Below are 54882 nucleotides of genomic sequence, written 5' to 3'. Positions count from 1 at the left end.
GCTCGGCCGTACACGACCCCGCCCAGGTGAAGACCCGGGCCATCGACCTGCACGCCAACGCCCATGACGCCTCGCATTTCCTGCTCATCCCGCAGGCCGTTGTCACGGCCGGGAACGCCGCCGAGGTCGGCGGGCTGCTGCGCGCCAGCGCCGCCCAGGGCGTGCCGCTGACCTTCCGCTCAGGCGGGACCAGCCTGAGCGGCCAGGCAGTCACCGACGGCGTGCTCGTGGACGTCCGCCGCAACTTCCGGGACATCGAGGTGCTCGACGGCGGCGCCCGGGTCCGGGTCCAGCCCGGCGTGACCGTGCGGGCGCTGAACGCCAGGCTCGCCCGCTACGGCCGGAAGTTCGGCCCCGACCCGGCGAGCGAGGCGGCGTGCACGATCGGCGGCGTCGTGGCCAACAACTCCTCCGGCATGAACTGCGGCACCGTGGACAACACCTACCGCACCCTGGAGTCGCTGACCGTGGTGCTCCCCTCCGGCACGGTCATCGACACCGGGGCGGCGGACGCCGACCAGAAACTGCGTGCCCTCGAACCGGACCTCTACGACGGGCTGGCCCGGCTGGCCGAGCGGGTCCGGGCCAACCCGGACTCCGTGCACCGGATCCGGCAGCAGTTTTCCATGAAGAACACCATGGGCTACGGACTGAACTCCCTGCTGGACTTCCGGAAGCCGGTGGAGATCATGGCCCACCTGATCATCGGCAGCGAAGGCACCCTGGGTTTCGTGGCCGAGGCGGTCTTCCGCACCATCCCCCGGCTCCAGCACGCGGCCGCGGCCCTGCTGGTGTTCCCGGACCTGGAGGCCGCCAACGCGGCCCTGCCCGCCCTCGTCGAAACCGGAGCCGCCACCATTGAGCTGATGGATGCCCTGTCACTGAAGGTGGGGCAGACCCTCAAGGGAACGCCCGCCGTCGTGCAGGACCTGGCGGTCCGGGACCACGCCGCCCTGCTGGTGGAATACTCCGCCGCCAGCGCCGGGCACCTGGCGGAACTCCAGGGCCACGGCGAGGGCATCCTCCCGGGCCTCGGGCTCTCCGCCGCCGCCCGGTTCACCGGCGACGCCCGGGAACGGGGCCAGCTCTGGCAGCTGCGCAAGGGCCTCTACGCCTCGGTGGCCGGGGCCAGGCCCCAGGGCACCACCGCGCTGCTGGAAGACATTGTCGTCCCGGTCCCGGTGCTGGGCCGCACCTGCCGGGAACTGATCCGGCTCTTCGACAAATACAACTACAGCAACAGCGTGATCTTCGGCCATGCCAAGGACGGCAACGTCCACTTCATGCTCACCGACGGCTTCGCCACCGCGGCCGAGCTGGACCGCTACAGCGCCTTCACCGAGGACATGGTGGACCTCGTCCTGGCCGAGGGCGGATCGCTGAAGGCCGAGCACGGGACCGGGCGGGTTATGGCCCCGTACGTCCGCCGGCAGTACGGCGACGAGCTCTACGACGTCATGCGCAGCATCAAGCGGCTCTTCGACCCGGCCGCGATGCTCAACCCCGGCGTGCTGATGGATGAGGACCCGCAGGCGCACCTGCGGCACATCAAGACCGCGCCGCCCGTCGCCGAGGAAGTGGACCGCTGCGTCTCCTGCGGCTACTGCGAGCCGGTGTGCCCCAGCAAGGACATCACCCTCACGCCGCGGCAGCGGATCGTCACGCTGCGCGCCATCGAATCGGCACGGCTGGCCGGGGACACGGCGCTGGTCAGGGAACTGGAGAAGGACTACGAGTACGAGTCCGTGGACACCTGCGCCGTGGACGGGATGTGCCAGACCGCCTGCCCGGTGGATATCAACACCGGATCGCTCGTCAAGCGCCTGCGCAAGGCCGACGCCGGTCCGGTTGCCAACGGGGCGTGGAACGCCGCCGCCAGGCACTGGGAGGGCGTCACCCGCGGTGCCTCGCTGGCGCTGACGGTCGTCGACAAGCTCCCGGCCGCGGCCATCGCTCCGCCCAACAAGGCCGCCCGGGCGGTGCTCGGAGCGGACACCGTGCCGCTGTATTCCGCCGAGTTGCCGGGCGGCGGTTCCGCGCGGAAGCGTCCGACGCCGGCGGGCCCGGTTGACGCTGTCTACTTCCCGGCCTGCGTCGGCACCATGTTCGGGCCCGCCGGAGCGGGTCCGGACGCCGGAGGACGCGGGGTGCAGTTCAGCTTCGAACAGCTCTGTGCCCGGGCCGGGCTCACGCTCCTGGTCCCGGACGGCATCGACGGTCTGTGCTGCGGCACGCCCTGGTCCTCCAAGGGCATGGCCGCAGGCCAGGAGACCATGCGGGAGAAGACGCTGGCCGCCCTCCGGGTGGCAACCCGGGGCGGCGAGCTGCCCGTCGTCTGCGATGCTTCCTCCTGCACCGAGGGCCTGCGCCAGGCCGTGGAATCGGACGTGCCCGCGGCGGGGCAGCGGGCCCTGCGCCTGCTGGATGCCGTGGACTTCGCCGCGGAACGGATCCTGCCCCGGCTTCCCGCCCACGGGAAGCTGGAGTCGCTGGCCCTCCACCCCACCTGCTCCTCGACCCGGATGGGTCTCAACGATGCCCTCGATGCCGTCGCCGGGGCCGTGGCCGAGCGGGTCGAGGTCCCGGAAAACTGGGGCTGCTGCGCGTTCGCCGGCGACCGGGGCATGCTGCACCCCGAACTGACGGCGTCGGCCACCGCGAAACAGGCCGCGGAGGTGGCGGACCTGGGCGCCGCCGCGCATGCCTCGTGCAACCGGACGTGCGAACTGGGCATGACCCGCGCCACGGGCGCCCAGTACCGGCACGTGCTGGAACTGCTGGAGGAAGTCACCCGCTGACTAACAGCAACGCGGGGTCACGTAGCGCCCATTCCGGGGGGAATTATGGGCGCAACGTGACCCCGCGTTGTTTTGTTAGGGGTGGGACTCTGCGCGAACAATGATTAAATGATCACGATCCGTTAGCATTTGTTCATGACCACTGAGGAGCGGCACCGCCGCATCGGCGAGATATTGCGCCACCGGGAACACGTGTCGGTCGATGAGCTCATGGCCGAATGTGGCGCCTCCGGCGCGACGATCCGTCGTGACCTCGAGGTTCTGGCGCTCCACGGCGTCCTCCGCCGGGTCCACGGCGGGGCCCGCAGCCTGGTGCTGCGCGGTGAGAACCCGGAATACGGGCAACGCGAGATCGAGGACCACGCCGCCAAGATCCGGATTGCGGCCGGCGTCGCCGCCCTGCTGCAGGACCGCCGGCATGTCTGGCTGGACAGCGGCACCACGGCCACCGAGGTGGCCCGGCAGCTGCGGCAGCGCGACATGACCCTGATGCCGATGTCGTTGCGGGCCGTCAGCGCGCTGACCGAGGGCGGCCCGGCCGGCCGGCATCCCGAACTGCTGCTGCCCGGCGGAAGCCTGATCCCCGGGGAACTGTCCTTCCGCGGGCCAATGACGGAATCCAACATCCGTTCGCTGCGGTTTGATACGGCCGTACTCACGCCCTGCGCGCTGAACCTCGGTGACGGGCTCCTGGCCCATGACCTCGACGATGCGGCGGTAAAGCGCGCCGGACTCGAATCCGCGGGCAGGGTGATCGTCGCCTGCTCCGGCAGCAAGTGGAACGCCAGCGCCGTCGCGCTCGTCGCGCCCCTGGATGCCGTGGATGTCCTGGTCACCGACAAACAGCTCAGTACCGACGAACTTGCCCAGCTCACCCAACACTCGGTGGAAGTAGTGATCGTATGACCAAGACAGCAACCCGCCCGCAGCTCAACGCCGCAGCCGCGGCAACGTTCCTGATTTTCGGCATCAACGGGCTCGTGTTCGCCAGCTGGGCCGCCCGCATCCCTGCGGTGACCGACATCCTGGACATCTCCTCGGGACAGATGGGAACCCTGCTGCTGTGCGTGGCGGCGGGCTCGCTGATCGCACTGCCCACCGCCGGCCATGTGGTGGGCCGGATCGGGACGGCCAATGCGGTGCGGGCCGCCGGCTTTGTCGCCGCCCTGGCAGGCGTCGGTGTCGCGCTGGCACTGCTGGCCGAGTCCGTGCCCGGGACCGCAGTCGCGCTGTCCTTCTTCGGCATGGGCATCGGGCTCTGGGACGTGTCCCAGAACATCGAAGGCGCCGACGTCGAACACCAGCTCGGGCGCACCATCATGCCGCAGTTCCACGCAGCCTTCAGCGGGGGTGCGTTCCTGGGCGCCCTGATCGGCGCCGGACTGGCGGGCCTCGGCGTCGGGCTCCCGGCGCATCTGCTGGTGATCGCCGCCATCGTCGCCGTCGTCACCCTGGCTGCGCCGCGCTACTTCCTGCCGCACCTCCCGGCGCCCGTGCCGGTGGCCGGGGAAGCCGGGGAGCCCAAGGGCGGCTCGGCCTGGCGGGACGGACGGACACTGCTGATCGGCGTCGTGGTGCTGGGCGCGACACTCACCGAAGGCGCCGGAAACGACTGGATCGCAAAAGCCGCCGTGGACGGCCTGGACGCAACGGAATCGACCGGGGCGCTGCTGTTCGCGGCCTTTGTCCTGGCCATGACCGCGGTGCGCTTCGTCGGCGGCCGGGCGATCGACGCCTACGGCCGGGTGCCTGTGCTCCGCGCCAGCATGGCCGCCGCAGCAGCAGGGCTGGGGCTCTTCGTCCTGGCCGGCGACATCTGGATGGCCACGGCCGGCGCGGTGCTCTGGGGAGCCGGGGCTGCCCTCGCGTTCCCGATGGGCATGTCGGCTGCGGCCGACGACCCAAAACACGCGGCCGCCCGTGTGTCGGTCGTCTCCACGATCGGGTACGTTGCGTTCCTTGCCGGTCCGCCGCTGCTCGGCTACCTCGGTGACCTGATCGGAATCCGGCTGGCCCTGCTGGCCATCATGATCCCGATCCTGGGTGCTCTTCTGCTCGCCGGCGCCGCGAGGCCCTTGCGCGCCAGCTGAGCAGGCGGCGGGCGTCTGTATTCTCCTGAATGCATATGTCCTGGAAGACCAGCCAGAGCAGGAGCACCACGGGCACGGCCAGGCATACGCTGCCGACCGTGTCCACGAGCCAGTGGGCGGACAGGTACGTGCGGCTGACCATCATCGTCAGCACCCCAAGCCCCGCGAGGACCGCTGCCCAGGCGCGGCCCACCAGCAGCGCCATGACCACCAGGAACGCCGCGGTGCTCGCCACGTGGCCCGATGGGAAGGAGCCCGTATCGGTCAGGACCACCGTGTTGTCCGGCCGCTCGCGGAAGATGCCCGCCTTGAGGATCTGCGTGCAACCCAGGACAGCCAGGCCTGCCGCGGCGGCGAAGAGGGCCATCGTCGTGCGTCGCCTCAGCAGCAGGGCCGCGACGAGCAGCCCGTGAACCACCAGGGCGCCGCGGTAGCCGGCCAGATTCAGGACGACATTGAGGCCGTCCCAGAACGGACTGCGCAGGGACGCGATCCAGCGGCCCCAGCCTTCGTCCAGAGCCTGGAACGGGGGCGTCCGCACGTCCGCCAGCAGCAGTCCCCCGAGGACGGCGCCCAGCGTGAGCAGGGCGGTACTCGCCGCCAGCACGCTACCCGGCGGCAATCGCTGAGGGTCCAGCACTCGGGTCATCGCATTATCGTAACCAACCGGACCGGCCCGGCGGGCTGGACCCTGCCTCCGCAGGACTTTGGAAGTCCGTCCCTGCCGGACCGCATGCCGCCGCGATCCGGCAGTAAGGTGGTCGCATGCGCAGCATGTTGAGGAAGGCGCCGAGCCGGGTCGGGAAATTCGACCGGAAACTCGTGCGCGCCGTGTCCGGCCTCCCCGGGGGCAGTCATGACGACTTTTTCCGACGGCTTTCCGCTTCGGCGAACAAGGGCAAGCTCTGGTTTGGCATCGCTGCTGTGATGGCCCTCTTCCCTGGCAGGACGCGCCGCGCCGCGCTCCACGGCGTGCTGGCACAGGCCGTCGCCTCCGCGGTCACGAATGTCGGGTTTAAGACCCTGCTGCCGCGGGCCCGCCCGCTGCCGGAGCACCTTCCGGTCTTCAGGTTTGTGCATCCCCAGCCCACAAGCTCCTCCATGCCCTCGGGACACTCCGCCTCGGCCGTAGCGTTCGCCCTCGGGGCCGGTCTCGTCAGGCCGGCCCTCGGCGCTGCGCTGGCCCCCCTCGCGGCGGGCGTCGCCTACTCCCGGGTCCACACCGGCGCCCACTGGCCCTCGGATGTGTTCTTCGGATCGGCGATCGGCGCGGGGGCGGCCCTGGTCACGCGCAAGTGGTGGCCCGTCCGGCCGCCGATTCCCGAGCTCACGCGCACCCCGGTGAAAGCCGCGGAGCTTCCGGAGGGTGAGGGCCTCGGCATTGCGGTAAACACACTGGGCGGCTCGTATGCGGCGGAAACCGCAGCTGCCCTCCAGAAAGTATTCCCAAAAGCGTATATAACTGAGGTGACCCGGCACGAGGACCTCGCCGAGGAGATCGCACGGGTGGCCTGCCGGCCCGGGATTGTTGCGTTGGGCGTCTGGGGCGGCGACGGAACGGTCGGCACGGCGGCCGCGGCCGCCGTCGAGCATTCCCTTCCGCTCCTAGTCCTGCCGGGCGGCACCCTCAACCACTTCGCCCGGGACGCCGGGACCCCCACTCTCATCTCCGCCGTTAAGGCCGCGTCGCGCGGCGAAGCGGCACGGGCGGATGTGGGCAGGGTGTCCGTGGAGCGCGGGCTGCCCGACAGCCCCGAGCTGTTGCACCTGACCATGCTCAACACCGCGAGCGTCGGCCTCTACCCGAACCTGGTCCGTCGGCGCGAACTGCTCCAGCCGGCCCTCGGGAAACCCCTGGCCGGGGTCGTCGCGATGCTGCGGACCTTCGCCGCCGGGACACCCACCACCCTGATCGTCGACGGGGTACGGCACAAACTGTGGATCCTTTACATCGGCCGCGGACGGTACTACCCCCGCGACCACGCACCGCTGGTCCGCCCGGTCCTCGACGACGGCGTCTTCGACCTCAGGATGATCACCGCCGACGAATCCTTTGCCCGGCTCCGGCTGCTGTGGTCCGTGCTGACCGGAACCGTCGCCACCTCCCGGATCACCCACCTCAGTGAATCCAGCAGCATCCACGTGGAGCCGGGGGACACCAGCATGGTCCTGGCCGTGGACGGGGAGGTCATGCCCGGGGTACGCGGCGTCGAATTTTCGGTGGCGCCCGGCGCCCTGACGTACTACTCGCCGGCATCCTGACGGCGGCACTGTCATCCTCCCGGACTACCCTGATTAGACCCTGAATCATCCCTGAGACCGGCGAAACCGGCGCTCCGCGTCGGTAGCGTGGTGTGTACACCCACCCCCACTGCTAGGTAAAGGAACGCTTCCATGATCGAAGCACGAGGCCTGACCAAGGTCTACGGCGACAAGACCGCCGTCGCCGGAGTCAACTTCACCGTCGACGCCGGCCGGGTCACCGGCTTCCTGGGCCCGAATGGAGCCGGCAAATCCACCACCATGCGCATGATCATGGGGCTGGACCGGCCGACGTCGGGCACCGTCACCGTCAACGGCACCCCGTTCGCCCGGCACGCAGCGCCGCTGCGCGACGTCGGCGCGCTGCTCGACGCCAAGGCCGTCCACACCAGCCGCTCCGCCTACAACCATCTGCTCGCGATGGCCGCGACGCACAGCATCCCGAAAAAACGCGTGCACGACGTCATCGAGATGACCGGGCTGGCCGACGTGGCCAAAAAGAAGGTCGGCGGCTTCTCCCTCGGCATGGGACAGCGCCTCGGGATCGCCGCGGCGCTGCTCGGCGACCCGCAGACGGTCATCCTGGATGAGCCCGTCAACGGGCTGGACCCGGAGGGCGTCGTCTGGGTCCGCAACCTGGTCAAATACCTGGCCTCCGAGGGACGCACGGTGTTCCTCTCCAGCCACCTCATGAGCGAGATGGCCGTCACCGCCGACCACCTGATCGTGATCGGCCGCGGCCGGATCATCGCCGACGCGCCGATCCAGGAGATCATCACCGGAAAGGGCCAGATCCGCACCCGAGTCCGTACCGACCAGCCGGACCAGCTGATGCACCTGCTCGCCGGCGACGGCGTTTCGGTGGAGCTGCAGGAGAACGAACTGCTCGAGGTCACCGGCCTCGACCCGCGGCGGATCGCCCGGGCAGCCCTCGAGAGCCACATCATGATCTACGAACTCACCCCGCTTCAGGCCAGCCTCGAGGAGGCCTACATGGAACTGACCAAGGATGAGGTCGAATACCACTCACTGATCACCGCGGGCGCTGCCGCCCCCGTCCAGTCCGGAGGCAACTAAGCCATGAGCTCAACCACTCTCGACCCCTCCCGCCGGGGCGCACACGCCGGCACCGGCGGCGCCCCGGCCGGCGGGATGTCCGGCACCAGCACCGGCCCGGGCCCCAGCTTTTTCCGGGTGCTGAACTCCGAATTCATCAAGTTCCGCACGCTCCTGTCCACCCTGATCCTGCTGGGCTGCACCGTCCTGGTCGTGGTGGGCTTCGGTGCCCTCTCCGCCTGGGGAACGGGACAGTTCTCCGAGGCCGCGGCCACGGATCCGCAAGCTGCCGCCGCCTTCGCCGCCCAGGGCGGGGACCTCGCCGTCGGCGTCCCCACCTCCGGCATCGCCTTCGCCCAGCTGATCCTGGGCTCGCTCGGGGTGCTGCTGATGAGCTCCGAGTTCACCACAGGCATGGCCCGCTCCACCTTCGCGGCCGTCCCCAAGCGGATCCCGGCGTACGCCGCGAAGCTCCTCGTGGTCATGGTGACGGCATTCGTCCTCACCGCCGCGTCCGTGTATCTGGCCGGCCTGGTGTCGCTGCCGATCCTGGACAACTACAACCTCAACCTGGACCTCGCCAGCTCGCAGTCGGTGAAGATGCTGCTTGTCAACAGCCTCTACGTCGCCGCCGTGGCTGCCATCGGCATGGCGCTGGGCTCGCTGATCCGCAATTCCGCCGGCGGCATCATGAGCCTCGTCGGATTGTTCTTCGTGGCGCCGATCGCCTTCCAGCTGATCCCGGGCGACTTCTTCGTCGAGGCCCGCAAGTACCTGCCCGGAAACACGGTCGAACCGATGACAGCCGTGCAGCACGTCCCGGACACGCTGGAGGCCTGGCAGGCCGCGATGGTGCTGGGCGCCTGGGTCGTCATCCCGGTGGTCCTGGCCGCCGTGTTGCTGAAAAAGCGGGACGTCTAGGCCCCCGGCCCACCGTCTAGGCTCAGACCATGATCGATGCAGTTCCCGTGAAGGACGCGCCGGCCGGCCAGGCTGACGCGTCCTTCGCTGAAATCACCGCCCCCCGCCGGGGGCGCCTCCGGCGCTACCTGTTCCAGCACCCGCGGGCCATGGACGCCGTGGTCGTCGCGTGCTACCTGCTGCTGGCGACCCCCGCCGCGGCGGAGGCGGTGCGCGACGGAGTGTGGCCAGCCGCCGCGCTGCTCGTGCTGTCCGCGGCGGCGCTGGTGTTCCGGCGGAGCCACCCCGTCCGGGTGGTGGCCGTCGTCGCCGTGCTCGAGCTGGGCGTGACCCTGCTCCACCCGTGGGGGTCCAACGTCTCCGCCGGACTGTGGTTCGCGCTCTACGCCGTGGCGGCGGCACGCAGCCGCCGGGTCGCCCTGGTGTGCCTGGCAGCGGCGACTGCACCGCTGGTGTTCGTGTACTTCCTGCTGGCAGTCGGTCCGCTCGACGGGCGGCTGCCGGACATGGGCGTGAATACGCCGGCGAACTTCCAGCTGATCACCAGCATCGCCGCCGTCGTGAGCATCAGCCTCTCCACCGTGATCGCCACCGGGCTCGGCGTCTCCGTCCGGCAGCGGCGCGAGCACGAGCACGAGATCGCAGCCTGGGCCGCGAGGGCCGCGCAGCTCGGGTCGGTCACCGAACGCAACCGCATCGCCCGCGAAATGCACGACGTCGTGGCGCATTCGCTCACGGTGATGGTCAGCCTTGCGGACGGGGCCGCCGTCGTCGTCAAGAAGGACCCGGGCCGGGCTGCGGAGGTCCTCGGGGAACTCTCCCGCACCGGCCGCACCGCCCTGGCGGACATGCGGCGCGTCCTGGGCGTGCTGCGCGACGACTCGGCCCCGGTACAGGCTCCGCGCGAACCGCTCGCGGGCGGGGACAATCTGGGCAATCTCCTGGAGGGCTTCCGCACTGCGGGGCTCCCGGTGCACTACACGCACACCGGCCCATCGCTCCCGGACAACGCCGCGTTCCAGCTGACCGTGTACCGGATCGTGCAGGAATCCCTGACGAATGTGCTGCGCTACGGCCGATCGCTGGGCCGGGTGGATGTGGCCTTGGCCCGGAACGGGCCCACGGTCACCATCGACGTCGTCGACGACGGCAAGGGCACCGTCGACGCCGGCGGCTCGGCGGCGGCTGCGCGGCAATCCCCCGGATCCGTGGGGACGGGCAGGGGCCTCGCCGGAATGCTGGAACGCGCACGAATCTACGCAGGCACCGTGGAGGCAGGGCCGATCCAGGAGCGCGGCTGGCGCGTCCACGCCGTGCTGCACTGGAACGGCGACAACGGAAGTAAGGGCACATGAGTCAAGGGGAACCGATGAGCGACACCGGACCGATCCGCATCCTGCTGGTGGATGACCAGCCGCTCCTGAGGATGGGCTTCCGCCTGATCCTGGAGGGCGAGGACGACCTGGGGATAGTGGGCGAGGCCTCCGACGGCGCCGAAGCGATCCGCCAGGTCCGCGAACTCGCGCCCGACGTGGTGCTGATGGATGTGCGGATGCCGGTGCTGGACGGGATCGAGGCCACCCGGGCCATCACCAAGTCGGGGGCCCACGCCAAGGTCATCATCCTCACCACCTTTGACCTGGACGAATACGCGTTCGCCGGACTCCAGGCCGGGGCTTCGGCGTTCCTGCTCAAGGACGTCGCGCCGGCCGAACTGATCAGCGCCGTCCGGGTTGTGGCGAGCGGTGACGCCGTGGTGGCGCCGCGCATCACCCGGCGGCTGCTCGAAACGTATGTCCGGGGCAACGGGAACCGCGATGGCAACGGCCCGGCCGGCGGCGGCGCTCCCGGTCAGGAGGCGTCCGGCACTCCCGCGGGGGTCCGCCCGGCCCGGGATCCGCTGCTGGAGGACCTCACCCCGCGCGAAACCGAGATGCTCGGGGCGATGGCCGAGGGGCTGTCCAATGCCGAGATCGCGCACCGGTACTTCCTGTCCGAAGCCACCGTCAAGACCCACGTGCGCCGGATCCTCACCAAGCTCCATCTGCGCGACCGGGTCCAGGCCGTGGTGTACGCATACGAGACCGGTCTGGTGGTGCCGAGCAACCCGGACTACTGAGCCCGGCCAGCCGCTGGCCGGCCGGGGAGTCCGAAGCAGTGGTTTCAGGCACATTTCCGAATTGCCCGTGAGGCAACTTCCTTTGCTTTATAGGCCGCTTTGCTGGATTTATGCCCGGAACGGCCACGCGTCATTTGTGGGATTGCACAGAACAGGCGCTTCCCCGCCCGGTCTAGGGTGAAACGTCAATGTGGTCCGCCGCACAAGTTTTCATGATTTACCCGCGGACCCGCACAATCCACGAAGGACGGCGCTTCATGCAGGCTGACCAGCAACTCTCCAAATCACTGAAACCCCGGCATCTGTCCATGATCGCCATCGCGGGCGTGATCGGTGCCGGCCTGTTTGTCGGCTCCGGCGCGGCGATCCAGCAGGCCGGCCCCGGCATCCTGGTCGCCTACGCGGCGGCAGGACTCGTGGTCATCTTGGTCATGCGGATGCTGGGGGAAATGGCCGCAGCCAACCCGGAAACCGGATCCTTCTCAACCTACGCTGACAAGGCCCTCGGCCGCTGGGCAGGGTTCAGCATCGGCTGGCTCTACGCCTGGTTCTGGATCATTGTGCTCGGCATCGAGGCCACGGCGGGGGCGGCAATCATGCACCGCTGGGTGCCAGGGATCGACCAGTGGATCTGGGCGCTGCTGCTGATGGTGCTGCTGACCCTGACCAACCTGAGCTCGGTGAAGTCCTTTGGCGAGTTCGAGTTCTGGTTCGCCTCCATCAAGGTCGCGGCGATCGTGCTGTTCCTGCTTTTCGGCGTCGCTGCAATCCTCGGCCTCATCCCGGGCCTTCCGGCCCCAGGGGTAAGCAACCTGCTGGAAAACGGCGGCTTTATGCCCAACGGGCCGGGCGCCGTGCTGGCCGGCATCCTCGTGGTCGTGTTTTCCTTTTTCGGTGCCGAAATCGCCACCATTGCCGCCGGTGAATCCGAAAACCCCGTCGATGCGGTCAAGAAGGCCGTGAAGTCCACCGTCTGGCGCATCCTCGTCTTCTACATCGGCTCCATCGCGATCGTGGTCACGCTCCTGCCCTGGAACTCCGCGTCCGTGGCCAAGAGCCCGTACGTTGCCGTGATCGAGCTTTACGGAATTCCCGGCGCCGGCACCATCATGGACATCGCGGTGCTGACCTCCGTGCTGTCCTGCCTCAACTCCGGCCTGTACACCGCCAGCCGGATGCTGTTCTCGCTCTCCCGCCGCGGCGACGCGCCGCGGTCCTGGATGCGGATCTCCAAGCGCGGCGTTCCCGCCGCCGCCGTCCTGGCCTCCACCGTGGTCGGCTTCATCACCGTCGGGCTGAACTACATCGCCCCGGACACCGTGTTCCTGTTCCTGGTCAACACCTCAGGCGCCATCGCCCTGTTTGTCTGGCTCGTGATCGCCGGCTCGCAGCTGATCCTGCGCCGCCGGATGGGCGCCGCGGCCAAGGACCTCCAGTTGAAGATGTGGCTGTTTCCCTACCTGACCTGGGTCGCCATCATCAGCATCGTGGCGCTGCTGGTCGGCATGGTGGTCCTGGATACCACCCGCGAGTCGCTGCTGCTCTCCCTGGCTCTCGCCGCCGTCGTGGTCGGTATCGGCCTCTGGCGCTACCGCAAGAACGGCGGGAAGCCCGCGGCAATCGGCGACGGCGGCTCCGCGGCTGACTCCGCGACCGGGGCGCCCGCGGAAGAGGCCACTGTAGGTGCCGGCCCGGCGTCGTAGCTCGCTCCCCGGGTCTCGGTCCTTCCGCACCACGGGACATGCCCAGCTCTGCCGCGCTGCAGTGGACATAATGGCATCATGCCCATTCGGCGCGGCCAGGGGAGGGCATGTCCGCCGGGCCGGGTGGAGCATGTCCAGCTCTGGTCCGGCGGGGAGGGCATGTCCGCCGGGCCGGGTGGAGCATGCCCAGCCTTGGGCGCCCGCGGGGTGCATGTCCCGGCCAGCCTGCACCCGGGCCGCTACCGCGCAAGCCACAGCGGGTTCACAAAGCGGACCTAGCCCGGGCATAGTGCCCCGGGCTTCCATGGACACATGACCTTTTCCCGGCGGCCACCGCATGAACCGCACCCCAACCACGACCGCGGCCTGGAGTTCGATCTCTCCACCCTGACGAGCCGCCGTTCGCTGGGCATGTTCCTCGGTGCCGGCACGGCCGCCGCCCTGGCAGCCTGCACCCCAGGCGGCTCGGCAACGGGTGCCGCCTCCGCCACCGCCTCGGCGGGGTCGACGCCGGCATCGTCCGGAACCGCCGCGGCCACCGGCACACCCTCCGCCTCAGCCTCAGCCTCAGCCTCCGTTCGCCGACCCTGACCCGCGCGATCGCCGAATGCGGCGTCGAAATCCCGGAGGAAACCGCCGGTCCCTATCCCGGCGACAGCTCCACGGCCCCAACGTCCTGGCGGCCTGGGTGTGGTCCGGCAGAATATCACCTTCAGCTTCGGCACCTCCAGCACGCGGGCCGGCGGCGTGCCGCTCACCGTCACGCTGACCCTGCTCGACAACGCCAGCGGCTGCGTCCCGCTGGCAGGGGCCGCCGGTCCCGCCTGGCACTGCGACAAGGACGGCAAGTACTCCATGTACGACGCCGGACTCAAGAACGAAAACTACCTCCGCGGCGTCCAGCAGGCCGACGCCAGCGGCCAGGTCACCTTCCAGACCACCTTTCCCGGGCCTACAGCGGCCGCTGGCCGCACATCCACTTCGAAGTCTTCGAGTCGATGGACAATGCGACGGCGGCCGGGCAGGTCCTCGCCGTGTCCCAGATCGCCCTGACGGACGCCGCCTGCAGGGAGGTCTACGCCTCGGCAGGCTACGAATCCAGCGCCCGGAACTTCCCCCGGACCAACCGACGTCGGACAACGTCTTCGGCGACGACGGCGGCATCTACCAGCTCGCCACGATGTCCGGATCGGTGTCCGGCGGGTACACGGCGGGCCTCAACGTCACCGTGTAGCAACCCGTCCGCCCCACGGCACGGCGCTAGACTCGGAGCCATGCCTTCAGAGCCCAACGCCGCAGCCCACATCCAGGACCTCGGCGCGTACGTCACCGAGTCGCCGTCGAGCTTCCATGCCGTCCACGAGGCCGCCCGGCGGCTGGACCGTGCAGGGTTCACCGCCCTCGACGAGCTGCAGTCTTGGCCCGGGACCGCCGGGACGGGGAAGTTCTACGTGGTCCGCGACGGGGCGATCATCGCCTGGGTGACACCGGAAACCGCCGGTCCCACGACCGGCTTTAATATCCTGGGCGCCCACACCGATTCGCCGTCGTTCAAGCTCAAGCCCAGGCCCACCACCGGCAAGTTCGGCTGGCTGCAGGCCGGCGTCGAGGTCTATGGCGGCCCGTTGCTCAACTCCTGGCTGGACCGCGAACTGCAGCTCGCCGGGCGCCTGGTGATGCGGGACGGCACCCAGCACCTCACCGCCACCGGGCCGCTGCTGCGTTTCCCGCAGCTGGCCATCCACCTGGACCGCGCCGTGAACGACGGACTGGCCCTGGACAAGCAGCAGCACATGAACCCGGTCTACGGCCTCGGCGACCCGGCCGGCGAGGACCTGCTGGGACTGCTGGCGGACCGGGTTGCCGGCGCGGACGTGGACGCTGCTCTGATCGGCGGCTACGACGTCGTCATCGCGGACACCCAGGCCCCTGCCGTGTTCGGCGCGAAGGGCGAGTTCTTCGCCTCCGGCCGGCTGGATAACCTGTCGGCCACCCATGCCGGGCTCACCGCGCTGATCGCCCACTCCGCCGCGCCGCTGCCGGCCGGGGCGCCGATTGCAGTGCTGGCCGCGTTCGACCACGAGGAAATCGGCTCCGCCTCCCGGTCCGGCGCGAGCGGGCCCATCCTCGAGGACGTGCTGGTGCGTATCTCCGATGGCCTGGGCGCCTCGGCGAGCCAGCGGCGGCAGGCCTTCGCGGCATCGTTCTGTGTGTCCGCCGACGCCGGGCATGCCGTCCACCCCAATTACGCCGAACGGCACGATCCTGCCAACCGGCCGGCCCTGAACGGCGGTCCGCTGCTGAAGATCAACGCCAACCAGCGCTACGCCACGGACGCCCCCGGCGCTGCCCTTTGGGCGCGGCTCTGCGCGGACGCCGGCATCCCGTACCAGGAATTCGTCTCCAACAACGTGATGCCCTGCGGCTCCACGATCGGACCGCTGACCGCCACCCGCCTCGGCATCCGGACGGTCGACGTCGGCGTGCCCCTGCTCTCGATGCACTCGGCCCGTGAACTCTGCGGCGTGGAGGACCCCTACCGGCTCGCGAAGGTGACGGAACTGTTCTTCCAAACGTCCGCGTAGACGATCAGAACGCCAGGCTGATCACGAGGCTGATCGTCGTGGCCAGGATGACGGTGCCAAAGAGATAGGACAGCAGGCTGTGCTTGAGCGCTTCGGCCCGGATGCCGTGGTTCTGCAGGGCCGTGTCGGAGACCTGGTATGTCATGCCGAGGCTGGTGGCGAGGTAGGCGAAGTCGGTGTACTGCGGGGGCCGTTCCTGGTTGAAATCGATGCCGCCCACCGCCGCCCCCGCTTTCCCGCCCGTGCCGTAGTAGAGCTCGGCGTACCGCAGCGTGAACAGCGTCTGCACCAGCATCCAGGACAGGGCCACCGACGCCAGGGCCAGGAGCCCGCCGCCAAAGCGTGACCCGCCGCCGCTGGCATGGGAATCGACGACGACGGCGGCCACCGCGCCGAGGCTGGCGACGTTGGCCGCCAGGATCAGCAGGTCGGTGATGCTGCGGGACGGATCCTCCACAGTGGCATGTGCCCGGGTCTCGGCAGGGCTGAAGCGGCCGACCGCCACCCAGACCCACGCGACGTAGGTCAGTGAGGCGCTGCCCCAGCCCACAGCGGGGGCCTCCACCCACTGCCCTGCAAGTCCGGTCGCTGCGGCCGCGAGCACACCGGCGAGTAGCATGACCGCCAGGCGCAGCCGGCTGCGGCGGACCGGCCGCGCGTCGCCGCGGATCGGGGAACCCTTCTTCATCCCCCGATTTTGGCACAGGGTTGTCCACCTGGGGGCCGGCATCGCTTCCCGGGCCCTGCCGGCCGTGCCTACGCTGGGCAGGCTGGGAATCGCGGAATCGGCCGCCGATGCACTAAGCTATTGAAGTCTGTGCTGCGCCCTGCCCCCGTTCCTGGGGGCGATGCGGGCACATGGCACCGCAAATGAACCTCCTGTTACGGAAATGCCGTAACCGCTTAGCCCAAAGGAGGTGGGTTCACATATGCGTCCTTACGAATTGATGGTAATCATCGACCCCGAGGTCGAAGAGCGTACCGTTGAGCCAACGCTTCAGAAGTTCCTGAACGTCATCACAACCGATGGTGGAACCATCGAGAAGGTTGACATCTGGGGCCGTCGTCGCCTGGCTTACGAAATCCAGAAGAAGACTGAAGGTATCTACGCCGTGGTGAACTTCACCGCTGAGCCGGCTACCGCCAAAGAACTTGACCGCCAGCTGAGCCTCAATGAGACCATCATGCGCACCAAGATCACCCGCCCCGAAGTACAGAAGGTCGTTGCTGAGTAATATCAGCTCCCGGTTTTCACTCTTCACCCCGCAGGAACGCATAAGGAGGCAGTAGATGGCAGGCGAAACCACTATTACGGTCATCGGTAATCTCACCAGTGACCCCGAACTGAGGTTCACACCGTCAGGTTCGGCAGTAGCGAACTTCACCATCGCTTCTACTCCCCGCACCTTCGACCGCCAGTCCAATGAGTGGAAGGACGGGGAAACCCTGTTCCTCCGCGCATCGGTATGGCGCGAAGCCGCCGAAAACGTCGCCGAATCCCTGACCAAGGGCATGCGCGTGATCGTTAACGGCCGGCTGAAGAGCCGTTCCTACGAAACCAAAGAAGGCGAGAAGCGCACCGTTATCGAGCTTGAGGTCGATGAAATCGGCCCCAGCCTGCGCTACGCCAACGCCAAGGTCAACCGCACCCAGCGCTCCGGCGGTGGGGGTGCCGGCAACGGCGCCCAGGGCGGCTTCGGCAGCGGCGGCGGCAACAGCGGCGGCGGCTTCGGTGGCGGCTCTGGTGGAAACCAGGGCGGCGGCAACTCGGGCGGAACCTGGGGCGGCAACCAGCCCGCACAGCAGCAGGATGACCCCTGGGCCACGCCCGGTGTCAGCAATGCAGGCGGCGGCTGGGGCAACGGCCCGGATTCCGAACCTCCCTTCTAAACAACATCTAAGGTTCGACGACGCAAGCCGCCGGAACGCCGCAAGGCGGACGGGCGTTGACCGGCGTCGGATCACCACCATCCCGTGGATCAATATCCACGGGCTCCATCGAATAGGAGCTCCACGATGGCTAAGGCTGAACTCCGTAAGCCCAAACCAAAGTCCAACCCCTTGAAGGCCGCTGACATCACTGTCATCGACTACAAGGACGTAGCATTGCTGCGCAAGTTCATCTCCGACCGCGGAAAGATCCGCGCCCGTCGCGTCACCGGCGTCACGGTGCAGGAACAGCGCAAGATCGCCCAGGCAATCAAGAACGCCCGCGAAGTTGCTCTGCTGCCCTACTCCGGCGCTGGCCGCGGCTAAGGAAGGGATTAACTAACATGGCAAAGCTCATTCTGACCCACGAAGTAACCGGTCTCGGTGCTGCAGGCGATGTTGTTGAGGTCAAGGACGGTTACGCACGTAACTACCTGCTGCCCCGCAACTTCGCCCTGACCTGGTCCAAGGGTGGCGAGAAGCAGGTTGAGTCCATCAAGACTGCCCGTGCCGCCCGCGAGCACGCTTCCCTGGAAGACGCTCAGAAGCAGGCCGCTGCACTCTCCGCGAAGCCGGTCAAGCTCGTTGTCAAGGCAGGCGAGACCGGACGCCTGTTCGGCACCGTCAAGCAGGGCGACGTGGCCGACGCTGTTGAGGCCGCTGGCCTTGGCCGCATCGACAAGCGCAAGGTTGAACTGCCGACGCACATCAAGTCGGTTGGTTCCTACCAGGCCAACGTCCGTCTTCACGCTGACGTTGCCGCTGTGGTCGAACTCGACGTAGTCGCAGGCAAGTAGCCCTCACCGGCTGCGCAGTCCTGAACTGCTGGAAGGCCCCCGCCTTCGGATTCCCTTGCGGAACCGGACGCGGGGGCCTTCTGCTTTAACTCCAACGCGGGGTCAGCTACGGCCCAAGGTGGGCGGTGCCATCGACGCGATGTGACCCCGCGGTGGTTCAGTTGACCGGGCCTAGCGGTGGTGCAGGACCGTTGTCACATGCCGGTAGCCGTTCCGGATCAGCTCGGTGAGCACCGCCTCGTCGACGTCGTCGAGCTTGTTGACATAAACGCACCCGGCTCCGGTCTTGTGCTTCCCCAGCCGCGCCAGCAGCGCGGCCGACTCCGGCCCGTAGCTCAGCCCGTAGAGGGACAGGCTGGCCTTCCGGGGCGAGAAGCCGACGGCAGGCGCGTCTCCCTCCCGGCCGGTCGCGTACCTGTAGTGGTAGCGGCCGAAGCCGACGATCGTCGGCCCCCACATTTCTGCCGGCTGCCCGGTGGCCTCTGCCATAAGTTCCAGCAGCCGGAGCCCGTCCCGGTGCCGGACGGGATGCTCGACGGCGGCAAGGAACTCCTCGACCGACGCGCCGGTTGCCGTGGTCTTGTTGTCTGTCTTCGGTTGGGTCTTGTTCACAGCCATGCGGGAAGTCTCGCAGACCGCGGCGGCCTTGTCAGCCGCACCGGCGCCGGTGGTAACCTGCGGCAGTGACCCCATATACAGCACCCGCGCGCCTCCGCCCCTTCGCCCAGGTGGACGTTTTTTCGGCTGAGGCCTTCCGGGGCAACCCGCTGGCCGTTGTCCTGGACGCCGCGGGCCTCGCGGCGGAGGTAATGCAGCGGTTCGCCAACTGGACCAATCTCTCCGAGACCACCTTCCTGTTGCCCCCCACCGACCCCCGGGCGGACTACCGGGTCAGGATCTATACCGGCAGCGAAGAGTTCCCCTTTGCCGGCCACCCCACGCTCGGCTCGGCGCATGCCTGGCTTGAAGCCGGCGGTATCCCCCGGCAGGACGGGATGCTGGTCCAGGAGTGCGGGGCCGGGCTGGTCAGGGTAAGGCGCGACGGCGGCCGGCTGGCGTTCGCGGCCCCGCCACTGACCCGCTCGGGGCCGGTCGCCGAGACGGATCTGGCCCGCATCGCCGCTGGCCTCAGAATGCCGCGGGAGGCGCTGCTGGATGCGTCCTGGCTGGTCAACGGCCCTGATTGGATCGGTGTGCTGCTGGAGTCAGCCGAGCAAGTACTCGCTATCAGGCCTGACTTTGCAGCCATGGCGGGACTCAAAGTCGGCGTGATCGGCCCCCATGCCGCCGGATCAGAGGTCGGCTTCGAGGTGCGCACGTTCATCCCGGGCGACGCGGCGGCGGAGGACCCCGTCACCGGCAGCTTCAACGCCGGCGCGGCCCACTGGCTGATCCGCAGCGGCCGGGCCCCGGAGTCCTACGTCGCGGCGCAGGGAACGGCGCTGGGACGTGCCGGCCGGGTGCACATCGACGCCGCGGGCGGCGACATCTGGGTAGGCGGGAGTTCGGTGAGCTGTATTGAGGGGTTTGTCCTGCTCTGAGTGGCCTGCCCGCGGCCAATATGTCACGCCGGGGTTCGTTGCCCTGTCAGATCCGGTGGCCATTCCGTGGTTTTGGGGGCCACAAGTGATAGCACAACGGGGTGCCGGGAATATACGGCACGCACCCACTCTTGACTAGTTAGATGCAAACGCATATATGGGCGTTTGTGGCCTGACACAACTTGAGGAGCATCCCCGTGGAATCCCGCCGCATCACTGTTCTCTCCGCCGGACTCGGTGTCCCGTCGTCGAGCCGCCTGCTGGCGGACCAGCTGGCCGCCTCTGCGGAACACCACCTAGCCGCGGCCGGCTACGCCGCCGATATCCGGGTGCTGGAACTGCGCGACCTCGCCGTGGATATCGCCAACAACTTTGTGACCGGCTACGCCGCGCCGAGGCTCGCCGACGTGATCGCCGGAGTCGAGGCCTCGGATGGCATTATCGCCGTCAGCCCGGTCTTCAGCGCCTCCTACAGCGGCCTCTTCAAGTCCTTCATCGACGTCCTCGACCCCAAAGCCCTCGAGGGCAAGGCCGTCCTGCTCGGCGTCACCGCCGGAACCGACCGGCACCAGATGGTCCTGGACTTCGCCATGCGGCCCCTGTTCAGCTACCTCCGCACCCGGATCGCCAACACTGCCGTTTTTGCCGGACCGCAGGACTGGGGCAACAACGACGACGGCGGATCGCCCCTCTCGACGCGGATCGACCGGGCGGCGGGCGAGTTCGCCGCGCTGCTGCAGGGTGCCCAGCCGCAGCAGAAGCAGCCTGCCGCGGAGTCGCTGCCGTTCGAGGAGTTGCTTGCCGGCATTTCGGCCCGGCGCTGACGGCTCCAGCCGCGTTACGACAACCGCCGCCTGCCCAGGAAGAAGGAAGGCTGGCCCGGCGTGCTGTTCGACTTCCAGTTCCCCGGGGGCCGGGGTCAGTCCTCGAGGAGGGCGATGAATTCACGCGCCTGCTTGATGGAGATGTCCGAGTGCCGGGTGAGGGCCTCCGCCGCCGCCTCGGTTTCGCCGCTTCTGGCCAGGGTGCGGATCCTGCCATAGATCTCGTCGTTGAGCATGTTGCTGCTGACCTCGCGCGTGACATCGCCTTTGCTGGCGATCGCCCGGTAGCGGTAGGAAAAACGCTGCGGCGCGTCGTCGTCGTCATCCACGGGGCCCTGGTGGGGTGCCTCGGGCCGGAAGGGCTGCGGGTGGGCAGCCAGGGCCCCCACGGCATCCCGTGAGGCCCGCAGCCCCTCTCCGGTGGCCTCGAAGTACAGCTTGATGGCGGCCATGGCCTGCCCCTGGGCGATCAGCGCGTAAAGCCGGCGGTGTTGCTCATGGCTGAGTTTGGCGGAGGCGGTGCGTGCGAGTTCGACCGGATCGCGGCCCGTCTGGGGGGACGATTCCCGCCGCGGCTGCTTGTTGCGGCGGCCGAGGGCGCGGGCGCCGAGCAGCACACCGGCACCGACGAGCGCCAGAATTAGCAGGGGGATAAGCAGGGATTCCATGAAACTACAGCCGATCTACATATTTCTTGGCGGTCAAAAGATCTGAATGGGTCGTCTGGCGCAGCAGCCTGATGGCCTGAAGCTTCTTGCCGCTCCTTGCCATCGATTGGAGCTGCAGGGCGAACTGCGGGTTCAGTTGGCCGCCGGGGAGCACGTGCCCCTGATACCCGGGCTGCCCGGCGGCGGGCGCGGAGCCCACCTGGGCGAGCAACGCCCTGCGGGCGTGGTCGGCCTGCTGTGACTGCTGCTGTTCATTCTGGCTGGGACGGGTGACGGCGTCCACGCGCGCCCGGGCGGCGGTGGCGGCCTGGACCTGGGCCGCATAGTGGGCCTGGGAGCGGACGGCCAGCTCCTGCTGGTAGCGCTCCGCGTCGGACATGCCGAAATCGCGGGGTCTGAGGGCCGTGGCAAACGCCCAGAGGACTGCTGCCAGGATGAGGGCAGGCAGTATGACTAGCAGTACATCGCCCATGTGAAGAGCTTATGCCAGATCGCAGTTATCCACAGCACCTTCTGCGATCGGCATACCGTGCGTCGCCGGCGGCGTCAATCCCGGGCAATCCCGGTGAGGACCATCACCAAATGTGCATATTTCCGGCCTTGTGTGCCCTCACTTGATGCCGGCTATCCCCAGCCTCAGCTCGGCCGCTGTGGATGAACCTGGCAGGAAATTCTTTTGTGTCCACACGGTGATCCCTGTGTTTCCGCACGTCAGGAGCGTATTGCCGGGGCAAGAAACTTTCTATCCACAGCTGTTCCCACAGGCTGTGCACAAGCAGGGGGCAGTAGTGCACAGGTTATCCACAGGAGGTGCGGCCCGCCGGGTTGGTGCCTGACCCGGCGGGGGCTAACGTTGCTGGATATCGAGCCTTGGATACCGAAATCCGATGCTGGCCTTCCTTTCTGACCGGCCCTTCAGGCCTGGATCCCGCTGTGGAAAACCGGCAGTTCCGGGAGGCGGCCAAAATTGTCGGGGCCCGCTGATAGTTGTTAACCCGTCGGGCTTCGGCCGGGGTCGACGCCAGCGGGCACCAAGGCCCATGGCACTCGCGTCGCCCGGCGCACGGACATCCGCCGAGGCACACAATGGAGGACGGCAGTTTTGTCAGTTACGCATCTGGACTCAGTCGAGGGGACTCGGGGAGCCGAAGGCAGCCGCAAGCCGCCACAGGACATTCCTGCCGAGCAATCCGTGCTGGGCGGCATGATGCTGTCCAAGGACGCCATCGCCGACGTCGTCGAAATCCTGCGCGGCGTGGACTTCTACCGCCCGGCGCACGAGACGATCTACGAAGCCATCATCGACCTCTACGGCCGCGGCGAACCTGCCGACGCCGTCACCGTCTCGGATGAACTGACCAAGCGGGGCGAGATCAACAGGATCGGCGGCCCGGCCTACCTGCACGAGCTGATCCAGACTGTTCCCACCGCCGCCAATGCCGGCTACTACGCCGAAATCGTGGGCGAACGCGCGGTCTTGCGCCGGCTGGTCAACGCCGGCACCAAGATCGTCCAGCTCGGCTACGGCCAGGACGGCGAGGTCGAAGACCTGGTAAACCAGGCGCAGGCCGAGATCTATGCGGTGGCGGAGCGCCGCACCGCCGAGGACTACGTTGTCCTCAAGGACGTGATGGAGTCCACCGTGGACGAGATCGAAGCGTCCGGCCACCGCGAGGAGGGGATGACCGGCGTTCCCACCGGCTTCTACGAACTCGATGAGCTCACGCACGGCCTGCACCCCGGCCAGATGATCGTCATCGCTGCCCGCCCCGCCGTCGGCAAGTCGACCTTTGCGCTGGACTTCGCCCGCTCCGCGGCCATCAAGAACAACCTCGCCACCGTGATGTTCTCCCTGGAGATGGGGCGGAACGAGATCGCCATGCGTTTGCTGTCCGCGGAGGCCACGATCGGCCTTCAGGACCTGCGCAAGGGCACGATCAAGGACGAGCAGTGGTCCAAGATTGCCACCACCATGGGCCGGATGAACGACGCCCCGCTCTTCATCGACGACAGCCCCAACATGTCGCTGATGGAAATCCGGGCCAAATGCCGGCGCCTGAAGCAGCAGCATGATCTCAAGCTCGTCATCCTGGACTACCTGCAGCTGATGAGCTCGGGCAAGAAAGTGGAGTCGCGCCAGCAGGAAGTCTCCGAGTTTTCCCGGGCCCTGAAGCTGCTGGCCAAGGAACTCCAGGTACCCGTCATTGCGCTGTCGCAGCTGAACCGTGGCTCCGAGCAGCGCCAGGACAAGCGGCCGATGGTCTCTGATCTTCGTGAGTCCGGTTCCATTGAGCAGGATGCCGACATGGTCATCCTGCTGCACCGTGAAGACGTCTACGACAAGGAATCACCGCGCGCCGGTGAAGCCGACATCCTCATTGCCAAGCACCGTAACGGCCCTACCAAGGACATTGTGGTCGCTTTCCAGGGCCACTACTCGCGGTTCGCCAATATGGCCGCCGACGCCGGGGGCGGCGGCTTCTAGCGGTTACTTCCCGCCGGCCCGGAGCAGGTGGTTGGGCAGCCGGTTCCCCGGCGCCCGGCCACGGATCTCCAGCAGCTCGCGGGCATGCGCGTGCAGCCGCTTGTCCTCCTCGGACACGGGCACCCACTGCGGGACCGGGACGGACGTGCCGTTCTCGTCACGTGCCACCATTACGGTCAGGCAGTAGGTGGTGAGCTGCAGTTCGCGTCCCTTGGGGTCTCCCGAGCGGACGTGGACCGCGATGTGCATGCCCTTGGTCCCGGTGTAGACGAGCCGGGCCTCGACCTCCACCAGGTGGCCAATCAGCAGCGGCCGGTAAAAGCGCACGCCGCCGGAGAAGACGGCCACAGTGTCCATTCCGCAGTACCGCGAGGCGCAGACGTAGGCCGCTTCGTCGATCCATTTCATGACGATGCCGCCGTGCACCTTGCCTCCCCAGTTCACATCCGTGGGGGCTGCCATAAAGCGGAGGACCACGTTCTCGGCGGTTCCGGCGCCGGTATATACCTGTCCGCTCATCGCCTGGACGATGTCCTCACGGACCTTGATCCGCGCCAGGGCATGGTCGCGCTGTTCGATTTCCTCCTGGGTTGTCGGCTCAAACTGCGGCACCGGGACAGGCTTGCCGTCTGCGCCGACGGCCACGAAGATGACCATGCACTGGCTGCGCATCGTGGCCGGGCCGCCCCTCGGGTCGCCCGAGGACACCACGGTGCGGATGTGCATGGAGGACCGGCCCGTATAGACAATGGTTGCCTCGACTTCGACCATGTCCCCGCTGTTGACGGGGTCCGCGAAGTGGATGTTCCCCACGTAGGCCGTCACACAGTAGGACTTGGACCAGCCGACCGCGGCCGCATAGGCGGCCTTGTCCACCCACTCAAGCACAGTGCCGGCGTCGACCGATCCGCTGTGGCCGACGTCGGTGGGCGCGGCGAGGAAGCGCAGGGTCACGGCATTGGCGGCAGTCTCACTCATGAAAGTGAGTGTACCGACGGGCCGGCAAAGCGTCGCGGGCGAGGACACAAACGCTGTCCGGGGCGCCTTGCAGGGCACGACGGCGGGCGGCCACCGGGTGGTGGCCGCCCGACGGACTCGCCGCCTGGCGCGGGGACTTCCTTAGGCCAGGACGCTGAGCCTGGAGCCGGTGCGGCCGAAGAGGGCCTTGTCCACGGAGACCTTGCCGGCGCCGACGAGGGCCACGGCCAGGGCTGCGGCAGCCAGGATCAGCACCAGTTCGTAGCCGCCGGTGGCGGCAAAGATTCCCGCCGGGGTATGGACCAGGAACAGGGCACCGAGCATATTCACTGCGAGCAGGGCGGCGAACACGCGGGTGAGCACGCCGAGAATCAGGGCGATGCCGCCGACGAGCTCCAGCGTGGCGACGACGGGGGCGACTAGGTTGGCGGCCGGAACGCCCATCTGTGCGAAGGCAGCCTGGGTGCCGGCAATGGTGAATTCAGTGAATTTCTGCCAGCCGTGGGCGGTGAAGAGGAATCCGGTGATGATGCGCAGGATGGTGCGGGCCGTGGTGGTGAGGGCGGGCTGGTTCACGGGGATGCCGTTCTGACGGCGGGAGTGGCGGGTGAAGTCCGCGAAGAATTTTAGTTTAAGCTTCAACTTATAGTCTTCCGGTGCTTAGTTGAAAAGTCAACTAATGCGAAGCCGTGCGACGCCGTCCCTGCCGCTAGGGTGGTTCCGTGCCCGCCTCCACCCCGACTCCCGCCACCCTGCCGTCCGTCGCGGGCCGGAGGCGGGAGATCCTGCGCCTGGCGGTCCCGGCCTTCGGTGCGCTCATCGCCGAACCGCTGTTTCTCCTTGCGGATGCTGCAATCGTCGGCCACCTCGGCGTGGCCCAGCTCGCCGGCGTCGGACTGGCATCCGCGGTGCTGCATACCGTGGTGGGCCTCATGGTGTTCCTGGCCTACTCCACCACTCCAGCCGTGGCGCGGGCGATCGGCAACGGTCAGCTGCCCAGGGCCCTGGCGGCCGGGCGGGACGGCGCCTGGCTGGCCCTGCTGCTCGGAATCGTCCTCGCCGCCGCCGGGTTCCTCGCCGCCGAACCGCTCCTGGACCTGATGGGCGCCACCGGCGACGTGCGGACATTCGCCGTGGACTACCTGCGCTGGTCGATGCCCGGGCTGGTCGCGATGCTGCTCATCTTTGCCGGCACCGGCGTGCTCCGGGGCCTGCAGGACACCCGCACACCGCTGCTCGTCGCCGCCGCCGGTTTCACGTTGAACGTCGGACTGAACCTGATCCTGGTCTACGGGCTGCAGTTGTCCGTCACCGGCTCCGCCATCGGCACCAGCATCGCCCAATGGGCCATGGCCCTGGTCTACGTGGTCATGGTCCAGCGCAATGCCCGCAACCACGGGGTGTCCCTGCTGCCCGATTGGCGCGGCATCCGGGCCCTGACCAAAGTGGGCTCGTGGCTGATGCTGCGGACGCTCAGCCTGCGCATCGCGATCCTCGCGACGGTAGTAGTGGGCACGGCCCAGGGGCCGGTCAACCTCGCCGCCCACCAACTCGCCATGACCGTCTTCACCTTCCTGGCCTTCGCCCTCGATGCCCTTGCCATTGCCGCGCAGGCTCTCATCGGCAAGGAACTCGGCGCATCCCGCCCCGCCGCGGCGCGCGGGCTCACCGGAACCATGGTCCGCTGGGGCCTCGGTTTCGGGGCACTCGCCGGGATCCTGCTCGCCATCGCGGCACCCTGGGCCGGCCTGCTCTTCACGTCTGACGCCGAGGTCCGGGCGGCGCTCACGCTGGCGCTGTGGGTGCTCGCGGCCGGGCAGCCACTGGCCGGCTATGTCTTTGTCCTCGACGGCGTGCTGATCGGCGCGGGGGACGCGAAGTACCTGGCGCTGGCCGGTGTCGTGAATCTCGCCGTCTATCTGCCGCTGCTGCTCGCCGTCCGGCAGTCCGGGGCGGACGGCGGCGCGGGCCTGCTCTGGCTGTGGGCGGCGTTCTCGCTGGGCTACATGGCCGCGAGGGCTGTGACACTGGGCCTCCGCGCGCGGACGGACCGGTGGATGGTACTCGGCCCCCGCTGAGTCCACCCGCCCGGCCTTACCTGCCTGACCCCCGGCCCGCGCGCCGGACCCCCGGCCCCGCCCGCGGTCTCCGCGGCATACCGGCACGCGCCGGTGCGGCTTCGCACTAAACTAATCAGGTGACTCTCCCCGCAAACCCTGACGCCTCCACTGCCCAGCCCGCCACGGCGGACCTCTGGAAGCCCGTGCTGGTCCGGGCCGCCGTCGCGCTAGGGTTCGGTGCTGTGACGGTGTTCTGGGCCGCGCCCTCCACCGAGGTCATGGGCTGGGCCGGCGGTGTCTACCTGCTGGCCACGGGTGTGGTGCTGCTCTGGAGCGCGAACAAGACCGGGCTCCGCGCCGGGTCCGGGTCCAGCAAGGTCCTGTCAGCCGCCGGCGCCGTGCTGACCGGAACCGGGGCCGCGGTCGGGCTCATGTCCGGCAACCTGCTTTTCGGGGTCCTGGCCGCACTGGGTCTGGGCCTGGCCGGCGCAGCAGAGCTCTATCTCGGTATCACCAACCGCGGCCGGTCCGTGCTGGCCCGCGACTGGATCGCCTCCGGCGTCGTCGGAGTGGGCACCGCCGGTCTGCTGCCGTTCTTCATTGACCTTGGTCCGCATGCCCTGCTCGGGGTCGCCGGCGGCGGTGCCATTATCAGCGGTGTCCTCTGGATGCTGGCCGGGCTGACCCTGCGGCACGATGCGCGGGCCGATTCCGCGAAGGCCGTAAACTAGTACCGACAGGTTCTACCTTGCGTAGAACGCTCGCGGCATCACAACTGCCACGCCTGGCGGCGTCGGCTGCAGGAGGAAAGCACCTTGGCACAGCAGAAATCTGGAGAACCGCGCAACCTGCGCACCTCGGTCAAGGGACCGCTCATGTTCTCCGCCTTCTGGGCAGTGCTGGCCTTCGTTGCCACCCTCATTTTCGCGTCCGGCGGCAGCGCCAAGACCCCGCGCTTTGACCTGGCCTTCACTGCCGCCGGCATTGCCTTCATTGTGATCCTGGTGGTGCTTGCCATGCTTTCGATGGGCCACAAGCCCAACGATGAACAGCTCGGCAAGGGGTCCGGCATCAACCTCAGCTCCCGCCACAGCGGCCACGGCGGCCACCCGACGCAGGCCCGCCCGGACGCCGGCACCCCGGACGCCGGCCCCCGTGCGTCGGGCGACGACGTCCGCTGAGTCCGCGAACGCCGTCCTGCCCGCGGGGCGCCCTGTTCCGGCGCCCCGTCGAATATTCCTACTTGGTCCAGGAAATCGGATTCTTCAGGTAAGGGTTGTCGCTGTAGTTGGCGTAAATGTACTTTGTGTCGGTGTACTCGACGGTCGTGACCTCATCGCCGGCCGGCGCCAGAAACACCTGGCAGGACACCATGGTGCTGCCGACCACCAGACTCAGGGAGTCCCCGGTGCCCGTGGTGGCGAAGCGGGTGCTGGCGCATTGGTCGAAGGCGCCGAAGACGATGAGTGACTGCGCGTCCGGGCCGTCTTTGAGCTGGGCGGTGACCCTGGGCTCGCTGATGCCGAGGGATACCCTGCTGAGGCTGTCCATCCGGTGGCTGACCGAGACGAAATAGGGCGTCTGCCCGGCGAACTTCGCGGCGTCCTTGAACTTGGCGAAGTCCTCCGTGGTTCCCGCGACGACTCCCGTCAGCGTTGAGGTGAAGACCGCTTCCGTGTACTTCGGGTCCGCCTTGTCCTTGCCCGTATTCGTGTGTGTGACGGCAGGCTCTCCGGCCTTGAGCTTGGTTCCCGGCGCGGTGAGAGTACTGTTCACGGGCACCGCCGCCGCCGCTGCGGTCGACGCTGCCGTGCTGGGCGTGGCGCTGGCGCTGGCGCTGGCACTGCTGGCGGCAGGGGTCGCGGCCTCGGGGGTGTTGGTGGTCGCGGGCGCGGATCCGCCCCCGCCGCAGGCGACCAGCCCCACTGCCAAAAATCCGGTGATCCCCAGTGTTGCCGTGACGTTTTTGAGCGAGGGGCGCTGTGCCATGTGTGCTCAGCACGCCGCTTTCCGGGCCCGATAGGCCGCCACGTGCGCGCGGTTCGCGCAGTTCCCGGTGTCGCAGTAGCGCTTGGAGCGGTTCCGGCTGAGATCGAGCACGACGGCGTCGCAGTCCTCGGCGGCGCACACGAGCATGCGGTCCATCTCCTTGCTGCGGATGACGTCGACCAGGGCCATCGCGGCTTCCGTGCTCATCCGGTCCGCCAGCGGCGCGTCCGGGGTTGTGGCGTGCAGGTGCCAGTCCCATTGATCGTGCTTGACGAGCTGGGGGAGCGCGCGCGCCTCCCGCAGCAGCCGGTTCACGGTGTCCACGGCGGCGGATTCGCCAGCGAGCCAGAGGGCGGCAAGCTCCCCGCGGAGGCGTTTCACTCCGGCCAGCTCGGCTGCGTCCCGGGTCCGCGAACCGGTGAATCCCTCGGCTTCCAGAAAACGATCCAGGTCTCCGGTCGTGGACAGGTGCTCATCCCCGTTGGCTGCCGAGTTGATCAGGTTAACCACGGACCGCAGGGCCACCTCTGTGTCAGGGGCAAAAACCATCTTGACTCCTTACGTCGGCGTGGCGTACTGTCATGAGCATAACCCCACTTTACTCCTGACAGGAGGCAGTCCGTGTCTGCCGCACGCCGCACCGCCGAAGCACCGGCCTCGACCGCTTCCGGAAGGCGCATTCCCGGGAAACCCGGTGCCGGCCGGCCCGGTGCGGTATCTGCTTTCATGGCGTCGGGCCTGGGCGTTGCCTTGTTTTCCTCGGCCGTGTTCGGTCTCTCGGGTTCCTTTGCCAAGGCGCTGCTGGAGACCGGCTGGACCCCCGGGGCTGCCGTCACCGCCCGCCTCACCGGGGCGGCGATCATCCTGGCCGTTCCGGCCATTCCCGCGCTGCGCGGACGCTGGCACCAGCTCAGGGACAACTGGCTCACGGTGTTGCTCTTCGGCCTCATCGGCGTCGCGGCCTGCCAGCTGTTCTACTTCAACGCGGTGGCCCGCCTGTCGGTAGGGGTCGCCCTGCTGCTGGAATACCTGGCACCCGTGATCATCGTGCTGTGGCTCTGGGCCGCGAGCCGCAAACGCCCCCGTCCCCTGACGATTGCCGGAACCCTGCTGTCCCTGGGCGGGCTGGTCCTGGTCCTGGACCTCACGGGGGCCGTCAAGATCGACCTTATCGGCGTGCTGTGGGGGATCGCGGCCGCGGTCTGCCTGGCGAGCTACTTCTTCATCACGGCGAAGGAAAACGACACCCTCCCGCCGATCGTCCTCGCCTCCGGAGGGCTCATGGTCGGCGCCGTCACCATGTGGCTTGCCGCGGCCACCGGCCTGCTGCCGATGGCCTTCAGCACGGCCGACACGCGGCTGGGCCCCTGGGTTGCCCCCTGGTGGGTGGCCCTGGGCGGACTCGTGGTGCTGGCCACCGTGCTCGCCTATGTGTCCGGCATTGTGGCGGCGCGCGCACTCGGCTCCAAAGTGGCATCCTTCGTCTCGCTGACCGAGGTCCTGTTCGCCGTCGTCTGGGCGTGGCTGCTGCTTGGTGAACTGCCGGGCCCCATCCAGCTCATGGGCGGGCTGCTGATTGTCGGCGGCGTGGTCCTGGTCCGGCTGGACGAGCTCCGGACCCCAGCCGGGGCCGGTCCGGCGTCGCTCGACCATGCGAACGACGTCGAACCCGTGCCGTAGGCAGGTTCCGACGAAACCGGCCCGGACGCTGCTGCGTCCGGGCCGGTTCGATTCTGCGGGCTTTGGCTAGCGCGAAGCGCTTTCCTGCTCGGTGGCGTTGCGGCTGGCCTGCTTGCCGGCCTCCTGCAGTGCCTGGGAGACCTTCGCCAGTGCGGCAACGTGCTGGCCATTCCATTCGCTGCGGAACTTGTCGGCGTCCGGACCCTTCCAGTCGGTGCCCTCAAGCACCTTGGTCAGCAGCGACTTCTGCTTGTCGATCTCCGACGAACCCGCCTGCAGCTTCGTCCCAAGAGTCTTGAGCTGAGCAATGTCTGCACCCCAAATAGCCATTCGAAAAATCTCCTCAAGTGATAGAACCGGACCCGGACCCATGTGGGCGCCCCCGGCGGATCCCGGCTGCTCCGGAAGATCCAATGCACCCAAACTATCCTGCCCGGCGAAAAAGTGTCGATGGGCAGCCCTCCCCATGCCCTCGATCCCTGTCGCAATGGCACCTAGCATGGAGTTATGTGCCGAAATATCCGGACCCTTCACAATTTCGAACCTCACGCCACCACCGCCGAAGTGGAGGCCGCAGCGCTGCAATACGTGCGCAAGATCAGTGGCAGCACCAAGCCGTCCAGGACCAACGAAGAGGCCTTCAACTGCGCGGTGCACGAGATTGCCCACGCGACCCAGCACCTGCTCGACTCCCTGGTGACCCATGCCCCGGCAAGGGACCGCGGGGAGGAAGCCGCCAAGGCGAAGGCCCGGGCTGCCGTCCGCTTCGGCGCGGCCTGAGCGGCACCCGGCGGGGGCCTACTTGCCGAAGCTGCGCAGCCGCAGCGAGTTGGCCACGACCAGCACGGAGCTGGCGGCCATTGCGGCGCCGGCGATCATCGGGTTGAGCAGTCCCAGGGCCGCCACCGGAATCCCGACGGCGTTGTAGAAGAAAGCCCAGAAGAGGTTCGTCTTGATGGTGGCGAGGGTCCGGCGGGACAGCTCGATCGCCTGGACAACCTGCCCCAGTTCATTGCCCATGACCGTCAGGTCAGCGGCCTCGATGGCGACGTCAGTGCCGGAGCCCATGGCGATGCCGAGGTCCGCCTGGGCCAGCGCGGCGGCGTCGTTCACGCCGTCGCCGGCCATGGCCACGGTGGCGCCGGCGGCCTGCAGTTTCCGCACGGCCTCGACCTTGCCCTCCGGCAGCACCCCGGCGTACACGTCCTCATCAGCAATGCCGACGGCGGCTGCCACCTGCGCGGCGACGGCGGCGTTGTCCCCGGTCAGAAGGATCGGCCGGAGCCCGAGCCCCCGGAGCCTCAGGATCGCGGCCGCAGAGCCCGGCTTGAGCGTGTCCCGCAGGCTGATGATTCCGGCCGGCTCCCCGTCCACGGCGAGCCAGACCGCGGTCGCCCCGGAGCCCTCGGCTTTGCCCAGGGCCGCAAGCTGCGCCGCGGTGGGGGCGATGCTGTTCTCCTGAAGCCAGCCCGTGCGGCCGGCCGTCACGAGCCGGCTCCCGACGGTACCCTGGACGCCGCCGCCGGGTGCGGAGCCGAAGCTGGCGACGGCGGGAAGGGCTGCGTCGGTGTCGCGGCGCTCCGCCGAGAGTGCCGCCGCCGCGACGGCGCGGGCGATCGGGTGTTCGGAGGCGGCCTCGACCGCACCGGCCAGGCGCAGCACCTCGGCCGGGCTGAATGTTCCGAACGCCTCGGTGCCGTCGACGGCCAGGTGCCCGCTGGTCACGGTGCCGGTCTTGTCCAGCAGGATGGTGTCAACGGTCCGGGTGTCCTCAAGGACCTGCGGGCCTTTGATCAGGATGCCCAGTTGCGCGCCCCGGCCCGTTCCGGTGAGCAGCCCCACGGGGGTGGCCAGGCCCAGGGCGCATGGGCAGGCGATGACCAGCACCGCGACGGCGGCCGTGAACGCGGCGCGCAGTGCGGCGTCGCTGATGTCCGGTCCGGCCGCCAGCAGCCAGGCGCCGAAAGTGGCTGCGGCGATGCCCAGGACCACCGGCACAAACACCGAGCTGATCCGGTCCGCAAGGCGCGCGATCGGGGCCTTGCCGGTCTGGGCCTGGGAGACCAGCCGGCCCATCTGGGCGAGGGTGGTTTCGGCGCCGACGCGCGTTGCCCGGACCAGCAGCCGGCCGGAGGTGTTGATGGTGGCGCCCGTGACCGGGCTGTCCGGGCCGACTTCCACCGGGACAGACTCGCCCGTCACCAGCGAGGCGTCGACGGCGGAGGATCCTTCCACGACGACGCCGTCGGTCGCAATTTTCTCCCCGGGGCGCACCACCACGAGGTCGCCCACGCCCAGCTGATCGGCCGGGATCTGCTGCTCCTGGCCGCCGCGGAGGACCGTGGCATCCTTGGCGCCCAGGTTCAGCAGCGCTTTGAGGGCGTCTCCGGCCTTCTGTTTGGCATTGGCCTCCAGGTACCGGCCCAGCAGCAGGAACGTGGTGACGACAGCGGCAACCTCGAAGTACAGCCCGCCGGAGGCCATTCCCTCCATGCCCTGCTGGTGGTCTGTCATCCGCGGGTCCACAATGAGCTGCCAGGCCGAGAAGGCGTAGGCCGCGGTCACGCCAATGGAGACCAGCGTGTCCATTGTGGAGGCGAGGTGCCGTGCGTTGATGGCGGCGGCCCGGTGGAACGGCCAGGCTGCCCAGGTGACCACGGGCAGTGCCAGGGCTGCCGCGACCCAGCCCCAGTTGGCGAACTGGAAGGTCGGGAACATGGAAATCAGGAACACCGGGACGGTAAGGATGGCCGCGACAATCAGGCGCGGGCGGAGCTTGGCCGCCGGGTGGGTCGCGGTGAGGTCGCCGGGCGCGTCACCCTCACGGGCCGTTTCACCTGGCCCGCCAACGGCGGCAGAATCGATTCCCGTGGCTGGGTGCAGGGGGGTGCGGATCGTGGCCTTGTAGCCTGCTGCCGCTACCGTGGCGGTGATCTGGTCGTCGGTCACGGCCGCGGGGACGGTGACGTGGGCTGATTCCAGCGGCAGGTTGACGGTGGCGGTGACGCCGTCGAGCTTGCCGAGCTTGCGTTCGACGCGGCTGACGCAGGAACCGCAGGTCATGCCCTCGATGTCGAGCTCAAGCACCCGGTTTCCGGGCTGGTCCAGCAGTTGCTCTCTACTCACGGTGTTCCCTGTCTGTCCTGGTGCTGTGCGCTGCGGGTGTGCCCTGTGGTGCTGCTCAGGTTTGGTTGGACACGACCAGGTAACCCGCTTCGGCAACGGCCTCGCCGATCTCGGCGGGCGACAGGGCGCCCGTGGAGGTAATGGTGACGGTGGAGATGCCTCCGGAGTTGAGGTCGACGACGACGGCGTCGACGCCGGCCAGGGATTCGATCTCTTCGCTGACGGAGGACACGCAGTGGCCGCAGGTCATTCCGGAAACGTTGACGGTGGTGGAAACGGTGCTCATGGCTGGCTCCTTGTGGGTGGGCTGCTTGGGGTTCGTCAGCCCGACGTGGGGTGGGTGGTGCTGCCGCTACCGCAGCAGGCGGCCGATGGCATCGGTAGCCTCTTTGACCTTGAAGTCGATGGCCTCAGCACGCAGCTTCGCGTCGGGTTCGGAGGCGGCGCCGACAACACAATGGCCGATGTGTTCCTCCACCAGTCCAAGGCTGACGGCGTGCAGGGCTTTGGTGACCGCGGCGACCTGCGTGAGGATGTCGATGCAGTACTTGTCCTCATCGACCATCCGGGCGATGCCGCGCACCTGGCCTTCGATCCGTTTCAGCCGCAGCAGGTACGCGTCCTTGTTGGCTGAGTAACCGTGCTGCTGGTGCTGCTCGGCGTCCGCGGGTTCCATGACGGGTACTTCGGGCTCGCTCATAAGCTCAACATATACCCCCATGGGGTATTCCGCAAGTACCCGACGGGGGTATCCGTGGACGTCGGATGGACAAAGTCTCCGGACACAAAAGAGCTCCGGAGTGCGTTATTGGGGGATACGCACTCCGGAGCTGTCTTTGGGTCGGCGGTCTTTGTCCCGCCTACGCGTTCAAGCATACGTGGCGGTGGGCGGAGAAAGCCAGCACCCCGAATAACAACATTCATTTTATTTTCGGGGGAGCGGCTGAGCCCCCCGAGCCGTGTCCAAGGACAGCTGGGCGGAGTGGAAAGCGAAGTGCGCCACGGGGTACGCGTAGACGTCCGCCAGGGTCATGGCCTCTTTAAAGAACGGGTCCCAGCGCGTCGGGAAGTACATCCGGCGGGCCAGGGCAGGTTCCGTCTCCCGCCGCAGCCGCCGTTCCAGCGCCGAGGTTACCCGGCGCAGGTGGGCGGCCATCCGCCGGCGGTTGAAGATCCGTGCGCCCCCCCTGGAGCCCCCGTAGTTGACGACGTCGAACGGGACGGTACCGGCGTTCAGAAGCCACGTGAAACCGCGGTTGACGGAAACAGGCAGCCTTCCGAATATCCGCACCAACGGAAGCAGGGCCAGCACCACAACGTAGCCGAACACCATGTGGTACAGCAGTTCCTCGTTGGTTCAGCGGGTGCCCCCGCTGCGGCGGTCGAGCGCGGCCGGCGATGCGGCTGCCAGGGTTGCTTCGAGCTCCGCGCAGTTGCGCCGATACGCGGCGACGACGGCTTCCCGGTCCAGCGGGTCGCTCACGCCGGCCCACAGTCAGGGGCCATGTCAGGAGCCGTTCTTGGTCCGGTGATGGGCGGTGGCCCGGACCGGAACGATGAGGATCGGATGGTCCTGATGGTGGCTCAGCCACGCGGCCACCGAACCGTTGAGGGCAGCGGACAGTCGGTGACCCAGGCCCGGTTCCGGGGTGCCCACGATGATCATCGCGGCACCCGCCTCGGCTGCGAGCCTGCCCAGCGCCCGGGCCGGGTCCCCGGCCAGCGTCCGCAGGGTCCAGTGGATGCCGAGGGCGTCGCAGGCTGAGCCGATGCTGTTCCGCAACTCCTGGGTCACGGCCCGGATTTCGGCGTTGTCAGCGTCCGGGTGCAGTGAGAGCCGGTGCGCGGACCGCGCAGGATCCCACTCCACGAGATAGCTAGCCTCATCCACATGGGCGCAGATCAGCGGCGCGGCCAGTCTCGAGGCCAGTGCGGCGGCAGCCTGCAGGACTTCGGGGCTCTGTCCCGGGAGCACGCCGACCACGAGGGGCGGCGGACCACTCGTGCGTTCGGCTGACATACTCAATTGTGGCGCCCGCGCTCCGTCGGGAACAGGGCCTTACTCCCCGGACTTTCCGCCGGCCAACGGTGCGGAATCCGTCCCTTTCGTGCCGGATGATCCCCTGCTCTCCGGGTGATGCCGCGAACCCTGCGGCGGTGCCCCGGGGGCGGTCATGGGCCGGGCCGCGCTGCGGCGTCAGTTTCCGCCGGCCCGGCCGTGGGCAAGCCCGGTGGGAAAGCCCACCAGGACCGGTTCGGGGGTGCCGCAGCAGACGCCCGCTGTCTCGACGCCAAGTTCGGTCGAAGCGGAAGGGACGTCACAGCTGGTGCCGGCGTCGGCGGAGCAGACCCCGGTCTCCGGGAGGTCGAGCTGGACGGTGTCCGCGGCCCCGCGGTCCCCGGCCAGGGCGGCGGCGACGGAGCGGACCTGCTCGTAGCCGGTGGCCAGCAGGAAGGTGGGCGCCCGGCCGTAGGATTTCATCCCGACGATGTAGAAGTCCTTGTCCGGGTGCCCCAGCAGCCCGGCGCCGTGCGGTGCGACAGTGCCGCAGGAGTGGAATTCCGGGTCGATCAGCGGACCCAGTTCGCGCGGGGCCTCGACGGCCGGATCCAGTTCCAGCCGGAGTTCGCGCAGGATGTCCAGGTCCGGGCGGAAGCCGGTGCAGGGCACGACGACGTCGGCCTCCAGGCTGAGGCCGTCGGCGGAGGTGACAGTGACGCCCGCTGCCCCCGGGGTGAGGGCGGTGGTCCCGAAGCCGGTGTGCAGTTCCACCGTGCCGGCTTCGACCAGACGCCGCACCCGGCCGCCGAGTTGGCCGCGGGCGGGCAGGCCGTCGGCGTCTCCCCCACCGTAAACCTTCGTGGCCGAGGCGCCCCTCACGGCCCAAAGGATCCTGGTGCCCGGCTCGTGCCGTGCCAGTTCCGCAAGGTTAATCAGGGTGTTGGCGGCGGAATGGCCCGCGCCCACGACGAGGACGCGCCGGCCGGCGAACCGTGCACGCTCGCGGCCCAGGACGTCCGGCAGTGCGGAGGAAATCCGATCCGCCGCGGCGGTTTCTCCGGCCGCCGGCAGTCCCGAGGTGCCGAGCGGGTTCCGGGTGCCCCAGGTGCCGGAGGCGTCAATGACCCCCGCTGCCCGGTACTCGCGGATGTCGCCGCCCGGGTGTTCGACCGTGAGCAGGAACGGCGTGGTGTCCCGGCCGCGGCTGTGCGTCTTGTCCATGCCCTGGCGGGTCACGGCCACGACGCGGGCGCCGGTGTGCAGCCGGGAGGACAGGGCCGGCAGCGCAGCCAGCGGTGCGAGGTAGGAATCGACGAGTTCGCCGCCGAACGGCAGCGCTGTGGGCCGTGGAGCTACCCACCCGGAGGCAGCGAGCAGACGCGCGGCGGCGGCGTCGATATTAAAGCGCCAGGGTGAGAAGAGGCGGACGTGGCGCCACTGCTCGACGGCGGCGCCCGCCGTCGGTCCGGCCTCAAGAATCAGCGGCTCAAGGCCGCGCTCCAGGAGGTGGGCGGCCGCGGCGAGGCCGACCGGGCCCGCCCCGATGACGGCAACGGGAAGAGTGGTGGTGACGTCCATGGTGCCCTCTGTCCGAAAAGATTGATCATGATCAATATGCCGAGTATCTCCCTCTATATCGACATCTGTCAATATGAGTGCATAATGGAGGCATGACAACACTGCAGATTGTTGAGTCCACGGCGGCAGCAGCCTGTTGCACCCCGTCCGGGATGCAGGTCCTGGGCACGGAAGAGGCGCAGGGCAAGGCCCGGCTCTTTAAGGCCCTCGCCGATCCGAACCGCCTGCGGCTGCTGTCCATCGTCAAGGCGTCCGACGGCGGCGAGGCCTGCGTCTGCGACCTCACCGAGCCGCTGGACCTTGGCCAGCCCACGGTGTCCCATCACCTTAAGATCCTCGTTGACGCGGGACTGCTGCACCGCGAAAAGCGCGGCACCTGGGCCTACTACTCACTGGTCCCCGGCGCGCTGGAGCGGACAGCGGACGTGCTCTCGGCCCTGTAGGGCCGCCAGAGCCATGCGGCCCTTGAACGGCCCCGGTGCGGGGCCTAACGTTGAAGACCTCAGGAAAGGGTGACCGCCGTGGAAATCTTCATGTGGTGGCTGGATCTGGATCTGGCGAGCAAGGAGTGGCTGCGGGAGAACTTGCGGGCCCCTGGGCTGCCGCTGGCCGTCGTGCAGGGCATTGCCGAGGCCGGCGGGCCCCACCCGGATGACGTGTCCGGGGTGCTGAACGACGCCGATTGGGACTTCATCGAGACGCAGTCCGAATTCGTCGACTGACCCGGCGCCCGGCGGGACAGCACTGAGGCGAAGCCCGCGGGAGGCGCAGGGCCGGACCAAACCGGCCTGCGAAAAACCATTGCGGGCATCCTCTGGTGATGGTTGCATAAGGGGCATGGCTACAGCACAGAGTTATGTCCTGGCGATCGGCACCAAGAAAGGCCTGTGGCTGGCGACGAGCCCGGACCGCAGGGAATGGTCACTTTCCGGCCCCCACTTCCTGATGAGTGAGGTCCCCAGCATCGGCATCGACACCCGCGACGGCCGGACCCGGATTCTCGTCGGCGTGCGTTCCGAGCACTGGGGCCCCACCGTCTTCCACTCCGATGACCTGGGCGACACGTGGAACGAGCCCGAGCAGGGCGCGATCCGCTTCCCCGAGGGCACCGATGCCGCCCTGGAACGCGTATGGCAGATCCACCCCGACGCCGAATCCCGTCCCGGGGTCGTCTGGGCCGGCTGCGAGCCGATTTCGGTCTGGAAATCGACCGACGGCGGCGAACACTTCGAGCTCAACCGCGGCCTCTGGGACCACCCGCACCGCGCCGAATGGGGGGCCGGCTACGGCGGCGCCGCGGCGCACTCCATCGTTGTCGACCACACCGGCGAGAAGGTGCACGTCGCGATGAGCACCGGCGGCGTCTACCGCTCACTCGACGGCGGCGGCTCCTGGGAGCCGCGCAACAAGGGAATCTCGGCCTATTTTATGCCTGACCCCAACCCGGAATTCGGCCAGTGTGTGCACAAGATCGCCGCTGATGCTGCCGTCGACGGCCGGCTCTACGCGCAGAACCACCACGGTGTCTACCGCAGTGACGACGACGCCGAGAGCTGGGAATCGATCGCGGAAGGCCTGCCGGCGGATTTCGGGTTCGTGATGCTGACGCATCCCCGCCGGGCCGGCACGGCGTGGGTGGTCCCGCTCAAGGCCGACGGCGAGCGGATCCCGCCGGAGGGCAAACTGGCGGTCCACCGGACCGACGACGCCGGCGCGAGCTGGCAGCGGCTGGACGTCGGGCTGCCCGGAGCGGAATTCAACTCCGTGCTGCGGGACGCCGCGTGCGTTGACGCGGCGGAACCGGCCGGCGTGTACTTCGGCACGCGCGGCGGCAGCGTCTATGCCAGTGCCGACGAGGGGGAACATTTCGCCGAGGTGGCCTCGCACCTGCCGGACGTGCTGTGCGTGCGGGCCGCGGCCGTCTCCCCGGCGCTCGTCTCCGGTTCCGCGGGACCCGGCGCCGCGGTGAGCGCCTGAGACCCGTGGCGGGGATCAGCGTGGTGCTCCCCAGCGTGCTCCAGCCGCTGGCCGGCGGGCAGTCCTTCCTGACTGCGCCCGCAGACACCGCGGTGACGGTGGAGGGGGTGCTGGACGTGGTGACCGGGCAGTACCCGGCGCTGTCGAGGCGGTTGCGGGACGAGACCGGGGCGATTCGACGCTACGTGAACATATACGTCAACGGGAATGAGATTCGCCGCCTGCAGGGCCTGGCCACCGAGGTGTCCCCGGGCCAGGAGGTCCTGATCATCCAGTCCGTCGCGGGAGGCTAGCAGTCTCAGGCGACCCGCCAGAGACTGCACTCGTCCGTGTTGACGGCTTTCCGGGTTCCGGACTGCCGGTCCAGGATCCAGACCACGCCGATTCCGGGCGCGGTCTCCTGGACACGGCCGCGGCGGATCACGACGTCGTCATAATTCGGACCGACCCTGAGGCGCGCCTCGATCTCGTCGCCCCGGTGCAGCTGATCCAGCGCGCGGATGCGGGTTACATGGGCGTTGGCTTCCTTCAACATGGCGGGGCCTCCTGGACTGGAGAAATGGTGCCTGCTCTTTGCCGGCACCTCCAGTGTCCTGCGCCAATGTTGCCGCTGCGTTTCGGCCCGGTAAGACGTGGGTAAGCATTCGACGCCGGGGCAGTTACCGGCGTCCGCGATCCGGCTGCTGGAGCCCCAGTGCCGTTGCCGGCTCACGGGATGTGGCGTTCACCCGGGCGCTGGACCCGGAACCACCGGTAGCCGTAGCGGTCCAGCTCCAGCGCGAAACCGCCGTCGTCCGCCAGCTCGATGTCCTGGCCGTCCAGCAGGTCCCGCAGGTAGGTGCCCTCGAAACCCGTCGCCGGGTCCCCCGCGGAGCTCAGGTCCGCGGCCACCGAGGTTGGCTCGGCCCCGAAGTTGTGGGCCAGGACAAGGGTCGAACCGCCCCAGGAACACCGGTGCAGGAGCACCTTGGCGGCGGGCTGTTTGATGAGTTCGAAGTCGCCCCACCCCAGTTCGGGGCTCTCCCGGTAGCGCTGGATCAGGGTGGCCATGAAGTTCCACAGTGACCCCGGGTCCCGTTTCGCCGCCGCGGCGTTGACGTTCTTCGGCCCGAAGTAGCCGTCGACCACCTGGGCCACGAGGTCCCTTGCAGGGGCGGTGGAGAATCCGCCGTTTTCGGTGTCATTCCATTGCATGGGGGACCGCACGGCCGAGCGGCCCTTCGCTGTGAGGTCCTCGCCCATGCCGATCTCCTCCCCGTAGAAGAGCACCGGGGTTCCGGGCAGCGCGAACATCAGCGAGTAGACCATGCGGATCCGGGCGGGGTCGCCGTTGAGCATGGTGGGCAGCCGGCGGCGCAGGCCGCGGCCGTACATCTGCATGTCCGCGTCCGGTCCGAACGCGGCAAAGACTTCCTCGCGTTCGGCGTCGCTGAGTTTGTCCAGGGTCAGCTCGTCGTGGTTGCGGACGAACATGGCCCACTGGTTGTCCGGGTGGATCTTCGGGCGGGAGCTGAGCGACTTGGCCAGCGGCCGCGCGTCCTCCCGGGCGAGGGACAGGTACAGGTTTTGCATGGACAGGAAGTCGAACTGCATGTTCAGCTCGTTTCCTCCCGCGCCGCCGAAGTACGTCAGCTGATCCTTATAGGGAAGATTGACCTCCCCGAGCAGCAGGCCGCTGCCGTTGCGGCGGTTGAGGAAGCTGCGGAGGGCGCTGAGGTAGTCGTGCGGGTCGATCTGTGCCGAGTCCTCCTTGGAGGTGCCCTGCAGCTCCAGGAAGAAGGGGACCGCGTCCAGCCGGAAGCCGTCCAGTCCCAGCTGCAGCCAGAATCCCATGGACTTGGCGATCTCGTCCCGTACCTTGGGGTTCGCCACATTCAGGTCCGGCTGGTGCTTGGCGAACATGTGCAGGTACCACTCGCCCGTGGCCTTGTCCTGGGTCCAGATGGAGGTCTCCTCGCCGGGGAACACCACCTGCTCCGAGGTATCCGGGGGTGTGTCCTTGCGCCAGACGTAGTAGTCGCGGAACGGGTTGTCCACCGTCTTGCGCGACTCCACGAACCAGGGGTGCTGGTCCGAGGTGTGGTTGAGGACGAAGTCCGCGATCACCCGCATGCCCCGGTCCCTCGCGGTCCGGATGAACTCCACGACGTCGCCCAGGTTGCCCAGCCGCCGGTCCACGCCGTACAGGTCCGTGACGTCGTAGCCGTCATCCTTGTCCGGGGTGGGGTAGAACGGCATCAGCCACAGGCATGTCACGCCCAAAGCCGCGAGGTAGTCCACGCGCTCAATCAGGCCGCCGAAATCTCCGGTCCCGTCGCCGTCGCCGTCGAAGAACGTCTCCGGATCCAGGCAGTAAATGACGGCGTTCTTCCACCAAAGGTCTGAGGTCTCGGCGATTCTCACAGCAGCGCCTCCCGGTCCTGGCGCGGGTTCCCGGACCCGCGGAGCTGCGGCAGGACGTGTTCCGCGAAGGTGTGGATGAAGGGCGGCTGGTCCTGCCCGACGAAATGCAGGTACAGCTCGTCGAAGCCAAGGTCGACATATTCGGCCAGCCACTGCGCGTGCTGCCCGGTGTCCGCGGAGATGTTCACGACGTTCCGGACCTGTTCATCGCCGACGGCGGCGCTGACGCCGTCGAAGTGGGCCGCCGTCGGGAGGTCCCAGGGAATGGGCGGGGAAAAGACGTTGCTGCGCCACTGGTCCACGGCAACCGCCACGGCTTCCTGCTCCGTCGGCGCCCAGGACAGGTGCACCTGCAGGATGGCGTTGCCCCTGCCGCCGGCATCCCGGTAGGCGGCGAGCATGTCCTTAAGCTTCGCGTGCGGCTGGTTGACCGTGACGAGCCCGTCCGCCCAGGCCGCCCCGCGGCGCGCTGTTTCCACGCTGACGGCCGGAGCAATCAGCGGCGGCTTGATCGCCGGCACATCCCAGATTCTGGCCTGCTGGACGGTGACCAGGCCGTCCCGGGTCACTTCCTGACCGTCGTGGAGTTCGCGGATGATCTGCACGGCCTCCTCAAGGCGCTGCTGCCGCGTCGCCTTGTCGGGCCAGGCGTCCCCGGTGATGTGCTCGTTCATGTACTCCCCGCTGCCCGGCGCCAGCCAGAACCGGCCGGGAAACATGTCCGCGAGCGTGGCCGAAGCGTGCGCGATGATGGCGGGGTGGTAGCGCTGGCCCGGCGCCGTCACGACGCCGAGGCGCAGCTTGGTGGTGGCCAGAGCGGCCCCCAGCCAGGACCAGGCGAAACCGGAATGACCCTGCCGGGCGGACCAGGGCTCGATGTGGTCCGAGCACATGGCGGCGTCGAAGCCGGCCTGCTCCGCCAGCTGCACGTCCTGGAGGAGCCGGCCGGGCCTGATCTGTTCGTGGGATGCGTGGAAACCGAGCGTAGCCATCGTTCATGTCTACCTGCGGCCCGGCCGGATGTCGAGGAAAGCCTGCCATGCGGGCCACTGGCGGGCGGCGCGGTGCCCGGCCACAATAGGGGCATGCGACTGCCGCTGATGCCCCCGATCGCGCCCATGCTGGCGAAAGCCGTGCCGTCCCTGCCCGACGGCGCGCTGATGTTCGAGCCGAAGTGGGACGGGTTCCGGTCCATCATCTTCCGCGACGGCGGGGAGGTGGAGATCGGCAGCCGCAACGGCAAGCCCCTGACCCGCTACTTCCCGGAACTGGTGGAGGCTCTGAAGGCCAACCTCCCGCCGCGCTGCGTGCTCGACGGCGAGATCATCATGGTCGGCGCCTCCGGCGACCGGCTCGACTTCGAGACCCTGCAGCAGCGGATCCACCCCGCCGTGAGCCGGGTGCGGCTGCTGGCCGAGCAGAAGCCGGCGAGTTTCGTCGCGTTCGATCTGCTGGCGCTCGACGACGAGGACCTCACCGCGCGCCCCTTCGCCGAGCGGCGCTCGGCGTTGGAACGCGTGCTTGCCGGAAGTGCGGCCCCGGTGCACCTCACCGCCGCGACGCGGGACAGGGGAACCGCCGGGGAGTGGTTCCACCAGTTCGAGGGCGCCGGGCTCGACGGGATCGTGGCCAAGCCGCTGGACGGGCCTTACCTGCCGGACAAGCGCTCCATGTTCAAGGTCAAACATGCCCGCACCGCCGACTGCGTTGTCGCCGGTTACCGGGTCCACACCTCCGGGCCGGACCGGATCGGCTCGCTGCTGCTGGGGCTCTACGACGACGCCGGCGGACTCGCGAGCCTGGGCGTGGTGGGGGCCTTCCCGATGCAGCGCCGCCAGGAGCTTTTCGAGGAGCTCCAGCCGCTCGTGACCAGCTTCGAGGAACACCCCTGGAACTGGGCCCGGCAGGAGGACGGAACCCGGACGCCGCGCAATGCCGAGGGCAGCCGCTGGAGCGGCGGCAAGGACCTTTCCTTCACCCCGCTCCGGCCGGACCGTGTGGTCGAAGTGAAATATGACCATATGGAGGGCGAACGGTTCCGCCACACGGCGCAGTTTGTCCGCTGGCGCCCGGACCGGGATCCGCGCTCCTGTACCTACGAACAGCTCGAGGAACCGGACAGCTACGATCTGGCCGCAGTGCTGGGGGCCGGCACGGCCTGACCCCGGCTTTCCCGGACCTGCCGGACCGGCCGTCCGGCGAGGCCTCCAGACGTTTCACAGACGATCGCCGTGGCGAACCCTGCCATCAGGAAGCCGAGCTGGGTTCCGACGGCCAGGCCGGAGAAGCGGACCTCGGTGCTGAACATTTCTGCGTAGAAGGCGGGCCAGACAGCGTTGGAGGCTGCATAGCCGAAGGAGAACAAGCAGATCGCGGCCAGGAACATGCGGGACGTTGCACCGCCAGCGTCGTCACGCTTGAAGGGGTGGCACACCTGGCCCCGGTTGAGGCCCCCGGCCACATCGCCCGCCTGCTGAGGAGCCTCATCAAGTGGACCGCATCCAGCGGAGCGGTCTCCAAACTCGTCGAGACCTGCAGCTACCCTCTCACAGGCATCGCCTACATCACCCGGTTTCCGGCGTATGCCACCTCGATGGGCAGGGTGCTGCTGGCGGCACTGCCGTCCGGCCAACTGCAGGACTACCTCGCCAGCACAGAGATCGGGCCGAAGTCATCTCCGCTGACCTGTCCGCCGGGTGTTAGGACAGCTCAACTGGACGGATCCGTCGCCGGTGCGGTGGAGACCGTGATGGTGACCCCGGCTTCGTCGTCAAGGATCAACAGGCGCAGGTCCTTGCCTACAAGGCAGGCATGAATGTCCTCGCTGTCCGCTGGGGCGATCTGCTCCGCCAGCCGCGTGACCGCCCGCGCCATTGCGCGGCCCCAGTCGTGGGGATCCGTGCTGGACGCTTCGGCCTCGGCCGAGTAGTTCTCGTGTGCTTCGGACATGTACTCCTGCTTCCCGCCCCTGGAGTGCGGCCTGTCAGGCTGATCCGGACAGGCAGCCGGCCCAAAATTGGTTTGGGACGGCATGCTCCAGTACTTGAGCATGGCCAGTCTAGTGACTCCGGCGCGCGGACGTCCACGCTTCACGCCCCGGCTGCGGAAGTTACGCGCGGAACCCCGCTAGGATTTCAATCCGGGACACCCCACGCCCCCAAGCCTCCTAAGGACGCCATGCCAGAGAACAATCCCGCGCCTGACAGCACCCCACAGGTTAGGCGCGCCGCTGTAGTCATCAACCCCGCCAAATCCGCCGGTTCGTCGCTCCAGGGCGCAATCCTCCGGCTGTGTGAAACGCAGGGATGGGCCGAGCCGCTCTGGCTCGAAACAACGGTCGAGGACCCGGGCACCGGCCAGGCGCGCCAGGCCCTGGAGGCCGGGGTCGACGTCGTTATTGCCGCGGGCGGCGACGGCACCGTGCGTTGCGTCGCCGAGGTGCTCGCCGGCACCGGAACACCCATGGGCCTGGTGCCGCTGGGAACCGGGAACCTCCTGGCCCGCAACCTCGGCGTTGACATCACCGATCCCGTCTCGGCCTGCTATGACGTGCTCAACGGCAGCGAAACGGCCATCGACGTAGTCAAGGCGCGGCTGAACCACTCGGACGAGGAGCAGGTGTTCCTGGTGATGGCCGGACTTGGCTACGACGCCGCGATCATGGCCGACACGGTCGATGCGCTAAAGGACCGCATGGGCTGGCTCGCGTACGTGGAGGCGGGCATCCGCAAACTCCCCGGCAAACCGGTCAAGGCCAAGATCAGCGTCGACGGCGGGGAACCCGTCCGCCGCAGGATCCGCAGCGTCATGATCGGCAACTGCGGCCGGATCATGGGCGGCGTCGAGATCTTCCCGGACGCCAGGCTCGACGATGGCGTTCTGGATCTGCTGGTCCTGGCCCCGAGCGGCCGGCTCGGCTGGCTGGGCGTTGTTGCCGGGATTTTCGGCCGGAACAAACGCGAGACCGAATCAGTGGAGTACTTCCAGGGAAAATCCGCCGAGATCACCCTGGAGCATGAGCAGGAGTTCCAGCTGGACGGTGACCACCTCGGCACCGGGACGCATCTCGCCGTGGCTGTCGAGCGGGACGCACTGAAGATCCTGATGACCACCGCTGCCCCTTAACGGCCGCCTGGAGGTCGAGTCTCCGCTGTCACCGGCCGGTGGCCGGGCTGTGCGCGAGGATCTCGGCGAGCTCGGCCAGCCGGTGGGCCCGGGCGGACTCCGCCGGGGTGAACGGTTCGCCGGGACGGACAAAGGTTAGGGGGCCGTGCCAGGCTGTCGGGACCCTCAGCACGGTTCCGTCCGGGGCCGGCGTGCCCGCAGCGGCGGCAGAAGCGGCACCCGTGCCCGGCCCGGCCTCGATCTGTGCGCGGAGCAGTTCAGCAACAGCCAGCGGCAGCTCCGCCGGGTTAGCCGCGATCCTGGCCGCGAGGCTCAGCGCCCCGGTCTGCCCGTCAGCCATGGCCAGCGCCGTGGTGGGCCAGACCTGCGGGTCTTTGCCGCCGCCGTCGCGCAGGGCCTTGAGCAGTTCCGCTTCGCCCAGCTCGCCGGGCGCGGACAGCACAAACTCATCCAGCACGCCGCCGTCGACCGGGTGGACATGGATGCTCAGGATATTGGTGTCCAGCCTGGCCAGGGACTGCGTGAGTTTCTGCAGTGACCCCGGCCGGTCCCTCAGCACGGTGCGGGCCCGCCACAGGGCCGGTGCCGCGCCGAGCCGGCGGCGGTGCCGCAGGGCGGGGGCGTGCAGCCAGCGCCGCAGCATCCGCGCCGCGGACGGCTCCGCCACCCAGATGACCAGGACGGTGGCGGTCAGCGTGAGGACCAGGACCTTAGCCACATAGGACAGGTGCGTCCCCACCACCGCCGCATGGACCACCAGCTCGATCGGCAGCATCACGGCGACGTTGGCCAGGGTCAGCCGGGTCTTGGTCGGTTCGGGCATCAGGCCGCAGACTTCGCAGCTCAGTTCGGAGGCGGCCGGGTGCTGTGTTCCGCCATGATTTCTGCCACGGGCTGAGCGCTTCATGGGTCCCATCATGTCGGGCGGCTGTTACAGGCCTATTGCCGGCCGGTGACAATTCCGTTCAGACTAGCGGCTGCGCCCGACGGCGGCCCCGCCGGTCTGCTTGACGGCGCTCCCGCCGGTCGGAGCGCCGGTGCGGTCCAGGACCTGTTCTGCGTCCCGGGCCAGGGGGTGGCCGGGCGTCCGCCCGGTGTCCGCGCCGGCCAGCTGGGCCAGCAGGTCACGGATTTCGGCCAGCAGCGCGGTGTCCGTCGGGAGCGGCTTTTCTTCCGGCTCCGCTGTGGCGAGGCGCTTCTTGACCAGATGGTTGATCCGGTTCATCGGCGCCACGAAGATGAAGTAGACGACCCCGGCCGTGATCATGAACGTGACGAAGGCCGTGATGACCGCGCCGAAGTTGAGGAAGGTCTTCTCGTTCCCCGGCCAGATGGGAAAGCCCAGCCCGTTGGTCTCGACCCCGCCGGCCGCGGCGATGATCGGGTTCACGATGTTTGAGGTGAACGCGCCGACCAGGGCGGTGAAAGCGGTGCCGACAACGACGGCGATGGAAAGTTCGATCACGTTGCCGCGCAGGATGAAGTCCTTGAATCCTTTGAGCATGGGTCCTCCAGTGTGCCTTGATGTAGTTCTGTGTGCCGTGTCCCGGGCGTGAGGAACAACCGCTAGACGCTATCACTTCCGCGGCCTGGTCTCCGGTCTGGTCTCCGGCTTCCTCTCCCGACGCCGGCTTCGCGCCCGCAGCCGGCCCGCAGCAGCACCTCGGGACACGGCGCCGGGTCCAAGGTCCCTGTCGATCGCCCGGCCGGTCCCCGAAGCTAGATCGCCCGGCCGGTCCCCGAAGCTAGGCTGGACAAAACATAGCGGCGGGGACTGTTGGTGGAAGAAGTACAGACACAAACGAGGGATGTGCTGGACGTCAGCGGACTCGTCAGGCGCTACGGGGAGCTGACCGCCGTCGACGGCGTTTCCTTCCACATCCGCACCGGCGAAACCTACGGGCTGCTGGGACCCAACGGCGCCGGCAAGACCACCATCATCTCCATGGTCGCGGGGCTGATCCCCGCCAACGAGGGAACTGTCCGCGTGGCGGGCCGGACCATGACCCCGTCCGAGACGGAGGCCAAGCGGAATATCGGCCTGGTCCCGCAGGATCTGGCCATCTACCCGGACGACGGTCGGGGTGGATCCGCAGTCCCGCAACGCCATCCTCGAATCCGTGGAGAGGCTCTCCGGCGAAGGCATGGCGGTGCTCTACACCACGCACTACATGGAGGAGGCCGAGCGGCTCTGCGACCGGATTGCGATCATTGACGAGGGCCGGATCCAGGCCGAGGGCACCCGGCCGTGCAGCACGTCGACAACGACGGGGCCGGGCTGATCCTCACCGTCAGCGACGGACCCACCGCACTCGCAGGGATCCTGACCGGAGCCGGTCACGCCGGAATGTCCGTCACATCGGTGGAGATTGTCCGGCCCGACCTGGAGTCCGTGTTCCTGCACCTGACCGGCAAAGCGCTGAGGGACTGAGATGCGCGGACTGTGGACCATGGTCGCGAATGACCTGCGCCAGCGCATCCGGGACAAGTCCGTCTTCATCTTCTCCCTCATCGTCCCGCTCGCCCTGATGGGGGTGTTGAGCCTGGTGTTCGGCGGACTCGGCGAGGACACCGTTGAGCTGCAGCCGGCCACCGTCGTCGCCAGCGCGGACGACGCCGACCAGCTGGGCGCCGCACTGCTCGGCGCCATTGATTCACTCGAAATCATGGACGTCACCATCAAGCGGGTCCCCGCCGCGGACGTCCGCCACGAAATCCAGGCTAGCGGCGCCGACCTCGGCATCATCATTCCCGAGGGTTTCAGCACCGCGGTGCTCTCCGGACGGGCGGCGTCGGTCCAGCTGGTCGAGGGGGACAACGCCTCGCTGGAATCCGGCGTGCTGATCTCTGTGGTGCAGGGGGTCGTGGACCAGTTCGCCGCCGGCACGGTGACCGCCGCCGGCGGCCTTTCCGGGCTGCCGCCGCAGGACCTCGAGGCGCTTGCCCGGCAGGCCGCGGCCGGACCGGCCCTGCTCACCCTCACCGAAGGTCAGGCCGCCGCCGAACAACTTTCGCTCCGCGGCACGCTCGTGGCGGGCCAGGCCGGGCTGTTCCTGATATTCACCGTCGGATTCGGTGTGCTGGGGCTGCTCGCGGAGCGGGAACAGGGCACCCTGGCCCGGCTGCGGTCGATGCCGGTCACCGGCGGCGCCGTGATCGCGGCCAAGGCCTGCACCGGCTTCATCCTGGGCGGCGTTGCCACCACCGTCCTGCTCACCGCCGGCTCCCAGCTGTTCGGCGTTTCCTTCGGCTCCCCGCTCGTGGTGGCCGCGCTGATTCTGAGCGTCGTGACGGCGGCCACCAGCCTCACGTTCGTCGTCACCCGGCTGGTTAGGACGGCGGAGCGGGCCAACGTGGCGCAGTCCATTCTGGCGATGGTGCTGGGGATCGCGGGCGGCGCCTTCTTTCCGGTCGACGGCACGGGATTCGCCGCAACGCTCCTGGACCTCAATCCCATCGGCGCGTTCATCCGGGGTCTCGGGATCTCGGCCGGGGCGGAAGCCTCGGGGACGTGGCGGGGCTGGTCGCGGTCATGCTGGCCTTCGCCGCGGCCGGGCTGCTCATCTCTCGCTTCCTCCCGGACCGGGTGGCGCAGGCATGAGCGCCGTGGTCGCGATCGCCACCGTGGAACTGCGTCGCTTTCTGCGGGACAAGTCGAACCTCTTCTTCGTCTTCATCTTTCCGCTCATGCTCATCCTGCTGCTCGGTTCGCAGTTCGGTGCCGGCAGCGGCCAGCCCCGGGTGACCATCGCCGGACCCGGCAGCACACTCGCCCAGACCCTGACCGCGGAGCTGGTGTCGGCCGGCGTGCAGGCGGTGGGCCTGGACCGGAGCCAGCTCGCTGCCCTCACCGGCGCCGGAATCCCGAAGGATCAGGCCCGCCCCGCCCTGGACCAGGCCGCCGCGCAGGTGGCGGCGCCGACGGTGGAGATCGTGGACACCGGCGACGTTGTGCAGGAGTTCCGGGGGTGGGGGAAGTTCGATCTCGGCGCCTCGCAGCAGCTGTTGCTTTTTGTCTTCCTCAGTTCACTCACCGGTGCGGCCACGCTGATCCAGGCGCGGCGGTTAGGTGTCGTGGGCCGGGTCATGTCCGCCCCGGTGTCCAGCGGCCAGATCGTGGCGGGGCAGGGGCTGGGACGCTTCGCCATCGCCTTCGTCCAGGGCGGATTCATCATGGTCGGCACCGCGGTGCTGTTCGGCGTCGACTGGGGCAACCTGTGGCTCTCCGCGCTCGTGCTGGTGCTTTTCTGCGCCGCCTCGGCCGCCGCAGCGATGATGGTCGGTTCGGTGATGGACAACGACACCGCCGCCGCCGGCGTGGGTGTGGGCGCCGGACTGGTCCTGGCGGGCCTGGGCGGCTGTACGGTGCCGCCCGAGTTCTTCCCGGAAGCGCTGGACGCGATCTCGTTCGCCACACCGCACCGCTGGGCCTATGAGGCGTTCGCCTCCATCCAGCGCCACGACGGCACCCTGGGTGACGTCCTGGCCGAACTGGGTGTGCTTGCCGGCATGGCCGCGGCACTGCTCGTGCTGGGCGCCTGGCTCCTGCGGCGAAGCCTCAACCGGGCCCTGTAGCGCCGCGCCCTCCGGGGCCGGCGGGGGCGCCGGCGGCCAAGAGTGGAAAGCAGGATCCTGCACCTCAGAGGCGACGGCGTCGAACTCAAGGAGGGGCCGGTCATCGACAAGACGGTCCTGAAGTTCCGCAGCTTCGTTCACGCCCCGATGCGCCACGGCTGGCTGTTCCTCGCCAGCGACGCCGCCCACACCGTCCCGCCGACCGGGGACGTCCGTGCCGCACACGCCGGCCGGCGCCGACGACTTCGCCCGCGCCCGCCAGCTCGGCGAGCTTAACGCGGTGGTGTCCTCCCGCCACGGCCGGGCCTACCTCGCCGAGGCCTACACCGGCTGCCGGGCGCACACTGACATCGGGCGCGCGCTAGGGGACGCGCACCGATTCGGCCGGCGCGGCCTCGACCAGGGCCGGCGCCGTGGTCCTCTTGTCACCCGTGCCTGCCCCCGCGGCTTTGGCGGACTTCCGGCCCGCGCGGCCGTAGACCAGATACATCGTCACACCCGTGATGACCATGAGCAGCACCGTGTAGACAAAGGTGTTGGAGACCCCGTCGACGCCCTCGGCGCCGTCAGTGTTGGCCTTGATCACCAGGCCCAGGGGCTGGTACAGCGGGTGGGCCAGGAAGATGGCGGTGTCGTAGTCGTCCAGCATGCTGTTGAAGTTGAGCGCCGCGATCGCCGCGGCTGCCGGCAGGACGATCGGCAGCAGGATCCGGCGGAACACGTACAGCGTCTTGGCGCCCATAATGTTGGCGGCTTCCTCGAGCGAGGAGTTGACCGATGTGAAGGAGGCCTTGAGCATCCGCAGGGTGAACGGGATCTTGACGGTCACAAAGGCGATGAGCAGGATCACCGTGGTCCCGGTCAGGACGGCGCCGCCCACCAGCGGGTTCGGATGGTCGTAGCTGAGGATCAGGCCCAGGGCGAGCAGGGCGGAGGGGAGGATCCACGGGATGTGGAGGAGGTACTCCACGACCGCCGTCACCCAGTTGCGGTACTTCTGCAGGAGCCGGGCCACGAAGAGCAGGCCGCCGACGGCGATCAGCGCGGCCAGCGCGCTGTAGACGATGCTGATGATGAACGGCCGCAGGCCCGAGGGCTGGGTGAGGACCCGGATGTAGTTGTCGAAGGTCAGGCTCCCCGGCAGCAGCTGGCCGGTCTGGATCGCGGCGCCGTCGGCAAAGGAGTACAGCACGATCAGCACCACGGGCAGCGTGTAGACGGCGAACAGCAGGTACGCGGCGGTGTGGACCACAGCGTTGGCCACGGGGTTGCGGATTTGCTGCTTCTGCAATCCGGAAGAGACCTTTGAGACCGAGAAGTACGTTCCGCCCTTTTCCAGCCGGGTCATGACCGCCAGCATCAGGATGGTGGCCACACCGAGGATCACGGCCAGCAGGGCGGCGAGGTCCCTCGACGTCGGGCTGTTGCTGAAGGTGAGGATCATTGGCGTGATGGTCTGGAACTCCCGGCCGCCGAGGACCTGCGGCGCGCTGAGGGCCCCCAGACCGGTCAGGAACGAGAGGACGGTGACGGCGAAGAGCGTCGGCTTGAGCATCGGCAGGACGATCCGCCGGAGGATGGTCCAGGTCGAGGCCCCCATGTTCCGGGCCGCCTCGATGGTCTGGTAATCCACGCCCTTCAGCGCGTTGGTGACGAACAGCATGTGGTTCGTCGTGGTGGCGAACGTCATGACGGCCAGGACGGGAAAGAAACCGGAAAACCAGCCGGGATCCATGCCGGGAAACAGCCCCACCAGGAAACCGGTCACGATGCCCTTGTCCCCGTAGATGAACTTGTAGCCGGCCGCCAGCACAATGCCGCCGTAGATGAACGTGGTGGCGTAGCCGAGAAACAGGACCCTTGAGCCGCGGATCCTGAAGTACTGGGTCACCAGCACAATGAAGATTCCCACCACGTTGACCGTGATGGACAGGGCGACGGCCAGCAGGAAACTGTTGCCCAAGGCTTTCATGGCCCGCTGGGAGGAGAAGAGCTTTTCGGCGGCGCGCCCGGAGAAGCTCCCGTCGGGGAAGAAGGTCTGGATCAGCACATTGGCATTGGGCCAGACGAGAAAAGCCGCAATGAACCAGGTCAGCGCGACACCGACGATCAGGACTGCGGGGGAGCGGAGCATGCTCCGGATGCTCCCGCCGTTCGAGCCGCCCGCAGTGCTCACAGGCTGGTCACTTCCTGCAGGCGGTTTCGGAGTGAGACACCCGTTTCCGGGTGGTACTGAAGGACGTGGGCGGGCTGGACATACACCGTGGCCTGGCTGCCCGTGGCGGGGTGGGTCCCGCCGTCTTCCTTGACCAGCAGCCGGATATCGGCGTCGTGGCAGCGGACGATGAACCGGCTGTGCAGTCCGTGATAGGTCTTCGAGACGACGGTTCCCCGCACCGGGACGGCGGAGCCGTTGCCGGCGGCCGGATCCAGCGATGCCTTTTCCACGCGAAGGTACGAGTTGGCCGTCGGATCGAGGACGTGGCTTGACTGCCGGTTCAGCTCACCGACGAACCCGGCCGTCAGGCGTGAACCGTCCCCGATGAAATTGCAGACGAACTCTGTGGCGGACTCGTCGTAGATGCTTTGCGGAGTGCCAATCTGCTCCACCACCCCGTTGTTGAAGACGGCCACCCGGTCACTCATCGCCAGGGCCTCGTCCTGGTCATGGGTGACGTAGACCGTGGTGATGCCGAATTCGCTTTGGAGATCCTTGAGCTGCTGCCGGAGTTGGTGGCGAAGCTTGGCGTCCAAATTGGAGAGCGGCTCGTCGAGCAACAGGATCTTGGGCTGCAACACCAGCGCCCTGGCGACGGCGACGCGTTGCTGCTGACCGCCGGAGAGTTCCGCCACGTTCTTGCGCAGCTGGTCCTCGGACAGGTCAACCCGCCGGGCGATATCGCGGACAAGGCGGTCACTTTCGGCCGGCTTCTCCTTACGCACGCGGAGGCCGAAGGCGATGTTCTCCCACACGCTCATGCTGGGGAACAGGGCATAGTTCTGGAACACCATGCCGACCTGGCGCTTGTCGCTCGGCAGCCGGGTGACGGCCTTGCCGTCGACGTAGACCTCGCCGGCGGACGGCTCTATGAATCCCGCGAGGGTGCGGAGCGCGGTTGTCTTTCCGCAGCCCGAGGGTCCAAGCAGCGTGAAGAATTCACCCGGTTCCACCTGGAGATCAAGGTTGGGGATGGCGGTGAAGTCGCCGAAGGTGACTTCGATGTTCTCGAAACGGATCATGGCAACCTGTCGTGTGCTGGCGGCGGAGCGGGGGTCCAACTGGAAAGGCGCGGGCTGCTGCCGGCTGGCCGGCTGCAGCCCGCGCACGGGTCAGCTCATGTATTCCAGTTCGATCTTTTCGACCCAGGCGCCCATGTTCTCCTGCACGAAGTTCCAGTCAATGTCCTGCTGTTTGAGCGTGTTGAAGAATTCAACGACCTGGGGCTTGGCCGTGGCCGCAGCTGCCTTGTTCACCGGCATGGAGTTGAACTGCTGGGACCACTCACCCTGGGTCTTCGCGCTGCCGAACCAGTCGATGAACTTGAGGGCCTCATCCTGCTTGTCCGTTCCGTTGACCAGGGCCACCTGCTCGATCGCCAGCGGCACGCCAACGGACGGCATCACGGTCGCCACGTCGACGCTGAACGACTTTTCACGTTCGACGATGATCGAGGAGGGCATCTGCCCCATGTCCGTGTCCCCCGCGGCGATGCGGGCGAAGAGGTCGGTCTTGGCCACTGCCGGTGTTCCGTTCTTGAAGTACGCCTCGACCTGCTTCCACCCCTCGTCCGAGACGCCCAGGTCGCCGCCGTCGTCCTTGTAGCGCGTCAGGATGCCGGCGAAGACGAGCTGCGCGGTGGCCGTCCCGAGGCCGGTGACCCGCTCGTAGCGGCCCTTGAACTTGTCCTGGGTCCACAGATCGGTCCAATCCTTGGGGGCCTCGTCCGCGCTGAACTTCTCCGTGTTGTAACCGAGGAGGATGGCCTGCTGGACCAGCGGCCAGTAGGCCTTGCTGTCGGACCGGTCACCCTTGGCGGTGTCGACTTCCGCGGACCAGGCGGGAGTGAACGGTGCGATGGCACCTGCCGCCTTGACCTGCTCGAAGTACATGTTGTTGAGCCCGAAGGCGACGTCCGCGATCGGATTGTTCTTCTCCGCAATCAGCTTGTTGGTGGCATCCGCGCCGCCGGCGCCGACGATTTCGATCTTGAAGCCCGCTTCCGCCGCCTTCTTCGTCAGCCATTCGCCGCGGCCTTCACCGTTGGAATTGGTGTAGACGACCAGGGTCTCGCCCGAGGGCGCTCCCGAAGGGGCGACGGCGGAGGGCCCGGAAGCTGCTTGGGACGCGGTGGGGGCTGCGGCGCCCGCGCCACAACCGGAAAGAAGGGCAACGGCGACGGCGCCGGCAACCATGGTTTTCAATCTGCGCACGAGTGAGACTCATTCCTGAACGGGGCCAGATGGCATTTGTCCGGTCAGCCTATAGCGGGCGGCGCCGGATTGAGCGGTATTGGCTATCAAATTGATGAAATAGCCTGACCTTGGCCACCAAGTCTGGTGCGTCCGGGTAAACGTCCGGCGCCCGCGGAGTCAACCCGCGGTGAACTTCCG

General features: G+C 68.2%; 56 protein-coding genes and 6 pseudogenes (1 of these 62 cut by a window edge). 36 read left to right on the top strand and 26 right to left on the bottom strand.

Going from position 1 to position 54882, the window contains the following annotated elements; genetic code table 11:
* The 3 genes from QK291_RS12570 to QK291_RS12560 form a co-directional block, all read left to right on the top strand.
* Positions 1–2798, top strand: partial view of an FAD-binding and (Fe-S)-binding domain-containing protein gene (locus QK291_RS12570; protein WP_282382319.1) — the 3' portion only. 28 nt of this gene lie to the left of the window's left edge; the window shows 2798 of its 2826 coding nt (coding positions 29–2826); its start codon lies off the left edge, out of view; its stop codon occupies positions 2796–2798.
* A 135-nt stretch (positions 2799–2933) separates the two neighbouring features.
* On the top strand, positions 2934–3704 hold the full coding sequence (locus tag QK291_RS12565) for a DeoR/GlpR family DNA-binding transcription regulator (protein WP_282382317.1): 771 nt from the start codon (positions 2934–2936) through the stop codon (positions 3702–3704).
* Positions 3701–4888: an MFS transporter gene (locus QK291_RS12560; RefSeq protein ID WP_282382316.1), complete on the top strand. Its 1188-nt coding sequence runs from the start codon at positions 3701–3703 to the stop codon at positions 4886–4888. Before QK291_RS12565 ends, QK291_RS12560 begins: the two co-directional genes overlap by 4 nt.
* Here QK291_RS12560 and QK291_RS12555 read toward each other — a convergent pair.
* Positions 4824–5537 (bottom strand): phosphatase PAP2 family protein, encoded by a 714-nt coding sequence (locus tag QK291_RS12555; protein WP_282382314.1) that lies wholly within the window; start codon positions 5535–5537, stop codon positions 4824–4826. The two genes, QK291_RS12560 and QK291_RS12555, sit on opposite strands and share 65 nt — an antisense overlap.
* 116 nt (positions 5538–5653) lie before the next feature.
* Here QK291_RS12555 and QK291_RS12550 point away from each other — a divergent pair, with 116 nt between their 5' ends.
* The 8 genes and pseudogenes from QK291_RS12550 (at position 5654) to QK291_RS12515 (ending at position 15534) form a co-directional block, all read left to right on the top strand.
* A complete protein-coding gene (locus QK291_RS12550; protein ID WP_282382313.1) occupies positions 5654–7150 on the top strand; it encodes a bifunctional phosphatase PAP2/diacylglycerol kinase family protein in 1497 nt (498 codons plus the stop codon).
* A gap of 132 nt (positions 7151–7282) precedes the next feature.
* Positions 7283–8227 (top strand): ATP-binding cassette domain-containing protein, encoded by a 945-nt coding sequence (locus QK291_RS12545; protein ID WP_282382312.1) that lies wholly within the window; start codon positions 7283–7285, stop codon positions 8225–8227.
* Between the two features lie 3 nt (positions 8228–8230).
* A complete protein-coding gene (locus QK291_RS12540; RefSeq protein ID WP_282382311.1) occupies positions 8231–9127 on the top strand; it encodes an ABC transporter permease in 897 nt (298 codons plus the stop codon).
* Between the two features lie 29 nt (positions 9128–9156).
* Positions 9157–10482, top strand: a complete 1326-nt coding sequence (locus QK291_RS12535; protein WP_282382310.1) for a histidine kinase — start codon at positions 9157–9159, stop codon at positions 10480–10482.
* 14 nt (positions 10483–10496) lie between these two features.
* Entirely contained in the window at positions 10497–11246 is a 750-nt protein-coding gene (locus QK291_RS12530) for a response regulator transcription factor (RefSeq protein WP_282382309.1), read from the top strand.
* Between the two features lie 257 nt (positions 11247–11503).
* Complete coding sequence (locus QK291_RS12525) at positions 11504–12949, top strand: amino acid permease (protein WP_282382307.1); 1446 nt, start codon at positions 11504–11506, stop codon at positions 12947–12949.
* 312 nt (positions 12950–13261) lie between these two features.
* A pseudogene (locus QK291_RS12520) lies at positions 13262–14183 on the top strand (3,4-dioxygenase subunit beta).
* A 40-nt stretch (positions 14184–14223) separates the two neighbouring features.
* The gene (locus QK291_RS12515; RefSeq protein WP_282382305.1) at positions 14224–15534 is read left to right on the top strand and encodes a M18 family aminopeptidase; all 1311 of its coding nucleotides are present in this window, start codon (positions 14224–14226) and stop codon (positions 15532–15534) included.
* 4 nt (positions 15535–15538) lie between these two features.
* Here the strand turns inward: QK291_RS12515 and QK291_RS12510 are convergent, their stop codons facing one another.
* Complete coding sequence (locus QK291_RS12510) at positions 15539–16222, bottom strand: DUF1345 domain-containing protein (protein ID WP_282382303.1); 684 nt, start codon at positions 16220–16222, stop codon at positions 15539–15541.
* Between the two features lie 241 nt (positions 16223–16463).
* Between QK291_RS12510 and rpsF the strand changes: the two genes are divergently transcribed.
* From rpsF to rplI, 4 genes are all read left to right on the top strand, one after another.
* Positions 16464–16769 (top strand): 30S ribosomal protein S6, encoded by a 306-nt coding sequence (gene rpsF / locus QK291_RS12505; protein ID WP_069950073.1) that lies wholly within the window; start codon positions 16464–16466, stop codon positions 16767–16769.
* A gap of 55 nt (positions 16770–16824) precedes the next feature.
* Positions 16825–17424: a single-stranded DNA-binding protein gene (locus QK291_RS12500; RefSeq protein WP_282382296.1), complete on the top strand. Its 600-nt coding sequence runs from the start codon at positions 16825–16827 to the stop codon at positions 17422–17424.
* A 126-nt stretch (positions 17425–17550) separates the two neighbouring features.
* On the top strand, positions 17551–17790 hold the full coding sequence (gene rpsR, locus QK291_RS12495) for a 30S ribosomal protein S18 (RefSeq protein ID WP_003800144.1): 240 nt from the start codon (positions 17551–17553) through the stop codon (positions 17788–17790).
* Between the two features lie 17 nt (positions 17791–17807).
* The gene (gene rplI, locus QK291_RS12490; protein ID WP_282382294.1) at positions 17808–18260 is read left to right on the top strand and encodes a 50S ribosomal protein L9; all 453 of its coding nucleotides are present in this window, start codon (positions 17808–17810) and stop codon (positions 18258–18260) included.
* A 171-nt stretch (positions 18261–18431) separates the two neighbouring features.
* Here the strand turns inward: rplI and QK291_RS12485 are convergent, their stop codons facing one another.
* Complete coding sequence (locus tag QK291_RS12485) at positions 18432–18878, bottom strand: DUF1801 domain-containing protein (RefSeq protein WP_282382292.1); 447 nt, start codon at positions 18876–18878, stop codon at positions 18432–18434.
* Positions 18879–18943: 65 nt separating this feature from the next.
* Here QK291_RS12485 and QK291_RS12480 point away from each other — a divergent pair, with 65 nt between their 5' ends.
* Both QK291_RS12480 and QK291_RS12475 read left to right on the top strand, forming a co-directional pair.
* The gene (locus tag QK291_RS12480) at positions 18944–19801 is read left to right on the top strand and encodes a PhzF family phenazine biosynthesis protein (protein WP_282382290.1); all 858 of its coding nucleotides are present in this window, start codon (positions 18944–18946) and stop codon (positions 19799–19801) included.
* 197 nt (positions 19802–19998) lie between these two features.
* Entirely contained in the window at positions 19999–20625 is a 627-nt protein-coding gene (locus QK291_RS12475; RefSeq protein WP_282382288.1) for an FMN reductase, read from the top strand.
* A 95-nt stretch (positions 20626–20720) separates the two neighbouring features.
* On the opposite strand, the gene QK291_RS12470 is transcribed toward QK291_RS12475, so the two are convergent.
* Together QK291_RS12470 and QK291_RS12465 are read right to left on the bottom strand one after the other, a co-directional pair.
* Positions 20721–21293 carry a hypothetical protein gene (locus QK291_RS12470; protein ID WP_282382287.1) on the bottom strand — a complete coding sequence of 191 codons (573 nt, stop codon included), beginning with the start codon at positions 21291–21293 and terminating at the stop codon, positions 20721–20723.
* A gap of 4 nt (positions 21294–21297) precedes the next feature.
* Positions 21298–21765 (bottom strand): hypothetical protein, encoded by a 468-nt coding sequence (locus QK291_RS12465; protein WP_282382286.1) that lies wholly within the window; start codon positions 21763–21765, stop codon positions 21298–21300.
* 630 nt (positions 21766–22395) lie between these two features.
* Here QK291_RS12465 and dnaB point away from each other — a divergent pair.
* Positions 22396–23778, top strand: coding sequence for a replicative DNA helicase (gene dnaB, locus QK291_RS12460; RefSeq protein ID WP_024367946.1), 1383 nt, complete (start codon positions 22396–22398; stop codon positions 23776–23778).
* A gap of 3 nt (positions 23779–23781) precedes the next feature.
* Here dnaB and QK291_RS12455 read toward each other — a convergent pair whose 3' ends face one another.
* Positions 23782–24756: an acyl-CoA thioesterase gene (locus tag QK291_RS12455; RefSeq protein WP_282382284.1), complete on the bottom strand. Its 975-nt coding sequence runs from the start codon at positions 24754–24756 to the stop codon at positions 23782–23784.
* Positions 24757–24897: 141 nt separating this feature from the next.
* On the bottom strand, positions 24898–25332 hold the full coding sequence (locus QK291_RS12450; protein ID WP_282382358.1) for a DoxX family protein: 435 nt from the start codon (positions 25330–25332) through the stop codon (positions 24898–24900).
* Between the two features lie 146 nt (positions 25333–25478).
* On the opposite strand from QK291_RS12450, the gene QK291_RS12445 reads away from it, so the two are divergent.
* From QK291_RS12445 to QK291_RS12435, 3 genes are all read left to right on the top strand, one after another.
* Positions 25479–26834: an MATE family efflux transporter gene (locus QK291_RS12445; RefSeq protein WP_282382283.1), complete on the top strand. Its 1356-nt coding sequence runs from the start codon at positions 25479–25481 to the stop codon at positions 26832–26834.
* A 119-nt stretch (positions 26835–26953) separates the two neighbouring features.
* The gene (locus QK291_RS12440) at positions 26954–27547 is read left to right on the top strand and encodes a hypothetical protein (protein ID WP_282382282.1); all 594 of its coding nucleotides are present in this window, start codon (positions 26954–26956) and stop codon (positions 27545–27547) included.
* Positions 27548–27631: 84 nt separating this feature from the next.
* The gene (locus QK291_RS12435) at positions 27632–27997 is read left to right on the top strand and encodes a hypothetical protein (RefSeq protein ID WP_282382281.1); all 366 of its coding nucleotides are present in this window, start codon (positions 27632–27634) and stop codon (positions 27995–27997) included.
* A gap of 58 nt (positions 27998–28055) precedes the next feature.
* Here QK291_RS12435 and QK291_RS12430 read toward each other — a convergent pair whose 3' ends face one another.
* Both QK291_RS12430 and QK291_RS12425 read right to left on the bottom strand, forming a co-directional pair.
* Positions 28056–28805: a hypothetical protein gene (locus QK291_RS12430; RefSeq protein ID WP_282382280.1), complete on the bottom strand. Its 750-nt coding sequence runs from the start codon at positions 28803–28805 to the stop codon at positions 28056–28058.
* A 6-nt stretch (positions 28806–28811) separates the two neighbouring features.
* Positions 28812–29354 carry a CGNR zinc finger domain-containing protein gene (locus QK291_RS12425; protein ID WP_282382277.1) on the bottom strand — a complete coding sequence of 181 codons (543 nt, stop codon included), beginning with the start codon at positions 29352–29354 and terminating at the stop codon, positions 28812–28814.
* Between the two features lie 177 nt (positions 29355–29531).
* Between QK291_RS12425 and QK291_RS12420 the strand changes: the two genes are divergently transcribed.
* On the top strand, positions 29532–30485 hold the full coding sequence (locus QK291_RS12420) for an EamA family transporter (RefSeq protein WP_282382356.1): 954 nt from the start codon (positions 29532–29534) through the stop codon (positions 30483–30485).
* A 66-nt stretch (positions 30486–30551) separates the two neighbouring features.
* On the opposite strand, the gene QK291_RS12415 is transcribed toward QK291_RS12420, so the two are convergent.
* Entirely contained in the window at positions 30552–30815 is a 264-nt protein-coding gene (locus QK291_RS12415) for a hypothetical protein (RefSeq protein ID WP_056432770.1), read from the bottom strand.
* 177 nt (positions 30816–30992) lie between these two features.
* Between QK291_RS12415 and QK291_RS12410 the strand changes: the two genes are divergently transcribed.
* Positions 30993–31265, top strand: a complete 273-nt coding sequence (locus QK291_RS12410; RefSeq protein WP_282382273.1) for a DUF2277 domain-containing protein — start codon at positions 30993–30995, stop codon at positions 31263–31265.
* Positions 31266–31283: 18 nt separating this feature from the next.
* On the opposite strand, the gene QK291_RS12405 is transcribed toward QK291_RS12410, so the two are convergent.
* The 6 genes from QK291_RS12405 to QK291_RS12380 form a co-directional block, all read right to left on the bottom strand.
* Complete coding sequence (locus QK291_RS12405) at positions 31284–33611, bottom strand: heavy metal translocating P-type ATPase (protein ID WP_282382271.1); 2328 nt, start codon at positions 33609–33611, stop codon at positions 31284–31286.
* A gap of 55 nt (positions 33612–33666) precedes the next feature.
* On the bottom strand, positions 33667–33897 hold the full coding sequence (locus tag QK291_RS12400) for a heavy-metal-associated domain-containing protein (RefSeq protein WP_282382269.1): 231 nt from the start codon (positions 33895–33897) through the stop codon (positions 33667–33669).
* A 66-nt stretch (positions 33898–33963) separates the two neighbouring features.
* Positions 33964–34311: a metal-sensitive transcriptional regulator gene (locus tag QK291_RS12395; RefSeq protein WP_282382267.1), complete on the bottom strand. Its 348-nt coding sequence runs from the start codon at positions 34309–34311 to the stop codon at positions 33964–33966.
* Between the two features lie 225 nt (positions 34312–34536).
* Positions 34537–34944: a hypothetical protein gene (locus QK291_RS12390; RefSeq protein WP_282382266.1), complete on the bottom strand. Its 408-nt coding sequence runs from the start codon at positions 34942–34944 to the stop codon at positions 34537–34539.
* A gap of 174 nt (positions 34945–35118) precedes the next feature.
* Positions 35119–35631, bottom strand: a complete 513-nt coding sequence (locus QK291_RS12385; protein ID WP_282382263.1) for a universal stress protein — start codon at positions 35629–35631, stop codon at positions 35119–35121.
* 177 nt (positions 35632–35808) lie between these two features.
* Complete coding sequence (locus tag QK291_RS12380) at positions 35809–37191, bottom strand: FAD-dependent oxidoreductase (RefSeq protein WP_282382259.1); 1383 nt, start codon at positions 37189–37191, stop codon at positions 35809–35811.
* A gap of 92 nt (positions 37192–37283) precedes the next feature.
* On the opposite strand from QK291_RS12380, the gene QK291_RS12375 reads away from it, so the two are divergent.
* From QK291_RS12375 to QK291_RS12360, 4 genes are all read left to right on the top strand, one after another.
* Complete coding sequence (locus QK291_RS12375; protein WP_282382257.1) at positions 37284–37634, top strand: metalloregulator ArsR/SmtB family transcription factor; 351 nt, start codon at positions 37284–37286, stop codon at positions 37632–37634.
* A gap of 78 nt (positions 37635–37712) precedes the next feature.
* Positions 37713–37913, top strand: coding sequence for a hypothetical protein (locus QK291_RS12370; protein ID WP_282382254.1), 201 nt, complete (start codon positions 37713–37715; stop codon positions 37911–37913).
* A 106-nt stretch (positions 37914–38019) separates the two neighbouring features.
* Positions 38020–39168 carry an exo-alpha-sialidase gene (locus tag QK291_RS12365; protein ID WP_282382354.1) on the top strand — a complete coding sequence of 383 codons (1149 nt, stop codon included), beginning with the start codon at positions 38020–38022 and terminating at the stop codon, positions 39166–39168.
* A 5-nt stretch (positions 39169–39173) separates the two neighbouring features.
* Positions 39174–39461, top strand: coding sequence for a MoaD/ThiS family protein (locus QK291_RS12360; protein WP_282382251.1), 288 nt, complete (start codon positions 39174–39176; stop codon positions 39459–39461).
* Positions 39462–39466: 5 nt separating this feature from the next.
* On the opposite strand, the gene QK291_RS12355 is transcribed toward QK291_RS12360, so the two are convergent.
* The 3 genes from QK291_RS12355 to QK291_RS12345 form a co-directional block, all read right to left on the bottom strand.
* Positions 39467–39703 carry a hypothetical protein gene (locus QK291_RS12355; protein WP_282382248.1) on the bottom strand — a complete coding sequence of 79 codons (237 nt, stop codon included), beginning with the start codon at positions 39701–39703 and terminating at the stop codon, positions 39467–39469.
* 173 nt (positions 39704–39876) lie between these two features.
* The gene (locus QK291_RS12350) at positions 39877–41571 is read right to left on the bottom strand and encodes an alpha-amylase family protein (protein WP_282382246.1); all 1695 of its coding nucleotides are present in this window, start codon (positions 41569–41571) and stop codon (positions 39877–39879) included.
* Complete coding sequence (locus QK291_RS12345; protein WP_282382244.1) at positions 41568–42563, bottom strand: TIGR03885 family FMN-dependent LLM class oxidoreductase; 996 nt, start codon at positions 42561–42563, stop codon at positions 41568–41570. The genes QK291_RS12350 and QK291_RS12345 overlap by 4 nt, the downstream gene beginning before the upstream one ends.
* A 93-nt stretch (positions 42564–42656) precedes the next feature.
* Here QK291_RS12345 and QK291_RS12340 point away from each other — a divergent pair, with 93 nt between their 5' ends.
* Positions 42657–43733, top strand: coding sequence for an ATP-dependent DNA ligase (locus QK291_RS12340; RefSeq protein ID WP_282382242.1), 1077 nt, complete (start codon positions 42657–42659; stop codon positions 43731–43733).
* A gap of 59 nt (positions 43734–43792) precedes the next feature.
* Here the strand turns inward: QK291_RS12340 and QK291_RS12335 are convergent.
* Positions 43793–43957, bottom strand: a pseudogene (locus QK291_RS12335) (MFS transporter); the annotation flags it as partial.
* 180 nt (positions 43958–44137) lie between these two features.
* Here QK291_RS12335 and QK291_RS12330 point away from each other — a divergent pair.
* A pseudogene (locus QK291_RS12330) lies at positions 44138–44239 on the top strand (IclR family transcriptional regulator C-terminal domain-containing protein); the annotation flags it as partial.
* 41 nt (positions 44240–44280) lie between these two features.
* Here the strand turns inward: QK291_RS12330 and QK291_RS12325 are convergent.
* Entirely contained in the window at positions 44281–44520 is a 240-nt protein-coding gene (locus tag QK291_RS12325; protein WP_282382362.1) for a hypothetical protein, read from the bottom strand.
* 228 nt (positions 44521–44748) lie between these two features.
* Here QK291_RS12325 and QK291_RS12320 point away from each other — a divergent pair, with 228 nt between their 5' ends.
* Positions 44749–45696: a diacylglycerol kinase family protein gene (locus tag QK291_RS12320; protein ID WP_282382240.1), complete on the top strand. Its 948-nt coding sequence runs from the start codon at positions 44749–44751 to the stop codon at positions 45694–45696.
* Between the two features lie 28 nt (positions 45697–45724).
* Here the strand turns inward: QK291_RS12320 and QK291_RS12315 are convergent, their stop codons facing one another.
* Positions 45725–46603 carry an amino acid-binding protein gene (locus tag QK291_RS12315; protein WP_282382239.1) on the bottom strand — a complete coding sequence of 293 codons (879 nt, stop codon included), beginning with the start codon at positions 46601–46603 and terminating at the stop codon, positions 45725–45727.
* A 63-nt stretch (positions 46604–46666) separates the two neighbouring features.
* Positions 46667–47200: a large conductance mechanosensitive channel protein MscL gene (gene mscL, locus QK291_RS12310; protein ID WP_282382238.1), complete on the bottom strand. Its 534-nt coding sequence runs from the start codon at positions 47198–47200 to the stop codon at positions 46667–46669.
* A gap of 276 nt (positions 47201–47476) precedes the next feature.
* Here mscL and QK291_RS12305 point away from each other — a divergent pair.
* From QK291_RS12305 to QK291_RS12280, 6 genes and pseudogenes are all read left to right on the top strand, one after another.
* Positions 47477–47755 (top strand): annotated as a pseudogene (locus QK291_RS12305) (ATP-binding cassette domain-containing protein); the annotation flags it as partial.
* A 25-nt stretch (positions 47756–47780) separates the two neighbouring features.
* The gene (locus tag QK291_RS12300; RefSeq protein ID WP_282382360.1) at positions 47781–47978 is read left to right on the top strand and encodes a hypothetical protein; all 198 of its coding nucleotides are present in this window, start codon (positions 47781–47783) and stop codon (positions 47976–47978) included.
* A complete protein-coding gene (locus tag QK291_RS12295; protein ID WP_282382236.1) occupies positions 47945–48127 on the top strand; it encodes a hypothetical protein in 183 nt (60 codons plus the stop codon). Before QK291_RS12300 ends, QK291_RS12295 begins: the two co-directional genes overlap by 34 nt.
* A gap of 1 nt (position 48128) precedes the next feature.
* Positions 48129–49115: pseudogene (locus QK291_RS12290) on the top strand (ABC transporter permease); the annotation flags it as partial.
* Positions 49116–49293: 178 nt separating this feature from the next.
* Positions 49294–50271: an ABC transporter permease gene (locus tag QK291_RS12285; protein WP_282382234.1), complete on the top strand. Its 978-nt coding sequence runs from the start codon at positions 49294–49296 to the stop codon at positions 50269–50271.
* 63 nt (positions 50272–50334) lie between these two features.
* A pseudogene (locus QK291_RS12280) lies at positions 50335–50602 on the top strand (FAD-dependent monooxygenase); the annotation flags it as partial.
* A gap of 30 nt (positions 50603–50632) precedes the next feature.
* Here the strand turns inward: QK291_RS12280 and QK291_RS12275 are convergent.
* The 3 genes from QK291_RS12275 to QK291_RS12265 form a co-directional block, all read right to left on the bottom strand.
* Positions 50633–52405 carry an iron ABC transporter permease gene (locus tag QK291_RS12275; protein WP_282382352.1) on the bottom strand — a complete coding sequence of 591 codons (1773 nt, stop codon included), beginning with the start codon at positions 52403–52405 and terminating at the stop codon, positions 50633–50635.
* Positions 52406–52443: 38 nt separating this feature from the next.
* Positions 52444–53511: an ABC transporter ATP-binding protein gene (locus tag QK291_RS12270; RefSeq protein WP_282382233.1), complete on the bottom strand. Its 1068-nt coding sequence runs from the start codon at positions 53509–53511 to the stop codon at positions 52444–52446.
* Between the two features lie 90 nt (positions 53512–53601).
* Positions 53602–54702 carry an extracellular solute-binding protein gene (locus QK291_RS12265; protein WP_282382232.1) on the bottom strand — a complete coding sequence of 367 codons (1101 nt, stop codon included), beginning with the start codon at positions 54700–54702 and terminating at the stop codon, positions 53602–53604.
* Between the last annotated feature and the right edge of the window lie 180 nt (positions 54703–54882).

Origin of the sequence: Arthrobacter sp. AL12, assembly GCF_029960645.1 — a bacterium.
Taxonomy (GTDB): domain Bacteria; phylum Actinomycetota; class Actinomycetes; order Actinomycetales; family Micrococcaceae; genus Arthrobacter.
The sequence above is the reverse complement of the archived record's forward strand: the minus strand, read 5'-3'. Positions and strand labels throughout refer to the sequence as shown.

Bases quoted from the DNA above. Each gene is read 5' to 3' on its own strand.
- QK291_RS12565 (WP_282382317.1), top strand. From the start codon at position 2,934: ATGACCACTGAGGAGCGGCACCGCCGCATCGGCGAGATATTGCGCCAC.
- QK291_RS12560 (WP_282382316.1), top strand. From the start codon at position 3,701: ATGACCAAGACAGCAACCCGCCCGCAGCTCAACGCCGCAGCCGCGGCA.
- QK291_RS12555 (WP_282382314.1), bottom strand. From the start codon at position 5,537: ATGACCCGAGTGCTGGACCCTCAGCGATTGCCGCCGGGTAGCGTGCTG.
- QK291_RS12550 (WP_282382313.1), top strand. From the start codon at position 5,654: ATGCGCAGCATGTTGAGGAAGGCGCCGAGCCGGGTCGGGAAATTCGAC.
- QK291_RS12545 (WP_282382312.1), top strand. From the start codon at position 7,283: ATGATCGAAGCACGAGGCCTGACCAAGGTCTACGGCGACAAGACCGCC.
- QK291_RS12540 (WP_282382311.1), top strand. From the start codon at position 8,231: ATGAGCTCAACCACTCTCGACCCCTCCCGCCGGGGCGCACACGCCGGC.
- QK291_RS12535 (WP_282382310.1), top strand. From the start codon at position 9,157: ATGATCGATGCAGTTCCCGTGAAGGACGCGCCGGCCGGCCAGGCTGAC.
- QK291_RS12530 (WP_282382309.1), top strand. From the start codon at position 10,497: ATGAGCGACACCGGACCGATCCGCATCCTGCTGGTGGATGACCAGCCG.
- QK291_RS12525 (WP_282382307.1), top strand. From the start codon at position 11,504: ATGCAGGCTGACCAGCAACTCTCCAAATCACTGAAACCCCGGCATCTG.
- QK291_RS12515 (WP_282382305.1), top strand. From the start codon at position 14,224: ATGCCTTCAGAGCCCAACGCCGCAGCCCACATCCAGGACCTCGGCGCG.
- QK291_RS12510 (WP_282382303.1), bottom strand. From the start codon at position 16,222: ATGAAGAAGGGTTCCCCGATCCGCGGCGACGCGCGGCCGGTCCGCCGC.
- rpsF (WP_069950073.1), top strand. From the start codon at position 16,464: ATGCGTCCTTACGAATTGATGGTAATCATCGACCCCGAGGTCGAAGAG.
- QK291_RS12500 (WP_282382296.1), top strand. From the start codon at position 16,825: ATGGCAGGCGAAACCACTATTACGGTCATCGGTAATCTCACCAGTGAC.
- rpsR (WP_003800144.1), top strand. From the start codon at position 17,551: ATGGCTAAGGCTGAACTCCGTAAGCCCAAACCAAAGTCCAACCCCTTG.
- rplI (WP_282382294.1), top strand. From the start codon at position 17,808: ATGGCAAAGCTCATTCTGACCCACGAAGTAACCGGTCTCGGTGCTGCA.
- QK291_RS12485 (WP_282382292.1), bottom strand. From the start codon at position 18,878: ATGGCTGTGAACAAGACCCAACCGAAGACAGACAACAAGACCACGGCA.
- QK291_RS12470 (WP_282382287.1), bottom strand. From the start codon at position 21,293: ATGGAATCCCTGCTTATCCCCCTGCTAATTCTGGCGCTCGTCGGTGCC.
- QK291_RS12465 (WP_282382286.1), bottom strand. From the start codon at position 21,765: ATGGGCGATGTACTGCTAGTCATACTGCCTGCCCTCATCCTGGCAGCA.
- QK291_RS12455 (WP_282382284.1), bottom strand. From the start codon at position 24,756: ATGAGTGAGACTGCCGCCAATGCCGTGACCCTGCGCTTCCTCGCCGCG.
- QK291_RS12430 (WP_282382280.1), bottom strand. From the start codon at position 28,805: ATGGCACAGCGCCCCTCGCTCAAAAACGTCACGGCAACACTGGGGATC.
- QK291_RS12425 (WP_282382277.1), bottom strand. From the start codon at position 29,354: ATGGTTTTTGCCCCTGACACAGAGGTGGCCCTGCGGTCCGTGGTTAAC.
- QK291_RS12420 (WP_282382356.1), top strand. From the start codon at position 29,532: ATGGCGTCGGGCCTGGGCGTTGCCTTGTTTTCCTCGGCCGTGTTCGGT.
- QK291_RS12415 (WP_056432770.1), bottom strand. From the start codon at position 30,815: ATGGCTATTTGGGGTGCAGACATTGCTCAGCTCAAGACTCTTGGGACG.
- QK291_RS12410 (WP_282382273.1), top strand. From the start codon at position 30,993: ATGTGCCGAAATATCCGGACCCTTCACAATTTCGAACCTCACGCCACC.
- QK291_RS12400 (WP_282382269.1), bottom strand. From the start codon at position 33,897: ATGAGCACCGTTTCCACCACCGTCAACGTTTCCGGAATGACCTGCGGC.
- QK291_RS12395 (WP_282382267.1), bottom strand. From the start codon at position 34,311: ATGAGCGAGCCCGAAGTACCCGTCATGGAACCCGCGGACGCCGAGCAG.
- QK291_RS12390 (WP_282382266.1), bottom strand. From the start codon at position 34,944: ATGGTGTTCGGCTACGTTGTGGTGCTGGCCCTGCTTCCGTTGGTGCGG.
- QK291_RS12385 (WP_282382263.1), bottom strand. From the start codon at position 35,631: ATGTCAGCCGAACGCACGAGTGGTCCGCCGCCCCTCGTGGTCGGCGTG.
- QK291_RS12380 (WP_282382259.1), bottom strand. From the start codon at position 37,191: ATGGACGTCACCACCACTCTTCCCGTTGCCGTCATCGGGGCGGGCCCG.
- QK291_RS12375 (WP_282382257.1), top strand. From the start codon at position 37,284: ATGACAACACTGCAGATTGTTGAGTCCACGGCGGCAGCAGCCTGTTGC.
- QK291_RS12355 (WP_282382248.1), bottom strand. From the start codon at position 39,703: ATGTTGAAGGAAGCCAACGCCCATGTAACCCGCATCCGCGCGCTGGAT.
- QK291_RS12345 (WP_282382244.1), bottom strand. From the start codon at position 42,563: ATGGCTACGCTCGGTTTCCACGCATCCCACGAACAGATCAGGCCCGGC.
- QK291_RS12340 (WP_282382242.1), top strand. From the start codon at position 42,657: ATGCGACTGCCGCTGATGCCCCCGATCGCGCCCATGCTGGCGAAAGCC.
- QK291_RS12325 (WP_282382362.1), bottom strand. From the start codon at position 44,520: ATGTCCGAAGCACACGAGAACTACTCGGCCGAGGCCGAAGCGTCCAGC.
- QK291_RS12320 (WP_282382240.1), top strand. From the start codon at position 44,749: ATGCCAGAGAACAATCCCGCGCCTGACAGCACCCCACAGGTTAGGCGC.
- QK291_RS12315 (WP_282382239.1), bottom strand. From the start codon at position 46,603: ATGAAGCGCTCAGCCCGTGGCAGAAATCATGGCGGAACACAGCACCCG.
- mscL (WP_282382238.1), bottom strand. From the start codon at position 47,200: ATGCTCAAAGGATTCAAGGACTTCATCCTGCGCGGCAACGTGATCGAA.
- QK291_RS12285 (WP_282382234.1), top strand. From the start codon at position 49,294: ATGAGCGCCGTGGTCGCGATCGCCACCGTGGAACTGCGTCGCTTTCTG.
- QK291_RS12275 (WP_282382352.1), bottom strand. From the start codon at position 52,405: ATGCTCCGCTCCCCCGCAGTCCTGATCGTCGGTGTCGCGCTGACCTGG.
- QK291_RS12270 (WP_282382233.1), bottom strand. From the start codon at position 53,511: ATGATCCGTTTCGAGAACATCGAAGTCACCTTCGGCGACTTCACCGCC.